Here is a 42,050-nt window from a genome sequence, read left to right on the forward strand (position 1 = left end):
CCGTCGGCGCGCCGCTGCGGGAGTTGAACATCCAGTTGATCAAGTGCGCGGCGAAGTACCCGACGACCATCGCGATGATGATCGCGACACCGCCCATGGTCGGGGTACCGCGCTTGGACTTGTGTCCCTGCGGGCCTTCCTCGCGGATCTCCTGGCCGAAGCCCTGCCGGGAGAACACCCGGATCAGGTAGGGCGTGAGCAGGATGGAGATCAGCAGGCCCGCCGCGGCCGCGATCAGGATGCTGATCACGCGTCACCACCGTTCGAGCGATTCTCGGAGTTGTCGGTTTCCCGGGGTTCCAGGAGTGCCTCGGCGACCCGCCAGAGGCCGGCGGCCTTGGAGGCCTTCACCAGCACCACGTCCCCGGGGCGGAGCTGATCATGCAGCAGGGCGATCGCGGCCTCGACGTCGGGTACCAGTGCCGACTCCTCGCCCCAGGAACCCTCCTGGTGCGCGCCCTGGTGCATGGCCGCCGCCTCGGGGCCGATCACGACGAGCTTGGCGATGTTGAGGCGGACGACCAGGCGGCCGATCTCGTCGTGGGCGGTGACCGCGTCCGCGCCCAGCTCGCCCATCACGCCGAGCACGGCCCAGGACCGGCGGCCGGACTCCCGCGTCATCGCCGCGAGGGCCTTCAGGCCGGCCCGCATCGACTCGGGGTTGGCGTTGAAGGAGTCGTTGAGGATCGTGACGCCGTCCGCGCGGGTGACGACCTCCATGCGCCGCGCCGAGCGCCGCTCGACGGCCGACAGCCGCGCGGCGACCTCGTCCGGGGAGGAGCCCAGCTCCAGGGCGATCGCGGCGGCCGCGAGCGCGTTGCTCACGTGGTGCTCGCCGTGCAGCGGCAGCCGCACGTCCGCCTCGCCGGCCGGGGTGACCAGCCGGAAGGACGCGCGGGCCTGGTCGTCGAGCGTGATGCCGGTCGCCCGTACCTGCGCGGACGCGCTCTCGCCGAAGAACACCACGCGGGCCTTCGTGCGGCTCGCCATGGCCGCGACCAGCGGGTCGTCGAGGTTGAGGACGGCGACGCCGTCCTCGGGCAGGGCCTCGACCAGCTCGCCCTTGGTCTTCGCGATGCCCTCGCGCGAGCCGAACTCGCCGACGTGCGCGCTGCCGACGTTGAGCACCGCGCCGATCCGCGGCGGTGCGATCTCGGCGAGGTGGGCGATGTGTCCGGGCCCGCGCGCGGACAGCTCCAGCACCAGGTGCCGGGTTTCGGCGTCGGCGCGCAGCGCCGTCCACGGGTGGCCCAGCTCGTTGTTGAACGACCCGGGCGGCGCGACCGTCGGGCCCAGCGGCTCCAGCAGCTGCGCGATCAGGTCCTTCGTCGAGGTCTTGCCGGACGAGCCGGTGACGCCCACGACCGTCAGGTTGCCCTCGGCCAGCCGCTGCACGACGAACCGCGCGAGCTTGGCCAGCGCGGCCAGCACGGCGGCGCCGGAACCGTCCTTGTCGCCGGTCAGCGCGACCGACCGCTCGTGGGCCTCGCCCGCGGCGAGCGGCGGCACGACGATCGCGGCGGCGTCGACCTCGCGGGCGGCCAGCACGGCCACCGCACCGGCCTCGACCGCCTGCGCGGCGAAGTCGTGGCCGTCGACCTTCTCCCCCGGCAGGGCGACGAACAGGCCGCCGGGCGTGAGCTTCCGGGTGTCGAACTCCACGGTGCCGGTCACCTGCGCGCCCGGGTCGGCGCGGTGCAGCCGGCCGCCGACGACGTCGGCGATCTCGGCCAGGCTGAGCACGATCACACACTCACCTCGAGTTTGTTGCGGATGGCCGCGGCCAGCTCGTCGCGGTCGGAGAACGGGTGCACGACACCGCCGGCCTCCTGGCCGGACTCGTGCCCCTTGCCGGCGAGGAAGACGATGTCGCCCGGCTCGGCCAGCGCGACGGCGTGCGCGATGGCCTCGCGGCGGTCGCCGATTTCGAGGACCTCGCCGCCCTCGGCGGGCCCGACGGCGCGGGCGCCGGCGAGCATCGCGGCGCGGATCGCCGCGGGGTCTTCGGAGCGCGGGTTGTCGTCGGTGACGATCAGGACGTCGCTGCGCCGGGCCGCCGCCTCGCCCATCATCGGGCGCTTGGCGGTGTCCCGGTCCCCGCCGCAGCCCAGGACGGTGATGATCCGCCCCTCGGCGCGGGCCCGCAGCGCGTCCAGGCCCTGGGCGACCGCGGCCGGCTTGTGGGCATAGTCGACGACGGCGGTGAACTCCTGGCCGACGTGGACCCGCTCCATCCGGCCCGGCACCTGCACCTCGGCGAGCCCGGTGACGATGTGCTCCAGCGAGATGCCCGCGCTGCCGAGGATCGCGGCGGCGAGCACGGCGTTGGCGACGTTGAACTCGCCGGGCAGCGGGATCCGGGCGGGCGCGCTGACGCCGTCCGGGCCGTGCAGCGTGAAGGTCTGCTCGCCGTGCGGGGTGGCGCGCAGGTCGGTGGCCTTCCACGCGGCGTCGGTGCCCGGGTCCGTGGTGACCGTGACCGTCTGCGGCGTGAGCAGGGCCTGGCCCCAGGCGCTGTCGACCACGACGACCTCGGTGGTCGAGCGGCCGTCGAACAGCAGCGACTTCGCGGCGAAGTACTCCTGCATGTCCTTGTGGAAGTCCAGGTGGTCCTGGGAGAGGTTGGTGAACGCGCCGACCGCGAACCGGGTGCCGTTGACCCGGCCGAGCGCGAGCGCGTGGCTGGAGACCTCCATCGGCACGTGCGTGACGCCGCGCTCCAGCATCACCGCGAGCAGCGCCTGCAGGTCCGGCGCCTCCGGGGTGGTGAAGCCGCTGACCAGGCGCTCGCCCGCGATCCGGGTCTCGACCGTGCCGATCAGGCCGGTGGTCAGGCCCGCGGCCTGCAGGCCGGCGTCGACCAGGTAGGACGTCGTGGTCTTGCCGGAGGTGCCGGTGACGCCGAGGACGGCCAGCCGCAGCGAGGGCTCGCCGTAGATCCAGGCGGCGATCTCGCCGAGGGCGGCACGCGGGTCGGCGTGCACCAGGACCGGGACGCCGGCGTCGCGCAGCGCGGGGCGCTCGGCGCCTTCGGCGTCGGTGAGCACCGCGACGGCCCCGGCCGCGACCGCCTGGTCGCTGAAGTCGGCGCCGTGCGCGCGGGCGCCGGGCAGGGCGGCGAAGAGGTCGCCGGGCAGCACGTGCTGGGCCCGCAGGGTGGTGCCGGTGACGCTGAGGTCGGCGGCGTCGGGGCTCTCCGCGATCAGGCGGGCGTCCGCCCTGGCGAGCAGCGTCGCCAGCGGGACCGGGTCGATGCGCGCCGGGCGGGGCGGCGCGGGGACCGCTTTCACCGGGCTTTCCGGCACCTGGGAACTGGACGAGGACACGGACACGGCCAAGAGGCTACCGGCGGCCGTTCCGGGGGCCCGCACGCGGTACGGCGATTGCGCGCGGGTTCGGCACATGTGCTAGGCGGCGACGCGCACGTCCTTGCGGCACAAGGCTTTCGCCGCCGCTTCGGACCGAAGTGGACGCTGGACGTGGAAAAGCCCCCTCAGAATCAGCCAGCGGCGCGCGGCGCCTCCGTTGAGGGTGGCGGCGGGGGCATGGACGGAGTGAGGGGGCCTTCACGCACTGTGCCTACTGGATGATGAGCGGGACTTCCGGCGAAGGGCCGTCCGACAGCGGGATCTGGTACCGCTGCGTCAGGTACGACGCGATCGTGTGGAACAGCGGCGCGGCGGAGTGCCCCACCGGCAGCGTCGTGTCCGGCGCGTCCAGCCGGATCCCGACCACGAACCGCGGGTGGTCGGCGGGCAGGATGCCGGCGAAGGTGATGTTGTAGAGGTGGTCGCTGTAGGCCTTCGTCCGCGGGTCGACCTGCTGGCCGGTGCCGGTCTTGCCGGAGATCTGGTAGCCCTCGACGGCCGCCGTCGGCGCGGTGCCCTTCTGCAGGCCCTTGCCGTTCTGCGCGACCGCGCGCATCATGTCGCGCACCGTCTTCGCCGTCTGCGGGCCGACGACCTGGACCTGCTTCGGCGCGGGCTCCGGCACGGTCGTCCCGTCCGGGTTCACCTTCGCCTTGACGATCCGGGGTTCGACGCGCAGGCCGTCGTTCGCGATCGCCTGGTACATCCCGGCCATCTGCAGCACGGTCATCGACAGGCCCTGCCCGATCGGCAGGTTGCCGAACGTCGTCGCCGACCACTGGCTGCGCGCCGGCACGACCCCCGCGCTCTCGCCGGGCAGGCCGACGCCGGTGCGCTGGCCGAGGCCGAACTTCTTGAGCAGGTCCGAGTAGCGCTCCTCGCCGATCTTCTGCGCCAGCAGCAGCGTCCCGATGTTGGACGACTTGGCGAAGATCCCGGCGGTGGTGAACGTCTGCGTGCCGTGCGTCCAGGCGTCGTGCACGGTCTTGTCGGCCACCTGCAGCGCGCCGGGCACCTGGATCGTCGACTCCGGCGTCGCGATGCCGTAGTCGATCGCCCCGGTGGCGGTGACGACCTTGTTGACCGACCCCGGTTCGAACGGCGTGGTGACCGCCGGGTTGTTGAGGTCGTCGGGGGTCCACGTGCTCTGGTCGTTCGGGTCGAACGTCGTGTCGTTGGCCAGGGCGTAGACCTCGCCGGTCTTGGCGTCGAGGACGACCGCCTGCCCGCCCTTGGCGTGCGACTGCTGGACGTAGTCCGAAAGCTGCCGCTGCACCTCGTACTGCAGGTCGGAGTCGATGGTCAGCTCGAGGTCCGACCCCGGCACGGCGGCCTGCAGGTCGCGCTCGGTGCCCGGGATGACGACGTTGTCGCTGCCGTTCTTCGTGTTGACGAGCATCCGGCCCGGCGTGCCCGCCAGGTCGTTGTCGCGCACGAGTTCCAGCCCGACCAGGCCGTGCAGGTTGTGCTTGGACACGTCCGGGTCGTCGGAGCGCCAGTTCGCGGCGCCGACGATGTTGGAGGCCAGGCTGCCGCCCGGGTATTCGCGCAGCGCCCGCTTTTCCACGCCGATCCACGGGAAGTTCTTGACGATGTCGGCGGCGACCGACGGCTCGACGTTGTGTTCCAGGTAGGTGAACGACGCCTGCTTGTGGAACAGGTCGAGCAGCTGCTGCTCGGTGAGCTGGTTCGGCACCTTGGCCGCGATGTACTTCGCGGCCGCCGCGGTCTCGCTGTCGAACGTCTTCTTCGTGCCGGGGTTCTTCGCGGCGAAGTCGGTCATGCTCTTGTGGAACGCCTTGAGGTTCACCGACAGCGAGCGCACCTCGACGCTGAACGCCAGCTTGGCGCCGTTGCGGTCCACAATGGACCCGCGCTGGGCCGGGATGTCGATGGTCTGGGTGCGCTGCCGCTCGGCCGCGGCCGACAGCGCCGCGGCGTCGAACCACTGCACCTGCACCAGTTTCACGCCCGCGACGAGCAGCACGGCGACCAGGATCAGGCGCACGGCGGAGAACCGGCCGCGGTGGCCGCCGTTGCCCCGCCGCGCGGCGGCGCTGCGCGTCCCGGCCGCGTACGTCCGCCGCGCGCTGCCCCGGCCGCGGGCCTGGCCCCGGCCGGAAGCCATCACTGGCCGGCTCCCGGCTGCGCCGGCGGCTGCTCGTCGGCGGGCACGGCGGGCTGGTCGCCCTCGATCGGCGCGCCCTGCTGCGACTGCGTGCCCGCGGCGGGCGCGGCGGGCGGCGCGACCGGCGCCGCCGGCGTGTCCGCCTTGGCCTTCTTGGGCTCGCCGACGAGCGAGGTCTTCCCGTCCGGGCCGACGACGATGCGCGCCGGGTCGCCGCCCGGCACCATGCCCAGCTGCTGGGCCGCGGGGGCCAGCGACGCGGGCGACTCGGCCTTCGCGACGTCGCGCTGCAGCTGCTCCTTCGTCTCGGCCAGGCTCGCGTTGGTCGTGCGCAGCTGCTCGAGCCGGTAGGAGTCGGCGATCGCCTGCGTGGTCAGCCACAGCGTGGTCGCCACGCCGGCGGCCAGCAGCGCCATCATCATCAGCACGAACGACGCGCGCGACTTCGGCAGGCGCAGCTTGAACTTCGGCTTCGGCGCACCGGGCTCGGCCTTCGGCTGCGGGCGCGGCTCGCGCTCCTTGAGCAGGTCGGCCCGCTGGGCGCGGCGCGCGTAGGCGCGCTCGGCCGCGGAGGTGCGGCCCCGCGACGCGCGGCGCGGCGCGGCCTTGCCCGGCTGGGCGGTCCGCGGGTCCGGCTCGACGGTGGTCGAGGTGCGGGCGGCCTCGCTGCGGCCCCGCGTCGCCGGCGCGGCCGGGCGACGGGACTTCGCGGGAGCGGTCATCGCGGCTCTCCGATCCTCTCTGCGGCCCGCAGCCGCACCGAGGCGGCGCGCGGGTTCCGTTCGATCTCCTCTTCGCCGGCCTTTTCGGCGCCCCGGGTCAGGAGCTTCAGCTCCGGTCCGTGTCCCGGCAGTTCGACCGGGAGCCCCTCCGGGGTGCGGGACTTCGCGAGCTCGCCCAGCGCCTGCTTGACGAGCCGGTCCTCCAGGGACTGGTAGGACTCGACGACGATCCGGCCGCCGACCCGCAGCGCGCCCAGCGCCGCCGGCATGGCCCGGCGCAGCACCTCCAGCTCGCCGTTGACCTCGATCCGCAGTGCCTGGAAGGTGCGCTTGGCCGGGTGCCCGCCGGTGCGGCGGGTGGCGGCCGGGACGGCGTCGTAGAGCAGTTCGACCAGGCGCCCGCTGGTGGTGAACGGCTCCTGTTCGCGGGCTTTCACGACGGCCTTGACGATGCGCTGCGCGAAGCGTTCTTCGCCGTAGTCGCGCAGGATGCGGATCAGCTCGCCGGGCGCGTAGGTGTTGAGCACGTCGGCGGCGGTGAACCCGGTGGTCGGGTCCATCCGCATGTCCAGCGGCGAGTCCTTGGCGTAGGCGAACCCGCGCTCGGCGCGGTCCAGCTGCATCGACGAGACGCCGAGGTCGAACAGGATGCCGTCGGCCTTGTGGATGCCCAGGCCGGCGAGTGCTTCCGGGAGCCCGTCGTAGACGGTGTGCACGAAGTCGACGCGCTCGCCGTGTCGAGCGAGGCGTTCGGCGGACTTCTCGAGGGCGGCGGGGTCGCGGTCCAGGGCGACGAGCCGCAGCCGCGGGAAGGCGTCGAGGAGGGCGTCGGAATGCCCGCCGAGGCCGACGGTCGCGTCCACGAGGACGCCGTCGCGGTCGGCGAACACGGGAGTGAACAGCTCGACGATACGGTCGAGCAGCACCGGGACGTGCTCGGGTGCCGTCATGTTCCCTCCCCCCTTTCTCGCCTGGGCGGCCCGGGGGAAATATGGCGGATGCCGTCAGGTCCCTGTCCGCCCGCTGCCGACCTGGTACCGGGGAAGGTGCACCAGGGCTGTTGAGCGGACAGAGGCCTCACGGCATCCGGGTGGGCTTCCCCCGTGGCGCGGGCGGCGAACCCCTCGTCCCCCGACGACGACGGTGCACCGCGTCCGCGCGCCTAGAAGACGCCCGGCAGTACTTCCTCTCGAGCCTTCGCGTAGCTGTCTTCGTGTTCCTCCAGGTAGCCCTGCCACGCTTGGGCGTCCCAGATCTCCAGCCTGGTGATCGCCCCGATCACCACGCACTCCTTGCTGAGCCCCGCGTAGCGGCGGAGCTCGGGCGCGATGGTGATGCGCCCCTGGCCGTCCGGCCGTTGCTCGTCCGTGCCCGCGAACAGGTAGCGCTGGTAGGCCCGAACCGCCTCGTTGGTGAACGGGGCCTCGGCGACCTTGCGCGCCATCTGCTCGAACTCGGCGCGGGGGAAGACGAAGAGGCAGTGGTCCTGCCCCTTGGTAAGCATCAGCCCACCCGCCAAGGCGTCACGGAACTTCGCGGGCAGCGCGAGCCGCCCCTTGTCGTCCAGCTTCGGGGTGTGGGTGCCGAGGAACACGGCCTCCACCTCCCTACCGACCTGGGTGGCGAACCACCTCGGACGGCCACGGGGCTCCCTTCCGCCCCACTGGCCACCACCGTACCCCACTTTTCACCACAGTCAACGCGGGAAACCGGCGGCTCACTCCGTCGTGTGGTCCGTTTGCGCAGGTCAGCAGGGTGGGGGCCGGTGGGGGGTGGGGTGGGGGACCGTGGCCAAGATCCCCCGTGCCGGGGGCCGGAGCAACCTCAGCTGTTCCCCGTGCGTCCGCATAACGGCCGCGAAAGAACCCAGGGGCCCGGTTGTGGGGGCAAGTGGGGGCCCGGGGTGGGGCCCGGGGTGGGGCCCGGTGGGGACCCCGGGTGGGGCCGGTGGGGCCCGGTGGGAGCCGTGGGGTGATCGAAGCGGTAGCGGACGCGCGGCAGCGGCCGGCGCGAGCCGACCCGCAGCCGCACGCATCACCGATGCAAGCCATCCGCCGCAAGCCCGCGGCGGCCGGCCCGCGTCAATCCTCCGGGGTCACCAAAGCCGCGATGCGCGAAGCCAGCCGGGCGCTGTCGACCGGGCTCACGGTCACCCACTCCTGCCCACCGCGCCCCGGCGTCTTGGTCGCGCAGTACGCGCCCACGTCGGTGTCGAACCACGTCAACCCGCCCACCCGGACGACCCGTCCCGACGCCTCGCGCCGGCTCACGCTGAACTGTCCCGCCGCGTAAACCGGCCGCGCCTGGATCGCCAGCACCTCCTGCATCTGGGCGGACGCCGCCCCCGAAGCGGCCGACGGGTCCGCCAGCGCCGACGCCGACAGGTTGATGCCGTACCCCGGCCCGGCCGTCAGCTCCGGCAGGACGTCCACGATCGCCGTGCACAGCTCGCCCGGACCGATCGAATCCAGCGCGATCGTCTGCTCCGGCTGGGTCGCCAGCACGCCCCGGCGCCCGCGGACCGCCGTCACCGCGCGAAACGGCGAGGACGCCGTCATGTCCGCCAGCGCTTCGCACGCCACATACACGTCGCCGCCCGCGAGGACGTCCAGCCGCGCCGCCAGCGCCGGCTCGAGCCGCGAACCGTCGTACAGGCCGCGGCCGGCGAGGTTCTCGTACACCGCCTTCCGCACCTCGGCGCGCTCCTCGTCCGTCCCGCCGACGCTGCGCACCGTCAGCGGCTCCGGCGGGCGGTCGTGGCCCAGGTCGGTCCAGAGGATGTCGAACGCCGACGCGGAAACGCGGATCAAGCCGGCCCCAGCGTCGGCGGAGCCTCGAAGTCCGCGGCCGGCACGTGGCCGCGCAACGCCGCGTCGCGGGTGCGCATGACGTCGATCGCTTTCTGCCGCGCCGCTTCCGCCTCGGCGCGGCGGGCCGCCATCTCGTCGGCCAGCCCGGCCAGGACGAGCACGTTCCCGGACGACGCCGCGTCCCGGATCATCGACGCCGGGTCGTACACCACCGGCGGCGGCATGTCGGCGCGGGCCCGCGCGGCGGCGTCCGCCTGCGCGCCGACCGCGCTGCCCACCGACGCCGAGACCGCGGCCGAGTGCGAAAGCCACCGCGCGGCGCGGGCCAGCGCCGCCCGTGCCGCGTCTCCCGCCTGGCCGCGCCAATTCTCCTCCGACGACGAGACCAGCGCGGCGAGGTCGGCGGTCGACTCGTGCAGCTTCTTCGCCAGCCCGTCCCAGCGCGCGCCCGCCTCGCCCGCGGCGACCGGGTCGTTGTCCCGCTCGACCTCCGCGGCCATGGCCTCGTGGCTGTAGGACTCGTACCGCGCGGTGGGAACGGGGGGTTCGGGCACGGCGCACCTCTCTCAGGGCAGCTTCGGTTCGACCAGCCCGGCCACCGTGCCCGCGCGCCGGCACGCGAGCGGGGTGTCCGAGAAGCCGGTGTTGCTGACGTCGATCTGGACGCTGGCCGCGTCGCCGACGCCGAGCAGCACCGCGCAGGTGCCGTCGGCGGCCTTCTTGTCCGCCACCTGCAGCGCCGGGTGGGCGCCGACCTTGGTCTTCGTGGCCGTCTTCTTCGCGACTTCGAGATCGGCCAGTCCGTCGGTGTCGCTGAGGGTCACCGTGACGCCGAAGGTGCCCGGCACGCTCCAGTCGCACGCGCGGGCGCCGGCGATGTCCTTGGGCTTGCCGAGGACGCCGATCCCCGCGGCCGACCGGTCCTGCGGGGTGAGCAGCGCGCACGGGTCCATCGCGGCGAGGCCGGTCCAGGCCACGGGCGGGGGCGCGGCCGTCGCGGAGGCCCGCGCCGAGGTGTGCCCGGCGGTGGCGGGCTGGGCGGGGTGCTGCCCGCACGAGGCGAGCAGAAGAGCCAGGGCAGGCACGAGCCACCGGCCGTGCCGCGCCGTCGGCCACCGACCGTGCCGCGCCGTCGGCCACCGACCGTGCCGCGCCGTCGGCCACCGGCCGCGCCGGGCCGCGAGCCGTCCGGCTTTCCGTTCCGCGCGCACCCGGTCAGCCACCCGTGCAGTCCACTCCGTCCGCCGCCTGCTCGTCGGCGTGCTGGTACTTCGCCAGCGCCTGGCCGATCCGGTGCTTCAGCGTCTCGAGCTCCTTGCCGAACGCGGTCAGCTGCTGGACGGCCGAGCCCTTCCCGCCGATGCCGTATTCGGCCATGAACTTGCCGATCTCGCCCGCGTACCCGCCGCCGAGCGGCACCGTCCGGCCGAGGACCTTGGCCTCGCGGACCATCTCGCCGACGAGGTCCTGCAGCGCGCCGAGCTTCGCGTACGCGTCCGTGGCCAGCTCGGGCGCGACCGCGAACCCGCGGACGTCGTACGTCTGCCCCCGCACCTCGCTCATGAGCGGTTACGCCTCTCCGTAGCCGGGCGAACTCGTATCGGAGCATAGAACAGTGCGAGGTGTCAGCGGGAGCGCCCAGAATCGGGTGACAACACACCCGTTCGGGGTATCGTCCGTGCTTGCGCAGTGTCATCGACCGACGTGCCGGGCGTGCTCCCCGGGGCTTCCCGGGGTTCCGGCCCCAGGTTCGCCCGGGTTTGACACACTGGATGGAAGGCTGGTCGCTGCGCGCGGACAGCAGCGATGGGGGCCGTTCGGCCCGGCGGTGCGCACAGTGCGCGCGGCCATGCGCCACCAGGAGGTCGAGTGACGTCGAGAATCCAGTCTGCGGCGCCCGGATCGGGCGAGCAGGCATCCGGGCGGCCGCCTTACCCGGCGGAGTCCACGGGCAACGGCCGGGCGCACGGCCGCCCGGCCAGAGTGTCGCTGGACGAACTGCACGAAACCGCGCGGCGGATCGCCGCCAACGTCGAACGGGTCCTGGTCGGCAAGCCCGACGTCATCCGGATCGCGCTGGTCACCCTGCTCGCGGAAGGCCACCTCCTGGTCGAGGACGTGCCCGGCGTCGGGAAGACGTCGCTGGCCAAGGCCCTCGCCCGGTCGATCGACTGCACGGTCAGCCGCATCCAGTTCACCCCGGACCTGCTGCCCAGCGACGTCACCGGCGTCTCCATCTACAACCGCCAGTCCGGCGAGTTCGACTTCCGCCCCGGCCCGGTGTTCGCGAACATCGTGGTGGGCGACGAGATCAACCGCGCTTCGCCGAAGACGCAGTCGGCGCTGCTGGAGTGCATGGAAGAGCACCAGGTCACCGTCGACACCTCGACGTACCGGCTCGAGCAGCCGTTCATGGTGATCGCCACGCAGAACCCGATCGAGATGGAGGGCACCTACGCCCTCCCGGAGGCCCAGCGCGACCGGTTCACCGCGCGCGTCTCCATCGGCTACCCCGACCAGCAGGCCGAGCTGGCCATGGTCGACGAGCACGCCGGCCACAACCCCCTCGAAGAGCTGCAGCCGGTGTCCGACGGCCAGACCGTGCACCGCCTGATCGAGACCGTCCGCGGCGTGCACATCGCCCCGGAGGTCCGCCGGTACGCCGTCGACCTCGTCGCGGCCACCCGCCAGGTCCCCGAGATCCGGCTCGGCGCGTCCCCGCGCGCGACGCTGCACCTCGTCCGCGCGGCGCGGGCGCAGGCGGCGCTGTCCGGGCGCGACTACGTCGTGCCGGACGACCTGCACACGGTCGCGGTGCCGGTGCTCGCGCACCGCCTGGTGCTGACCACCGAGGCCCACGCGGCGCGCCGGTCGGCGACCGACGTCGTGCGGGCGGTGCTGCACCGGGTGCCGGTGCCGCAGGGCTCCCGGCCCCAGTAAGCACCGGCGAAGGGGAGACAACGACGTGCTGCGTGCCCTGTCCGGCCTGACCACCCGCGGCCGCTGCCTGCTGGCCGCGGGGCTGGCGGCCGCGGTGTGCTCGTTCGTGCTCAACGAACGCGACCTGCTGCGGGTCGCCGTCTTCGTGGTGGCGCTGCCGCTGCTGGTCGCGGTGTTCATCTCGGCGACCCGGCTGCGCATCGGCGCCACCCGCGCGCTGCACCCGCAGCGCGTCGCGGTCGGCGGCGCCGGCGAGGTGCAGCTGGAGCTGTGGCGCAGCGGACGGCTGCCGGCCGGCGAGATCCTCCTGGAGGACGGCGTGCCGTACGCGCTGGGTTCGCGGCCGCGGTTCGTCGTCGAACGGCTCCCCCACGACCGGAAGGTCGCCCTGCGCTACCCGCTGCAGCCGGTGCTGCGCGGGATCCAGCAGGTCGGGCCGCTGCGCGCGACCATCACCGACCCGTTCGGGCTGTGCGAGTTCGAGCGCGAGCTGATCGGGCACTCGCGGCTGGTCGTCGTGCCCCGGGTGGTCCCGCTGTGGGGCCTGCCGAGCGGCGCGGGCATCGGCGTCGGCGACGACGGCACGGTCCGGCTGCACGCCGGCCAGGGCGAGGCCGACGTGATCGTCCGCCAGTACCGCCAGGGCGACGACCTGCGCAAGGTCCACTGGCGCTCGACGGCCCGCCGCGACGAGATCATGGTCCGCGTCGAGGAACGGCCCTGGCGCGGCGGCACGACGGTGCTGCTCGACCACCGCGCGGCCGCCCACCACGGCAGCGGCCCGGCCGCGAGCCTGGAGTGGGCGGTGTCGTTCGCGGCGTCGGCGGCGCTGCACCTGCGCCGGTCCGGGCACCGCGTCCGGCTGGTGAGCGAGCACGGCGCGACGCTCGCGGACACCCCGGGCGAGGGCGGCGACCACTACGACAACGTGGTGCTCGACGCGCTGGCGGCGCTGCAGCCGGCGCACCAGCGGGACATCACGCTGGCCGGCGACCCCGGCGAGGGGCAGGAGCTGATCGCCGTGCTGGGCACGGTGAGCACGGAAGCGGTGCACGAGCTGGCCCAGTACCGCCCGCGCGGGATCCGGAGCCTGGCGGTGCTGCTCGACACGCCGACGTGGTCGGCGGGGGTGAGCGCCCCGGAGCAACGCGCGGCGGCGACGGAGGATTCGGCGGCACTGCTGCGCGCGGCCGGCTGGGGCGTGGTGATCGCGGGACCGGGCTCGCCGATGCCGCAGGTGTGGGCGGAGCTGTGCCGCAGCGGCGCCCGCCGCGGCACGCTGATCGGCGGTCCCCGATGAGCACACCCGTACAGCGGCGCCCGCCTCGCACCCCGCTCACCAAGCCACGGTCCACGATGAGCACAGCCGCACAGCCGCACCCGCGTTGCCACAGCGGCCTGCTCACCAAGCCACGGTCCGCGACGAGCGCCATCGAGCCGGCCGCCCGGCGCGGCCCGGCCAGTCCCTGCTCCCCGATCGGCGGTTCGCGATGAGCACCACCGCCCCGCCTCGGCCGTCCGGTTCCGCCGCGACCCCGTCCCGGCGGCCCGCTTCCCAGCACCCCCTCTCCGCCTGGCGCGGGAGCCTGCTCGCGCCCGCCGCCGCCGGGATCGCCACCCTCTGCGCCGCCACCTCCGTCACCAGCGTCGTCTCGGGCCTCGCCTGGTTCGGCTACCTCTTCGTCGCCGTGCTGCTGATCGCCGCCACCGGGCTCGCGCTGCGCTCGCTGCAGGTCCCCACCGTGCTCGTCGGTCTCGGCCAGCTCGTCGTCCTGCTCTTCCTCATCACCGGCGCCTTCACCACCCACGGGATCCTGCAGGTCATCCCCGGCCCCGAAGCGTTCGGCGAGATCGGCACCACGCTGTCCGCCGCCGCCGAGCAGATCCGCGTCGGCCTGCCACCGGTCGAAGGCAGCCAGCCGATCCTCTGCCTCGTGACGATCCTGATCGGCCTGGTCGCCGTCCTGGTCGACACGCTGACCGTCGCCGCCGCGGCGCCCGCCGCCACCGGGCTCGTCCTGCTCTGCGTCTACGCCGTGCCGGCCGCGCTCTCCGAAGAAATGCTGCCGTGGTGGACGTTCCTGCTCGGCGGGGCCGCGTTCGCCGGCCTGCTCGCGGTCGACGGGAACCACCGCCACCGGCGCTGGCGCACCCGCGAAGCGCCCGGGCGCAGCGGCAAGCCGGGCGTGCTGTCGGCGCCCGTCGCGGTCGTGGCCGCGGCGATCGTGCTCGGCCTGTTCGGCGGCGCGATCACGTGGGTCGGCACGGTCGGGCGGATCCCGTTCGGCAACGGCGGCGACGGCCCCGGCGCCGGCTCCGGTGGCTTCGGCATCCAGCCGTTCACCGAGCTGCGCGGCATGCTCGACCAGGGCACCAACCGCGAGCTGTTCAAGGTCCGCGGCCTCGGCACCGACCGGCGGCTGCTGCGCGCGATGACGCTGGACACCTACTACCCCAACAAGGGCTGGGGCCTGCACGACGAAGGCCGTTCGCAGCAGGGTGTCCCGGTCGGGCCGCAGCTGCCGCCCGCACCGGGCGACGACGGCACCGGCGCCGCGCGCCGCATCGACGTCGAACCGGCGAGCTGGCGCGACAACTGGCTGCCGGTGTACGGCGCGCCGCGGGTGATCGACGGCGCCGCCAACGGCTACCTCTACGACCAGGTCAGCGGCACGGTCTTCACCACGCGCAGCGAAGTTCCGCCCGCCTACACCGAATACGCGTCGCTGAAGGAGCCCACCGCGCAGGAGCTGCGTGCGACACCCCGGGTCGACGACCTGCCGCCGCGCTACACGCAGCTCGACCGCGTCGACGACCGCGTCCGCGCGAAGACCGAGCAGCTCATCACCGGCGCGTCCAACGACTTCGACCGCGCGTCCGCGATCTGGCGGTACTTCACGGCGCAGAACGGGTTCGTCTACGACACGAAGACCGCGCCGGCGAACGACGCCGACGCGCTCGCCGACTTCATCCTCAACGGCAAGCGCGGCTTCTGCGAGCAGTTCGCGTCGGCGATGGCCGTGATGCTGCGGGTGGCGGGCATCCCGTCGCGGGTGGCCATCGGGTTCACGCCGGGCGTGCAGGTCAACGACTACCTGTCGATCACCACGCAGGACGCGCACGCGTGGGTCGAGGCGTACTTCGGCGGCAAGGGCTGGGTGACGTTCGACCCGACGCCGCTGTCCGACGGCCGCGGCATCACCCCGTCGTACCTGCAGGCCGGGACCCAGGACGGCAACCAGCCCGACGACACGCAGGTGGCGCCGAGCACGGTCCAGTCGAGCGCGGCGCCGACCGGCGCGCCCCGCGACACCGAGCAGAACCAGCAGGCGCAGGGCCCGCAGGCCACCGACGAGGGCACGCCGTTCTTCGTGTGGCTGCTGGTCCTGGTGCTGGTGGCGCTCGCTGTGCTGGCGACGGTCCTGGTGGTCGTCGGCGGACGCCGCAGCAGGCCGGACCGCGAAGCCGCGGCGACCGGGCTCGGCGCGGTGCTCAAGAACTGGCTGCCGCTGATCGCGGCGGCGTTGTGGGTGGCCGTGCTGGGCGTGCTGACCTGGCTGGTGGCCTGGTGGTTCAGCTTGATCGTGGTGCTGCTGCTGGCGGGCCTGCTGGGCCCGTCGGCGGCGCGTGACGTCGGACGCCGCCGCCGGCTGCAGGAGATCGTCGCGCAGCGCCCGGGCGCGGCGGACGCGGCGTGGTCGGAGCTGCGGGCGGAGTGCGCCGACCGCGGGCTGCCGATCCCGCCGAGTGACACGGTCCGCGTCGCGGGCCAGAAGCTGGCGGCGAAGCACCACCTAGACGACGAAGGCCGCGACGGTCTCCGCACGGTGATCGGCGTGGTCGAGAAGTCCTGGTACGGCGAGGACGGCGAGCCGGACCCGACGCTGCCCTCGGCGTTCGATCACCTGAGGCGGAGCCTGCACCGGAACGCGCCGCTGTCCTGGAAGGGCCGGCTGTTCCCGAAGTCCCTGTTCCGCGGCCGCGACTGACCCCGGCCGTCACCCGGCCGGGTGTCACCCGCTGTCACGGCGGGCGAGGCTCGGAACTTGAGCACACAAGAAGATCCGCGTCCCACACCGGGACGCGGATCTTGTGGTCTTGCGGCGCTACTGCTCCTCGAAGCGCTGGCGGAAGCGCTCTTCCATCCGCTGGGTGAACGAACTCCGGCGGCCCGATTGCCTGGCTCCGCGAGATCCCGATCCACCGCCCTTGCCATCCCCGTCGGCGCCGTGCCGAATCGATGTGACGGCCATCATGACCCCGAAGAACATCACGAGGAACCCGAGCACGCTGATCAGCGGGATGTCGGCCACCCGGAACTGCGGCACCACCACGCCCAGCACCAGCAGGGCCACGCCCACTACGAACAGGGCGATGCCCTGGATACGCCGTCGGCGAGCGGGGCGACGCAACCGGGTGCCACGCACCGTGGATGCGAACTTGGGGTCCTCGGCATAGAGCTCGCGCTCGATTTGATCGAGCAGCCGCTGCTCATGCTCGGAGAGTGGCATCTTTCCTCCTCCGGCACAGCTGTCGCGGGCGCCGGGCCGCGCAACGTCCTGGACCCAACAGCCAACCCCAGGCGGGGTGGCACTGTCCAGGATACGAGGCCCGCGCCCGGACGACTACCCGATCCCGCATCCAGAAGGGATCGAATTGGGCTAAATCCTTCCGGATCGGGGTTGCGGACGGTCACGGTCGCGGGTTGTTACCGGTTAACGCCTTGGACGGCAATGTGGGGGACGGTCGACGGGGTCGAAGATCACCCACTGTGTGCGGCGCGAGGTGGGATCGGTGTGACGCGAGGGGTGGCGACGCTGGGGATCGAAGTTGCGGGCCGGAGTCGCGGGACGGGCCGAGTCGCGGGCGGGCCGAAGTCGCGGGCCGGAGCCGCGGACGGGCCGAGTCGCGGGGCAGGCCGAAGTCGCGGGCCGGAGCCGCGGACGGGCCGAGTCGCGGGGCAGGCCGAAGTCGCGGGCCGGAGCCGCGGGCGGCGGCCGGAATCGTGGGCGGCGGGTGGATCGGTGCCGGGAAGGGCGCGCGTGGGGCCGGGCCTCGCTTGCCGACCGAGGCGAGCGCGGCAGAGCAGCCGGGCTCGCCGCTCGAGAGCCCGGCCGCAGGGCCGGCCGCTTCCCGGCTTCCGGCCTTCGGCCCCGCCCCCGGGCACCCGGCACCGGGCACCGGGCACTCTCACCCCTACCGTGGCCCAGCGAAGCCGGCCGCACGGCCGACCCCTGCCCGGCTTCCGGCCTTCGGCCGCAGGGCCGGCCCCCAGCCGCGGCTCCTGGCCTTGAACCCCAGCCCCAGCCATGTCCTAGCACTGCCCCCGGCCCCTGCCCCGGCCCCGGCCAATCTCACCCCTCCCGCGGCCCCAGCAGCGAAGCCGGCCGCACCGCTGCCGACCCGAACTTCGACCGTGCCACGTCCGCCGCCACCTCTGCGTCCCGCCAGCGCGGTGCCGGGGACTCGAACACCAGCTGCTCCCCCGCCTCCCCCGTGTCCAGCCCCTCGACCCGCACCCCGATCAACCGGACCGCTCCCGTCGGCGCGTGCTCCGTGAGCAACGACACCGCCACCGCGTGGATCTCGCGGGCCACGTCCGTTGCCGACACCAACGTCCGGGCCCGCGTGATCGTGCGGAAGTCCGCGAACCGCACCTTGATCGAAACCGTCCGGCCGCGGACCCCGCGCGCCCGCAACGTCGCCCCCACCCGCTCGGACAGCCGCAGCAGCTCCAGGCCCAGGGACTTCCGGTCGTGGCGGTCGACGTCGAACGTGTGCTCCGCGCCGATCGACTTCTCCGGGGAATCGACCACCACCGCACGCTCGTCGACGCCGTGCGCGAGCCGGTACAGGTGCTCGCCCACCGCCGCGCCCAGCGACTTCTTCAGCCTCTCCGGCGGGAACGCCGCCACGTCGGCGATCGTGTCCAGCCCCAGCCGGCGCAGGCTTTCCTCCGTTCGCGCGCCGACTCCCCACAGCGCCGACACCGGCAGCGGGTGCAGGAACGCCAGGGTCTCCGCCGCCGGCACCACCACCATGCCGTCCGGCTTCGCCATCCCCGACGCCAGCTTCGCCACGAACTTCACCTTCGCCACCCCGACCGAGCACGTGATCCCGTGCTCCTCGGCCACCCGCGCGCGGATCCACGCGCCGAGCGAAGCCGGCGTCGCGCCCAGGCGCCGCAGCGCTCCGCTGACGTCCAGGAACGCCTCGTCCAGGCTCAACGGCTCGACCAGCGGCGTCAGCTCGCGGAAGATCCCCATCACCCCGCGGGAGACCTCGCTGTAGAGCCCGCCGGTCGGCGGGATGTTGATCAGGTGCGGGCACAGCCGCTTCGCCGTCGAGAACGGCATCGCCGAGCGCACGCCGAACTTCCGCGCCGGGTAGTTGGCCGCCGCGACGACCGCGCGCGGGCCGCCGCCCGACACGACCACCGGCTTGTCCGCCAGCTCGGGCCGGGTGCGCAGCTCGACCGACACGAAGAACGCGTCCATGTCGACGTGCAGCATCCCGCAGCCGGTGTCGTCCGGCAGCGGCTCTCCGGGCCGGACCCGGAACCGGGCCATCCCACCCGGCAGTTCAGCGTTTCGCCCCACCCCGAGGACGCTACCCGGCACCACCGACAGTTTCGGATCAAGCGCCGGAAGGGGTCAGGCGAGCCGGGCCACCGCGTGCAGCCGGCCCGCGATGTCGCGCAGCGCCGATCCCGCCGCCGCGCGCTCGAACTCCGCCAGCTCGTCCTCGCGGACGTCGCCCGCCACCAGGTCGGAGATCACCCGGTCGCCCTGCAGCAGCGTGACCTCCAGGCCCGCGGCCTCGAGGTCGGCGTGCAGGCCGACCGCGGAATACCGGCGCAGGACCGTGTCGCCCGGGACGACGCCGTCGACGCTCTCGAGCAGCCGCCGCGCCTCATCCACCCGGCCCGCCAGCGCGCGGTTCAGCACCGCCGCGTGCCGGTTCGCGACCAGCACCGAGACCGCGCCGCCCGGGGCGACCGCCGTGGCCAGCGCCGTGAGCACCGCGGCCGGGTCGTCGACGATCTCCAGCAGCCCGTGCGCCAGCACCAGGTCGGCCGAGCCCGCCTCGACGTGGCGGCCCAGCGCGTCGGAGTCGTCCGCGACGACCGTGATCAGCTCGGAGACGCCCTCCTCCTCGGCGCGCCGCTGCAGCGTCGCGAGGGCGTTCGGGCTCGGCTCGACGACGGTCACCCGGCAGCCCGCCGCCGCGAACGGCACCGCCCAGCCGCCGCTGCCGCCGCCCACGTCGACGACGCGGGGCTGCTCGGCGCCCCGGGCGCGGGCCGCCTGGATCTCGGCCTCGAGCACCCGGCGGACGGCGCCCGAACCCCGGGCCGCCACGGTCTCCGTCTTCATGCCGCACAGGGTAGTGCCCGCCCCCGCCCGCCTCCCGGGCTCCTCCCTTCGAGTGAACGCCCCTTGCCCGGCGGCGCCCCTCGCGCACACCCGTAGGCTGGTGAACGTGCACACGGTCGCCGTACTCAGCCTCAAGGGAGGCGTCGGCAAGACGACGGTCGCTCTCGGTATCGCGTCCGCCGCCCTGCGTAGGGGCACCCGGACGCTGGTCGTGGACCTCGACCCGCAGGGCAACGCCACGACCTCGCTCGACCCGCCGTACACCGACGCGACCCTCGCCGACGTGCTGGAAACCCCCACCCGGGCGATGCTCGAACGCGCGATCGCGCCGAGCGTCTGGAGCGAGGACGTCGACGTCCTCGTCGGCGCCGAAGAGCTGGAGCTGCTCAACGACCCCGACGCCGACCCCGAGCGCCTGGCGAACTTCTCCCGCGCGCTCGACGAGCTGCACCGCGAACCGCTGCGCGAAACGCCGTACGAGCTGGTGATCCTGGACTGCCCGCCGTCGCTGGGCCGGCTCACGAAGTCCGCGCTGGTCGGCGCGGACAGCGCGCTGATCGTCACCGAGCCGACGATGTACGCCGTGGCCGGCGCGCACCGGGCCCTCGAAGCGATCGAGAAGATCCGCAAGGAGCTCAACCCGGACCTGCGCCCGATCGGCGTCCTGGTCAACAAGCTGCGCGTGCGGTCCTACGAGCACCAGTTCCGGATCGCCGAGCTGCGCGAGAACTTCGGCTCCCTGGTGATGCCGACGGCGATCACCGACCGGCTGGCCGTGCAGCAGGCCCAGGGCGCGTGCAGCCCGATCCACGAGTGGCACTCGCCCGGTGCGCAGGAGATCGCGCTGACGTTCAACATGGTGCTGGCGAAGATCCTGCGGTCCAACCGCGCGGGGCGCCACCGCATCGCCGGCGAGGAGCCCGAAGGCCCGGACTGGCCCGAAGGACCGGCGCCGGAGACCCCGGAGGCGCCCGCCGAGGTGTCCGAATCCGCGGGGTGAGCCGTGCCCGAGGGTGACACCGTCTACCTCGTCGGAAAGCGCTTCGACAAGGCGCTGGCGGGCAAGACGTTGCTGCGCGGGGAGTTCCGCGTGCCGCAACTGGCCACAGTGGACCTCGCCGGGCGCGAGGTGCTCGGCGTCGGGACGGTCGGCAAGCACCTGTTCACGCGCTTCTCCGGCGACCTGACGCTGCACTCGCACCTGATGATGGACGGCATGTGGGACGTCTACCCGGCCGGCGCGAAGTGGCGGCGGCCCGGGCACCACGCCCGCGTGGTCTTCACCGCGGCGGACACCCAGGTGATCGGCTTCCGCGTGCACGACCTCAAACTCGTGGCCACCGCGAAGGAAACCGACCTCGTCGCCCACCTCGGCCCGGACCTGCTCGATCCACAGTGGACCGAAGCGCACGCGGACCGCGCGATCGCGAACCTGAGCGCCGAGCCCGGGCGCGAACTCGGGCTCGCGCTGCTCGACCAGCGCGTCATGGCCGGGGTCGGGAACCTCTACAAGTGCGAGATAGCCTTCCTGCTCGGCGTCACGCCGTGGACGGCGGTGTCCGAAGTGGACGCCGGCCGCACGGTCGCGCTGGCCCGGAAGCTGCTGCTGGCCAACGCGCTCGCCGGGCGCTTCGAGCAGAGCACCACCGGGCACCTCGACCGCAACCGCAAGAACTGGGTCTACGAGCGCACCCGCCAGGGCTGCTTCCGCTGCGGCGGCAAGCTCCTGGTGCGCACGCAGGGCCACGACGTCCAGCGGCGGCCGACGTGGTTCTGCCCGATGGACCAGCACGGCCCCTACCCGCCGCAGTAGGCTGAACTCCGTGACGACGTTCAAGCTCCCGCTCTACGGGGCCGACACCGAACGCGGCGACCTCGCTCCCTGAGCCCCGCGCGGTTCCCGTCACCCGTTCCGAGATCCCAGGGAGCTCAGTCATGCCCGGAAAATCCGCCGGGCAGGCCTTGCGCGCCTTCGCGCGGGCCTTGCCCAAGGTCGAACTGCACGTCCACCTCGTCGGCTCGGCGAGCCTGCCGACCGTGCTGGAATTGGCCCGACGGCGCCCCGCCGCCGGCGTCCCCACCGACGAGCGCGAGCTCGCGGAGTTCTTCACCTTCCGCGACTTCGCCCACTTCCTCACCGTGTACCTCGCGGTCACGTCGCTCGTGCGCGACCGCAACGACGTCCACACGCTGGTGACCGGTCTGGCCGCGGACCTCGCGGCGCAGAACTGCCGCTACGCCGAAGTCACCGTGACGCCGTACAACCACCTGCTCGACGGCGTCCCCGGCGACGACCTCCTGGCCGGCCTCGAATCCGGCCGCGCCCGCGCCGCCGAACTCGGCGTGGAACTGGCCTGGTGCTTCGACATCCCCGGCGAGAAGGGCGTCAAGGCCGGGCGCGAGACGCTCGTGTTCGCGCTGCGCGAACGCCCCGAAGGGCTGGTGTCCTTCGGCTTGGGCGGTCCGGAACTCGGCGTCGGGCGCGCGCGGTTCGAGCCGTTCTTCACCCGCGCCAGGGAAGCCGGGTTGCACAGCGTCCCGCACGCCGGCGAGACCACCGGCCCGGCCACGATCTGGTCCGCGCTGCACGACCTCGGCGCCGAGCGGATCGGCCACGGCACCAGCTGCGCCGCCGACCCGGCACTGCTGGAACACCTTGCGGCACACCGGATCCCGCTCGAGGTGTGCCCGACGTCGAACGTGCGCACCGGCCAGGTGCCCAGCGTCGCCGCGCACCCCGTGCGGCGGATGCTCGACCACGGCCTCGTCGTCACGCTCAACACCGACGACCCGCCGATGTTCGGCGCCACGCTCACCGGCGAGTACGTCGCCGTCGCCGAGACGCTGGGGCTGACCGCGGCCGAACTGGCGCGGCTGGCGGAGAACGCCGTCGACGCGTCCTTCCTCGACGACCGGCGGAAAGCCCTCCTGCGGACCGAGATCACACAAATGACGTTGCCGGACCCCGGGATCTTCGCCTAGCGTGGCAGTACACGAGAAAGGAGGTGGTCCTAAGTTGTATTCCAACAGGACTCGTGAGGTGGCTGTCCGCTAGCGGATGGCACGTGGAGGACTTTGAGCAGCGCTACAACTGAGCCACCTTCTGGCTCATCGCCTGCTTCACGTGATGCCTGATAGCGAATACCAGGCAGTCACCGTGCCCCCGGGGTTCCCGAGCACCAGTCCGGCTCGGGCTCGGACGTTTGACGGCGTTCGAGAGGCACCCCGGGGGTTCCTTCATGCGCTCATTTGTGCAGGTCAGGCCGCCGATCGCCGCCGAACGACCGTCCGGCGATCCGACCGCGGGGTTTGCCGATCGCGGTGCACTGTTCGGTCCCCCGGACGGCTGAAGGTCGCTAGCCTGGGAGCATGCTCAGGCCCGACTACCCGATCACCACGGATCGGCTGCTCCTGCGCCCGTTCACGCCCGACGACCTCGACGCGCTGAACTCCTTCCAGTCCCGCGCCGACGTCGCCCGCTACCTGTACTGGGGCCCGCGCAGCCGCGCCGAATCGGCCGCCGCGCTCGCGAAACGGGTGCACAGCTCGACGTTGACGAAAGAAGGGCAGTTCCTGGCCGTCGCGGTCGAGCTGGCTTCGACCGGGCAGCTGATCGGCGACCTGAACCTGGAGTGGCTCAGCAGCGAGCACCGGCAGGGCGAGATCGGGTTCGTCTTCCACCCGGACCACCACGGCAAGGGCCTGGCCGCCGAGGCGACGACCGAGCTGCTGCGGCTCGGCTTCGAAGACCTGGGGCTGCACCGCATCATCGGCCGGTGCGACGGCCGCAACGAAGCCTCCGCCGCGCTGATGGAACGCCTCGGGATGCGCCGGGAAGCGCACCTGCGGGAGAACGAGATCGTCAAGGGCGAGTGGACCGACGAGCTCGTCTACGCGATGCTCGAGGACGAGTGGAAGGACCGCGACTAGTGGTCGCTTTCACGCCGAGGTGACGCTCGGGTAGCGGTCCGCGGGCGGTTTGGCAGCATGGGGGCGTGTTCTTCGACAAGATCGTCCGCCCGGCGCTGTACCGGCTGTCCTACCACGATCCCGAGCTGGTGCACGAGCGCACGGTCCGCGTCCTGGCCTCGCTCGGGAAGGCCGCGCCCGCGCTCGGGGGCGCCCTCCGCGTCGACGATCCGGTCACCGTGCTGGGCCTGCGCTTCCCCAATCGCGTCGGCCTGGCCGCCGGCATGGACAAGAACGGGCGCGCGCTGCCCGCGTGGGCCGCGCTCGGCTTCGGGTTCGTCGAAGTCGGCACCGTGACGCGGCTGGCGCAGCCGGGCAACCCGAAGCCGCGGCTGTTCAGCCTCCCGGCCAGCGACGCGGTCATCAACCGCATGGGCTTCAACAACGACGGCGCCGAGGCGCTCGCCGCCAAGCTCGCGCGCGACGGGAAACCCGGCGTGCCGCTCGGGATCAGCATCGGCAAGTCGAAGGTGACGCCGCTCGACGAGGCCGTCGAGGACTACCGCTTCTCGCTGCGTGCGCTGTACCCGTACGCGGACTACTTCGCGATCAACGTCAGTTCGCCGAACACGCCGGGGCTGCGGCAGCTGCAGGACCGCGCCGCGCTGGCCGAGCTGCTCGGCGAGCTGCGCACGACGGCCGCGGAGCTCGCCGGCGGCGGCACCCCCACGCCGGTGCTGGTGAAGGTCGCGCCGGACCTGACCGACGACGCCCTCGCCGAACTCCTGGAGGTCGCGCTCGAGCACGGCGTCGCCGGGATCATCGCCACCAACACCACGCTGTCGCGCGACGGCATCGCGCCGTCGGAGAGCAGCCTGGCCGGACAGGCGGGAGGACTGTCCGGCCGGCCGCTGACCGCCCGCGCGGCGGAGGTCGTGCGGTTCGTGCACGACCACACCGGCGGGAGCCTGCCGATCATCGGCGTCGGCGGGATCATGGGACCGGACGACGCCGTCCGGCTGGTGGACGCCGGGGCGTCACTCGTGCAGCTCTACACCGGTTTCGCGCTGCACGGCCCGGGCCTGGTGCGCCGGGTCAGCCGGGGCCTCGCAGCCCGGCCGTCGAGGTGAACCGGACGTACCCGCGCCAGGACTCGTAGCGGTCCAGACCGGGTCCCTCGGCGGTCAGGCACCGGACGGCCAGTGGTGCGGTGCCGTCGTCCAGCACGACGCGGTCGAGCACGAACGGCTCCTTCAGCGTGGCGGCGAACCGCTCGAACGCGGCCGGGGACAGGCGCCAGCGTTCGCCGTCGAGGGTGGTGCCGCCTTCGAGGACGCCCGGCTGCGGTGGTTCGGTGTCCAGCAGCACCATCCGGTAGCCCTCGGTGGTCCGGACCGGTCCGGTGAACCGGGCGCCGAGCGCGGTGAGGTCGGCGTTGAGGGGCTGGCCGCGCAGGTGCGCGCCGAACACGACGACGTCCTCGCCCGGTTCGGGGTAGGGCGTCATGGGCTCGTCGGTGCAGACGGTCGCGAGGTCCAGACCGATCTGGTCCTCGAACGCCCGAACCAGGAACGTGACCCCGAAGGGGCGCTTGTCCCCGGGCAGCACCGGAACGGTGACCGCGGCCAGGTCGAGGAGGTTCGCGAACGCCGTGCAGGAGGCCAGGCGGTGCTGCACCCCGGCCGGGTCGGCCAGGGCTTCGACCAGGTCCGGGTGGTCCGGCACGGTGGGCAGCAGGAGCGCGTCCTCGAAGGCCTGCTCACCGAGGACGACCGGCTCCAGCACGGCACCGGCCGCCGTCAGCCGCTTCACGACGCCGTCGAACGCCATCGCCGCGGCGGCGCTCAGGGGCAGGTTCTTCGGGTACGCGATGCGCGGGTGCTCGCCGGCGCCGAGGCGGACGTCGGCGGGCCAGGCGCGGGTCGGGGAGACGCCGTCCGGGCCCGTCATCAGGGCGAGCGCGCGGCGGGCGGCGACCAGGCCGGTCGCGTAAACCGAGACGGCTTCGGAAGAGCGGACGCCGGTCATCGGCAGCAGGCCACGGGTCGGTTTCACCGCGACGACGGCGTTCAGCGCGGCCGGGACCGCGCCCGCCGTGCTCAGGGCCAGGTCGACGATCCCGAGCGCGACGGCGACCGCCGCGCCGCGGCCGCCGGCCTTGGTGCGGTCCCAGGCCGAGGCCACGGTGCCCGCGCCGGTCTTGCCGAGCACGACGGCACCGGCCGCGGTGAGCCGGGAAACAATCGTCGCACTGGTTTCCGGGACCGAGCGGCCGGACGGCTGCCCGGCGACGTCGATCAGCTCCGGCACGGCGAAGACGGTGCCCGCGAGCGGCAGGTCCTCCCCCGCCTTGACGCGCTCGTCGACGGCCTTCGCGTCGACGAGGACGTCTTCGACGGCGCGCAGGGTGGACCAGAGCTCGGGGCGGTCGGCCTCGGTGAGGCGCTCGAAGGCCGCGATGACGCGGTGGGAGGCGGTGGGCGGGGTGGTGGGGACGGGGTCCGGATCCGGCGGGAGCGTGTTCACGGGGCGTCCTTTCCTCGGCGGTCGAGAAAGTCCACTGTGTACGGTCGGCGCCGCCGAACTTCAGCCCACGGCGGTCCTTCCGGCTAGTGACACCTCTACCTGCATAGCGGAAACGTTAGCTGGCTTACGTTTCCGTCGCGATCAGTTTCCGATTACGCGAGTGTTTCGGAGCCGGGAGGTGAACAGGGCGCGACGCCCGCGTGAAACGCACGATCACGCACGCCGGGTGACGAAGATCCGGTTCGCCCGGTCGGCGGCACCCGAACGGCCGAGTTTGAAACCCAAGCGGCGCAGGCGGCGGCCCGCTTCGCGTGATCGAGCCGCGTTTCGGCTCAGGAAAGCTCGCGCAACGCCATCGCGAGGCCGGCCAAGCGGTCGGTGGCGTCGGTGAGGGCCTGTTTGGACGTGACGAGGCCGTCGCTCGAGGCGGCGACCGTGTGGCCGGCCGCGGCGACCAGTCCGCGGTAGCCCTCGAGGCCGTCGTCGAGCTGTTCGCGGAGCTTGCCGACCGCCGCGTCCAGGGCCGCCTGCTCACGGGCCGGCGCGGAGTTGCGGCCGCGTTCGATCGCCTGGATGCGACCGGCGAGGCCACGCAGGGCGGCCGCGGCTTCGGTCGCGGTCTGCCGGGCATCCGCGACGGACACTTCGGACACCGGCGTCGTGCCCACCGAGGACGGTACGGAGAGCTGGCGCAGCAGTTCGGCCAGCGACGCTTCGCATTCCGCCAGCCGTTCCATCGGCTCGCGGGCGGCGGACCCGGCGGGCGGCAGCGGCGGCGGTCCCGCCGGCGCGGACGGGAGCGGGGTGTTCTTGAGTTCGCGGAGCTTGAGTCCGCTTCGGACGCCGAACGTGCCGAAGACGACCGCGCCGGCGAACGCCATGATCGCCTGCGGCATCATCGGGGCGCCGGTGGCGCTCATCCAGCCCATCCCGGCGGCGAGGGTGAGGACACCGCACAGGATCGTCAGCATGATCCACAGCGTCATCGCCCGCGACGTCCGGCGCTTGCGGCGTTCCAGCTTCGCGGCCGGGTGGTTCCAGCGGTCCCACTTGGCGCGGGCTTCGGCGAAGACCGGCACCTGGTTCGCCATCGACGAGAACGTCGCCGTCATGTCCGGGCGGCGGACCGGCGGCCGCTGCAGCGGGTTCGGCCGCTGGGGTGCGGGCCTCCCGCCGGCCTGGTCGGCCGGCGGGAAGTACCGCTGCACCTTCTGGAGCTTCTCCTGGGCGCGCACGGCGTAGTCGGGCAGCTTCTCGATGTGCTTCTCCAGCTTCGCGCCGAACTCGCTGAAGTCGTGTCGTCTGCCCTGCTGCCCCATGCTCGCCCCCTTCGGACTGCCGGCCCGGTGTGTCAGGCCGGGTTCTTGCCCTGCTCGGCCTGCACGCGCGCCTGGATCTCGCGCTGGATGTCGGCCGAGCTGCTGGCCGGCTTCTGGGCCGCCGTCTTGCCGCCGTCGGTCACCTGGGCGACCGACTCGCCGCGCATCGACGAGCGGATCTGCTCGAGCCGCGAGTGGCCGGCCAGCTGCGTGGTGGAGGCCTGGACCTCCATCATCCGCCCTTGGACGGAGTTCTGGGCGAGCTCCGCCTGGCCGAGAGCCGTGGTGTAGCGCTTCTCGATCTTGTCGCGGACCTCTTCCAGCGACGGCGTGTTGCCCGGCGCGGCCAGCTGGCTCATCTGGTTCAGCGAGGCGGAGACCTGCTCCTGCATCTTCGCCTGCTCCAGCTGCGAGAGCAGCTTGGTGCGCTCGGCCAGCTTCTGCTGCAGCATCTGCGAGTTGCGCTCGACGGCCTGCTTCGCCTGCGCCGCGGCCTGCAGCGACTGGTCGTGCAGCGTCTTCAGGTCCTCGATGTTCTGCTCGGCCGTGACGAGCTGCGTGGCGAAGCTCTCCGCGGCGTTCTCGAACTCGACGGCCTTCTGCTCGTCACCCTTGGCGCGGGCCTCGTCCGCGAGGACGAGCGCCTGCCGGGTCGAGGCCTGCAGCTTCTCGACGTCGCCGAGCTGCCGGTTGAGCTTCATCTCCAGCTGCCGCTGGTTGCCGATCACGGAGGCGGCCTGCTGCGTCAGCGCCTGGTGGTTGCGCTGCGCCTCCTCGATGGCCTGCTGGATCTGTACCTTCGGGTCGGCGTGCTCGTCGATCTTCGACGAGAACGCCGCCATCATGTACTTCCAGAACTTCACGAACGGGTTGGCCATCTCCTCCGCCTGCCTTCTTGCGTCCCACGGGCCTAGGTACTCGGGGTGTGGGGCGTCGCTCCCCTGCATGTGCAACGCACCGACCCCGGCGTTGGGTTCCATCGTGTCAGGTCGGCCACGTCCGTTCCAGGCGACCCGGCCGAATTCAGGGATGCCCCCGATCACCACCCGTAGACAACGCCGACGGCCCCGGGCGGGTTGCCCGGGGCCGTGCGGTCGTGTGCGGCTGGATCTACGCAGCTATCGTCGAGGCCAGCTTGGGCTGGCCGATCGTCGTCCGCAATGTCGTGTTCATCCGCGGCGCCGGGGAAACCCGCAGGTCGGCGAGGTCGTTGCCGATCAGCTCGGACATCAGGCGACCGCCTTCGATGCCGGCCGCCGAGGCCTCGGCGCCCCTCTTCTCCCGGGGCGCGCCTTCCGCGATCCGCTCGTCGACCGGTGCGACCTCGACGTTGTCGAGGGCCGAAACGTCCGCCGCCACGTTGTGCAGCAGCTCGCCGAGCGGAAGGTCCAGGGCCTGGCAGATGGACGCGAGCAGCTCGCTCGACGCCTCCTTCTGGCCCCGCTCCACCTCCGAGAGGTAGCCGAGGCTGACCCTGGCGGCGCGGGAGATGTCGCGCAGCGTACGACGCTGGTTGGTGCGGGCATGACGGAGCCGATCACCGATCGCCTCACGCAACAGCACGGTCATCACGCGCCTCCCTTCCGAACAAGTACCCCCTACGTTACCCAGAGCGGCGCCCTGGGCGCAGGAGTTGGTGTGTCCGTACGCCAAGGGCGAACGCGTGTTTCACGCCAGATGTTCCCCGAGCAGGGCAAACGCCGCCGAGACCGACTCGGTCCTGATCATGTCGCGATCTCCGCTCAAGGCCAGGGTACGGACTGTGCGTGTTCCCAGCCGGGCGAGCCCGACGTGCACGGTGCCCGGCGCCACGCCGTCCTGGGGTGACGGCCCGGCCACGCCGGTGAGCCCGAGGCCCCACGTCGCCCCGCACCGGTCGCGCGCGCCCTCGGCCAGCTGGGCGGCGACCTCGGCGTGGACGGCGCCGTGTTCGGCCAGCAGGTCCGCGTCGACCCCGGCCAGCGCGGTCTTCAGCTCCGTGGCGTACACCACCAGTCCCCCGCGCAGGACCGCGCTCGCTCCCGGCACCGTCGCGAGGGTCGCGCAGACGAGCCCGGCGGTCAGCGATTCGGCGGCGGCCACGGTCTCGCCGCGCGCGGTCAGGGTCGCGACCAGCTCGCGCGCGTCCACCCTCAGCTCCCGGTGACCCGGCGCCCGGCCGCGCGCAGCCGCACGGCCCGGACCAGGTAGTCGACGCCGGTCACGACGGTCAGCACCAGGGCCAGGCCCATCAGCGCCCAGCGGACCGGGTCCGCGCCCGCGGGCAGCGGCAGCAGGTACGCCACGATCGCGGCGATCTGGGCCATCGTCTTGGCCTTGCCGCCGCGGCTGGCCGGGATCACGCCGTGCCGGATCACCCAGAACCGCAGCAGCGTGACGCCGATCTCGCGGACGGCGATGACGATCGTGACCCACCAGCCCAGCTCGCCGAGGACGCTCAAGCCCACCAGCGCGGCACCGGTCAGCGCCTTGTCCGCGATCGGGTCGGCGATCTTGCCGAAGTCGGTGATCAGGCCGTACTTGCGGGCCACCCAGCCGTCGAGCTGGTCGGTGAAGGAGGCGACGGCGAACAGGCCGGTGGCGATCGCCCGCCAGGTGGTGTCGTGGCCGTCGCCGGTGAACAGCGCGACGACGAACAGCGGGACCAGGACCAGCCGGGACAGGGTCAGCAGGTTGGCGACGTTGAGCGTCGGGACCGGGGTCGCCACCGGGACCTGGGCGGGCCCGTCGTGGGCCGTGCCCTCGTCGGCGGCGTCGCTGGGGAGCGCACTCACCGGTCGGCGTCCGGTACCGCGCGGACGATCAGGTCCACGCCCGCCGAGTCGACGACCTCGCAGCGCAGGAAGTCGCCGACCTGCACCTTTTCCGGCGCGTCGAGGATGACGCACTCGCCGTCGACCTCCGGGGCCTGGTGCGCGGCGCGGCCGGTGAGCTCGCCGTCGTCGTCCAGCTCGACCAGGACGTCGACGAACGTGCCGATCCGGTCCTCGGCGCGCTGCGCGGTCAGCTCCTCGACCAGCGCCGAGATCCGCGTGACGCGCTTGGCGACCTCTTCGGCGTCCAGCTTGCCGTCGAAGGTCTCGGCCTCGGTGCCGTCCTCGTCGGAGTAGCCGAAGACGCCGACGGCGTCGAGGCGCGCGCCGGTCAGGAAGCGTTCCAGCTCGCTCAGGTCGTGCTCGGTCTCGCCGGGGAAGCCGACGATGACGTTGGTGCGGATGCCCGCCTCGGGCGCGTACTCGCGGATCTGCTCGCACAGCGCCAGGAACGAGTCGGTGGAGCCGAACCGGCGCATCCGGCGCAGCACCTGCTCGCTGGAGTGCTGGAAGGACAGGTCGAAGTACTCGGCGACCCCCGGCGTGGTCGCGATCGCCTTGACCAGCTGCGGGCGCGTCTCGGCCGGCTGCAGGTAGGAGACGCGGACGCGCTCGATGCCGTCGATCTCCGCCAGCCTCGGCAGGAGCCGCTCCAGCGCGGTGGCGCCGTCGCGGCCGAAGTCCTTGCCGTAGGACGTCGAGTTCTCGCTGACGAGGAACAGCTCCTTGACGCCGTGCTCGGCCAGCCACATGGCCTCGGCCACGATCTCGTCCGGCTGCCGTGAGACGAACGAGCCGCGGAACGACGGGATCGCGCAGAACGAGCAACGCCGGTCGCACCCGGAGGCGATCTTCAGCGCGGCCACCGGCGAGTCGTCGAGACGCGTGCGCAACACCCGCGGGCCCCAGCCGTGCTGCGCGTGCCCCGGGACCTCGACGGTCTCGGCCGCGGCGGGCCGCTGGACCGGGCTGATCGGCAGCAGCTTGCGCCGGTCGCCGGGGGTGTGCGAGGCGACCTTGCGGCCCGCGACGACGTCGTCGAGCCGGTCGGAGAGGTCGGCGTAGTGGTCGAAGCCCAGGACGGCGTCGGCTTCGGGCAGGCTGTCGGCCAGCTCGTGGCCGTAACGCTCGGCCATGCAGCCGACCGCGACGACCTTCTTGCCGGTGTCCGAGGCCGCCAGCAGCGTGTCGACGGAGTCCTTCTTGGCCGACTCGACGAAGCCGCAGGTGTTGACCACCACGACGTCGGAGTCCTCGGGATCGGCCGCCAGCTCCCAGCCGCCGGCCGCCAGCCGGCCCGCCAGCTCCTCCGAGTCGACCTCGTTGCGGGCGCAGCCCAGGGTCAGCAGGGAGACGCGTCGGGTGGCGGCAGGGTCAACGGCAGGAGAAGGCACGACGTTCAGGGTAGCCGCCGGTCCCGGGCAGGTTGACGACGGCGTAGCCCGGTTGTGTCGGCGGCCGCCCGCGGCGATGTGGCAGTGTTGACACTCGTGCCGTCCGCCTCCCCCGCCGTCCGCCGCGCGCGGATCGCCGACGTCCGCAAGATCAAGGCCCTCGTCGACTCCGACGCCGGCCGCGTCCTCCTGGAGAAGGAGCTGGTCACGCTCTACGAAGCGGTCCAGGAGTTCTGGGTCGCCGAGGTGGACGGCGAGGTCGTCGGCGCGGCCGCGCTGCACGTGCTGTGGGAGGACATCGCCGAGCTGCGGACCGTCGTGGTCGACAAGGCCGTCCGCGGCCAGGGCGTCGGGCGGGTGCTCGTCGCCCGGCTGATCGACGAGGCCCGTGAGCTGGGTCTCAAGCGGCTGTTCGTGCTGACCTTCGAGACGAGCTTCTTCCAGGGCCACGGCTTCGTGGAGATCCAGGGCACCCCGGTGTCGCACGAGGTGTACGAGGAGATGCGGCGCTCGCACGACACGGGTGTCGCCGAGTTCCTCGACCTGCCCTACGTCAAGCCGAACACGCTGGGCAACTCGCGAATGCTGCTGGAACTCCCGGACCCCTAAGTCTGAAGGTTTCCCCTTAACCTCCGTCCGGGCGGTGACGCGCGCCACCCCGGTGTCCCAGGATGATCAGGTCAATTCCTCACCTGATCAGCAAGGAACGCACAAGATGCGCACGACTCTGCGGAACCTGGGGGCCACCGTCGCGGTGGCCGCGACTGTCGGCGGGGGTGCCCTGCTGGGCGCCGGCACGGCGGCGGCGGTCGACATCCCGACCGTGACCGACCAGTACCTGTTCCACACCTCGCTCTCGAACTTCGAGACGATCCGGGGCCAGGCGCCCTACAACGGCCAGCTCGACTGGTCGTCCGACGGCTGTTCCTGGGCCCCGGACAACCCGTTCGGCTGGAAGTTCCTCCCCGGCTGCCACCGGCACGACTTCGGGTACCGCAACTACAAGAAGCAGGGGCGGTTCACCGAGGCGAACCGGCTGAAGATCGACGACAACCTGTACTCGGACCTGAAGAGCGTCTGCGGGTCCAACATCGCCTGCAAGGGCGCGGCCTGGACGTACTACGAGGCGGTCCGCAAGTTCGGCGGCTGAGCCCGCTCCCCCTGGCCCGGGTCGTACCCGGCCCGGGCCAGGATGGGGTCATGGAGATCGATCACCTGCTGTCCACGACCCGCGCCGTCCGGCGCAAGCTCGACCTCGACCGGCCGGTGGAGCCCAAGGTCCTCGAGGAGTGCCTGACCCTCGCGCTGCAGGCCCCGACCCCGGGCAACGCCCAGGCGTGGCGCTGGCTGGTGGTGCGCGACCAGGGCGTCAAGGAGCGGCTCGGCGCGCTCTTCCGCGAGGTCGGCGAGGCCTACCTGGCCGAGCGGGCGAAGGAAGGCCCGTCGCGCGCGCTGGCGTCGGGCCGGCACCTGATCGACGTGATCGAGCGGGTGCCCGTGTTCGTGATCCCCTGCCTGCGCGGCCGTCCCACCGGCGACAACGCGACCGACGCGGCCTTCTACGGCGGCATCTTCCCGGCGGTCTGGAACTTCCAGCTGGCGCTGCGTTCCCGCGGGCTGGGTTCGACGCTCACGACGTACCACCTCTCGCGCGAGGCCGAGGCCGCCGAGATCCTCGGCGTGCCCGACGGCCACACCCAGGCCGGGCTGCTCCCGGTCGCCTACACGACGACCCCCGACTTCAAGCCGGCCGAGCGGGTCCCGCTGTCCGAGGTGGCCTACCTCGACCACTGGGGCACGCCCCTCAGCTGACCCGGATCGTGGCCTCCCGGCCGTCCTCGCTCACCGACACCAGCTCGACGCGGCCGGCGGCGAACGAGGTCGCCTGGGGGCCCGTCCGGGGACCGCTGTGCAGCTCGGCCGTCGTGCTCTCGCCGCGGCCCGGTTCGCTCAGCAGGAACGCCAGCGTCGCCTCGCCCTGCCAAACACACGTCATGGCCGGGCGGCACCGCGAGTCGGAAACGACGCGCAGGTAGCGGACCGCCAGGTCCTTCCCCTGGATCGCGGCTTCCTCCCCGACGCGCAGGGTGACGTCGCCCCGCGGGGCGGCGCTGACGGTTGAGGGCGCCGCCGGCCGGGCAGGCACCGGCTGCCCGGCCGCGACCGAGCTCCCGGCGCCCACCGCGACGACGGCGAGGGCGAACAATCCGGCTGCGATGCGCTGCGGGTCCATGCGCTCAGGACGGAACGGACCCGGCGGCGGGTTGCACTACTCCTCGTCGGAGTCCGACGGCGACGGGTCGCCGCCGCGGATCAGGTACAGGACCGAGTCCAGCTCCTCCGGCTTGATCAGCACGTCACGGGCCTTCGAGCCCTCCGACGGGCCGACGATCCCGCGGCTCTCCAGCAGGTCCATCAGCCGGCCCGCCTTGGCGAACCCGACCCGCAGCTTGCGCTGCAGCATCGACGTCGAGCCGAACTGGGACGTCACGATCAGCTCCGCCGCCTGCAGCAGGACGTCGAGGTCGTCGCCGATGTCCGGGTCGATCTCCTTCTTCTCGCCCGCCTTGGCCGCGGTGACGCCGTCCTGGTAGTCCGGCTGCGCCTGCTCCTTGGCGTAGTTGACGACCGCGGCGATCTCCTCGTCGCCGACGAACGCGCCCTGGATGCGGACCGGCTTGCCGGCGCCCATGGGCAGGTACAGGGCGTCGCCCATGCCGATGAGCTTCTCCGCGCCCGGCTGGTCGAGGATGACCCGCGAGTCGGTCAGCGACGACGTCGCGAACGCCAGCCGCGAGGGCACGTTCGTCTTGATCAGGCCGGTCACGACGTCGACCGACGGCCGCTGCGTCGCCAGCACCAGGTGGATACCCGCGGCACGCGCCTTCTGGGTGATCCGGACGATCGCGTCCTCGACGTCGCGCGGGGCGGTCATCATCAGGTCGGCGAGCTCGTCGACGATCGCCATGATGTACGGGTACGGCCGGTACTCGCGCTCGGACCCCGGCGGCGCGGTGATCTCGCCGGAGCGGACCTTCTTGTTGTAGTCGTCGATGTGCCGGACCTTGTTGACCTGCATGTCCTGGTAGCGCTGCTCCATCTCCTCCACCAGCCAGGCCAGCGCGGCGGCGGCCTTCTTCGGCTGGGTGATGATGGGCGTGATCAGGTGCGGGATGCCCTCGTACGGCGTCAGCTCGACCATCTTCGGGTCGATCAGGATCATCCGGCACTCGTCCGGCGTCGAGCGCGCGAGCAGCGACACCAGCATCGAGTTGACGAAGCTCGACTTACCGGAACCGGTGGAGCCGGCGACCAGCAGGTGCGGCATCTTCGTCAGGTTCGCGGTGACGAAGTGGCCCTCGATGTCCTTGCCGAGGCCGATCACCATCGGGTGGTTGTCCTTGACCGTGGACGGCGCGCGCAGGACGTCACCCAGGCGGACCATCTCGCGGTCGGAGTTCGGCACCTCGATGCCGACCGCGGACTTGCCGGGGATCGGCGCCAGCAGCCGGACGTTGTCGGTCGCGACGGCGTAGGCGATGTTCTTGGTCAGCGCGGTGATCTTCTCGACCTTCACGCCCGGGCCGAGCTCGACCTCGTAGCGCGTCACCGTCGGGCCGCGGGTGAAGCCGGTGACCTGCGCGTCGACGTTGAACTGCTCCAGCACGCCGGTGATCGCCTCGATCATGGCGTCGTTGGCCTTGCTGCGGGACTTCGGCGCGTCGCCGAGCTTCAGCAGGTCCGGCGGCGGGAGCTGGTAGTCGCCCTCGACGGTCCGCGTGACGGCCAGCGGCGGTTCCGGCGCCTTCTTCGGCTTCTTCTCGGGGACCTCCGCCGGCTTGGGCACGGCCCTGGGCGGCTTGATCGGCGTCGGCACCTCGGCCAAGGCGGCGTCGATGTCGAGCTGCTCGGGGTTCGCGTCGGCGGCTTGGCGGCGGCGCGACGGCTTGCGCAGGCGCGCGGCCTTCGGGTCGGCCTCGGTGACGGTGTCCTCGTCGGTGGCGAAGCCGGACTTCTGCTGCTCGGCCTCGGCGAGCTCCTCTTCGTCGAGGCCCCAGTTGCGCAGCCGGTGCGGGATCTCGCGGACGGGCGTGCCGGTGAAGACGAGCACGCCGAAGACGAGCGCGAGGATCAGCAGCGGGACGGCGACCCAGGTCGTGACGCCCATGGTGAGCAGGCCGCCGGAGAAGGCGCCGATGATGCCGCCGGCGTACATGCGGCCGTCGTTGGTGTCCGGGAGCGCGGTGAAGATGTGCAGCATCCCGAGCACGGACAGGACGACCATGATCGTCCCGATGACCATCCGCGGCCGGGTCTCCGGGTGCGGCTCGGACCGCATGAGCGCGACGGCGACGACCACGAGGACCAGGGGCAGCGTCACGGCCCCGGCGCCGAGGACGGTCCGGGTGGCGATCTCGACCCCGGCCCCGATCGGCCCGGCGGCCCGCCACCAGACCCCGACGGCCGCGACGATGGCCAGGGCGATCAGGCCCAGCGCGACGCCGTCGCGGCGGTGTTCGGGCTCCAGCTCGCGGGTGCGGCCGACGGTGCGGGCCAGGGTGCCGATGCCCTTGGCCAGGAGGTTCCAGGTGCCGCGGACGCCCTTGCCGAAGATCCCGGGGGTCTTGCGGCGGGCTCGGGGGGCCGGCTTGCGGGCCGCGGGACGGGACTTCGCGGGTGTACGCGGCTTACGCGCCGCTGCCCCCTTCGCGCCGCTACTCGTGCTTCGCTTCCTCGTCGCCGACCCAGCCATGCCTTTTACGGTAACCGGCCGTCGGCGTTCGTCCCACGCGCCACTCTCGGCCCAGGGTGAACTTCTGCCTCACACGGTGCTTGAGCGGCCATCCGGGTGAACCGATCCACCGGTGCGCATTCGGGTGAAATCGGCGTCTGCCATGCTCTGCCCCATGGTCGCGCTGAACTCCGACAACACCTCCCGTCGGGCCCCCGCCATCTGGCGGACCATGCTGAACATCGACCGCGGGCTGGTGAACCTGGTCGGCAAGCTGACCGTCACCGGGCGGATCCCCGCCCGGCTGCGCGGCAAGCCGCTGCTGATGGCCGCGAACCACATCGGCGTGTTCGACGCGTTCGTGCTGATGGCGGCGTGCAAGCGGATCGGCATCAACCCGCGGTTCATGCTGGCGGGCGGCATCCTGGACGCCCCGGTCATCGGCCCGGCGCTGCGGGTCAGCGGCCACCTGCGCGTCGACCGCAAGCACGCCGGCACGGCCGTCGGGCAGTTCGCCGAAGCCGTCGAGGCGCTGAAGACCACCCGCGAGCCGATCATCGTCTACCCCGAGGGCCGGATCAGCCACGACCCCGGCCTGTGGCCGGAGCGCGGCAAGACCGGCGCGGCCCGGCTGGCGCTGGCCTCGGGCGTGCCGGTGATCCCGATCAGCCAGTGGGGCGCGCACGAGGCCGTCTACTGGGGCACCGAGACCGTCAACGGCCCGGCCGACCTCGTCCCCCTCGCCCGCTCCGGGCTCAGCGCTCCCCTGCGCCGGCCGAGGTTCCGGGTGCACTTCGGCGACCCGGTCGACCTGTCGGACGTCGAACCCGAGCGGCCCGGCGCCGGCGTGCGCGCGCACGCGAAGATCATGCAGGCGATCACCGACGGCCTCGTCCCGCTGCGCGCGGCGGAGCCGGACCGCCCGCGCTTCCACGACCCGACGCGGCCGACCGACACGGTCAGCCCGTGGAAGCCGAAGTCCGGATCCTGAGACGCGGGCGCCGGCTCGCCTAGAGTCGGCGGGTGTGAGCACACGGATACTCGTCGTCTACTACAGCTCGACCGGGAACACCGCCGCCCTCGCCGAATCGCTCGCCGCCGGGGCCCGCGAAACCGGGGCCGAGGTGCGCGTGCGGACCGTGCCGGAAACCGTGCCCGCCGAGGCGATCGCGAAGAACCCGCGCTGGCAGGCGTGGGTCGACGCCGGGCCGCACCACGAGCTCGCCACCCTCGACGACCTCGAGTGGGCCGACGGGCTCGCCGTCGGCAGCCCGACCCGCTTCGGTGGCCCCGCGGCCCAGCTCAAGTCCTATCTGGACAGCACGGGTGGCCTGTGGGCGCAGGGAAAGCTCGCCGACAAGGTCGCGACGTCGTTCACGACGGCGTCCACCCGGCACGGCGGCCTGGAGTCGACGCTGCTGGCGATCAACAACGTCTTCTACCACTGGGGCGCGATCGTCGTCCCGCTCGGCTACACCGACCCGCACCTGATGGAGTCCGGCAACCCGTACGGCGGCTCGTTCGTCTCCCGCAGGTCGGCGGCGCCGGACGACCTCGCGCTCGGCGCGCTGCGCGTCCAGGGGCGCCGGCTCGCGACGATCACGACGCACGTCGCGACCGGGCTGAAGCAGGCCGAGTAACCGGAAAAAGCGCTTTGGCAGTGACGCGGCGGGGCCCTACAGTCGCGGTGGTGACCACCGAGCTGCCCGTCCTCGCCCCGCCCCGGGTGGCCCACCGCGGCCGCGGGACCACCCTCGTCCTGCTGGCCGCGCTGTTCTTCAGCACATCGGGCACGCTGGGCAAGTCCGCGATGTCCGCCGGGTTCAGCCCGGAGCAGGTGGCCGCGATGCGGATCGGCGTCGCCGGGCTGGTGCTGCTCGCCGGGGTGGCGCTGGTCGCGCCGCGGAAGCTGCGGGTGCGCCGGGCCGAGCTGCCGGTGCTGGCCGGCTACGGCCTGCTCGGGGTGGCCGGGGTGCAGCTGCTGTACTTCGTCGCGGCGGGCCGGATCCCGGTCGGCATCGCGATCCTGCTGGAGTTCGTCTCGCCGGTGCTCATCGCGCTGTGGGTGCGGTTCGTGCGGCGCCACCGGCTGCCGCGGTCGGTGTGGGGCGGCATCGCGCTGGCCATGCTCGGGCTGGCGCTGGTCGCGCAGGTCTGGCAGGGCGTCACGCTGAACGGCCTCGGGCTGCTCGCCGGCTTCGGCGCGGCGCTGTGTTCGGCCGGGTACTTCCTGCTCGGCGAGCGCGCGGTGGCCGACATCGACCCGCTGGGCCTGGTCACCTGGGGCATGGTGATCGGCGCGGTGCTGGTCGGCCTCGTCGCGCCGCCGTGGACGTGGCCGGCCGGGCTGCTCGGCACCGACGTCGCGTTCGGCCCGTGGCGCCCGCCGGTGTGGCTGCTGCTGGTCCTGCTGGTGCTGGTGGCGACCGTGTTCGCCTACGTCTTCGGGATCTCGTCGCTGCGGCACCTGCCGGCGTCGGTCGCGAGCGTGCTGGGTCTGGTCGAGCCGGTGATCGTCACGATCACGGCGTGGGCGCTGCTCGGCGAGGAGCTGACGTGGCCGCAGCTGCTCGGCTCGGCGATCCTGCTGGCCGGCGCGTACCTGGTGCAGCGGAAGTCCGAGATCCTGACGAGCTGAGTTCTTCACGGGGTGTCGCCGAAGTGCGAGAATCCCCCACCATGACGACGACGGGGCTGCGGCCCGAACTGCGGCAGCGGCACGTCCGGATGATCGCCCTCGGCGGCATCATCGGCGCGAGCCTGTTCATCGGCAGCGGCGCGGTGATCCACACGGTGGGCCCGGCGGCCGTGCTGTCCTACGCGCTGGGCGGACTGCTCGTCGTGCTCGTCATGCGGATGCTCGGCGAGATGGCGACGGCCGCGCCGGCGCTCGGCTCGTTCATGGAGTACGCACGGGACTCCCTCGGCGGCTGGGCGGGCTTCACGATCGGCTGGCTGTACTGGTACTTCTGGGTCGGCGTGGTCGCGTTCGAGGCGGTCGCCGGCGCGAAGATCCTGCAGGGCTGGATCCCCGGCGTGCCGCAGTGGGTGTTTTCGCTGGCGCTGATGCTGCTGCTGACGGCGACGAACCTGGCGTCGGCGCGGTCGTTCGGCGAGACGGAGTTCTGGCTGGCGTCGATCAAGGTCGCGACGATCGTGGTGTTCCTGGTGCTGGGCTTGCTGTTCGTGCTGGGGCTCTGGCCGGGCGCGCACCTTTCGGTGGGCAACATCGGCCTCGACGGCTTCGTGCCGAACGGCGGGTTTTCGGTCGTCCACGGCGTGGTGATCGTGATCTTCTCCTATTTCGGCGCGGAAATCGTGACGATCGCGGCGGCGGAGTCGGACCAGCCGGAGACGGCGGTCCGCAAGGCCACGTCGACGATCGTGTGGCGCGTGATCGTGTTCTACGTGGGATCGGTGGCCCTGCTGGTGATGATCACGCCGTGGCGCGAGATCCCGAGCGAGACGAGCCCGTTCGCGGCGGCGTTCGGCCGCTTCGGCGTCCCGGCGGCGTCCACAGTGGTCAGTGCGGTCGTGTTGACGGCGGCGCTGTCGGTGCTGAATTCGGGACTGTACACGGCATCCCGCATGTTGTTCGCCCTGCGCCGCCACGGGTGGGCGCCGTCGTGGATCGCGGACACGAACGCGCGCGGGGTGCCGTGGAAGGCGATCCTGGTGTCCACTTCGGTCGGTTACGTGGCGGTGGTGATGAGCTACGTGTCCCCGGACAAGATCTTCTACTTCATCATCAATTCGGCGGGCGCGGTTGCCTTGTTCGTGTACGCGATCATCTGCGGCTCCCAGCTGCGGATGCGCCGGCGGCTGGAGTCGGAAGCACCGGAGACCTTGCAGCTGCGGATGTGGGGGTATCCGTGGCTGAGCTGGTTGACGCTGGTTTTGACGTTGGTCGTGGTGGCGTCGATGCTGTTCGTGGACGAGGACGCGCGGTCGCAGCTGTTCTTGAGCCTGATCAGCTTGGCGGTGATCCTGGGCGTGTACGCCCTCATCCGCCGGCGATCCGGCTCAGCGCCCCGAAGAACACGTCCGTGATCTTCGCCGGGTCCGGGGCCACGAACGCCTGCCCGCCCGTTACCGCCGTCAGCTGGTCCAGCTCGGCCTTGTCCGCGTCCGGGCCGATGCCCACCCCGATCAGGGGGATCGGGCGGTGCGGGTCCTGCAGGTTCGTCAGCTCGGCCAGCGCGTCCGCGCGGGAGATGCTGTGCGCGTCCTCGTTGCGGCCGTCCGTCAGGACGATCACCAGGTTCAGCCGGCCCGGCTCCCACTCGCGGCGGGCCGTCCGGTACGTGTCCACCACGCTGTCGTACAGGCCCGTTCCGCCGTCCGGGGTCGCCTTCAGCTGGGCCAGCCGGTCCAACGCGCCGCTCGAGAGGTGCTGGGCCACCGATGCCATCGGCAGCAGCTCGCGGTAGTCCTTGTCGCCGTCCAGGCGCGTCGAAAACGCCAGCATGCGCAGCTGGGTCGTCGGCTTGAACAGGTGCAGTGCCTTCTCCGTCGCCTGCACCGTCACCTGCATGCGGTTCAGCCCCGTCCCCGGCACCTGGGCGTTCATCGACCCCGACACGTCGATGAGCACCTGCACCCGCGCGCTCAGGTTGACCCCGGCCCACTGGTTGAGCAGCTCGTCGACCGCCCCCGCGGCGGGGAGGTTCGCCGTCCGGATGCCGGGTGACGACACGCGCGGGTCGTCGGTGCGGTCGCGCAGCGCCTGGCCGCCCGCCGCGCGCAGGCCCGTCTTCGCGATCGCGTCCGCGCCCGCGTCGCCGAGGACTGCGTCGCGCAGCGCGTCGACGATCGGGCGCTGCTGTGGCGTGATCCCGCCCAGCTCCGCGAACGGGTAGTCCAAAGTGGGCACTGCCGTCGTGTAGACGGCGACCAGCGGGGACGTCTGGTCCTCGATGTTGTGGCGCAGCACCGAGTTCTCCGACGCGGGGAACGCCGTCACCGAAGCCGTGCCGCCGCTGCCGCTCGAGCCGGGCAGCCGTGCGATCAGGTCCGTCTCCGCGCCGAGCGTGTTGGCCGAGACCCGCCGCAGCAACGCCACATACGCGCCCGCCGGCTCGGGGGCCGACCGGACGCTCTCCTTCAGCCCGAGCAGCGCGAGCGCGCCGACCGCGTCGCGGGCCGGGTCGGGCATCCCCGGGACCGCGCCCGGCGCGCCCAGCACGTCGGCCCACGTGGGGCTGCGCTCGGGCCAGCCGATGCCCTTGACGACGTCCTGCGCGGTGGCCAGCACGATCGGCGAGCTGGCCACCGACGCCCCGGACTCGGGGACGTCGCCGGCGCCGAGCCGGCGGGCGCGCCGCAGCGCCAGGGTCGAGTCCGGCACCCACACCTGCGGACGCGGGCTGCCGTCGGAGATCGCGAGCCGCTCGGCGGCCGACGCCGCCTCCCTGGTCTGGACCTCGACCGAGCCGCACTGGAGGTCCAGACCGCGCGCGACGAGCGAAAGCGCCGGTGCGACGTCGGCGGACGCGGTGACCAGGACCTTCGCCGGCTGCACGCAGGTGGGCCGGGATCGCACCGCCGAAACGGTCACCCAGGCGGCGGCCCCGAGGACGACCACGAGACCGGTCGCGACGACGGGCACCAGCAACCGGCGTCTTCCGTCGGAGTGTCGTCCCATCGGCGGCCTCTCTTCGGCGAGGCGGGGTGGGACTCAGGTTAGCGCCGGGCAAAGCGCCGGTTCGTGGTCCGGACGGCCTAACAACGCCTCACCCCGGGGAGGGAGGCGGCTGTCGTCCCGGAGCGGGATGTCCGGAAGGCGGACAAGCGGAACACTGGACGTCTACCGCTTGGGGGTACGCATGAAACCGACACGAGCCGAACAACGGCAGGCGAGGAGGGCGCTGCTGCGCCAGATCGCCACGGTGGCCTTCGCCCTGGGCCTGGCCACGGTGACGCGCTAGACAAGCGCCCCAATGTGGCCTTCGGTGCGTCTGACGCACCGAAGGCCACATTGGGTGCGTCAGACGCAACCAAGGCCACATTGGGG

At 72.6% G+C, this 42,050-nt stretch carries 39 protein-coding genes (1 of these 39 running past the window's edge); 15 read left to right on the forward strand and 24 right to left on the reverse strand.

What is annotated here, in order from left to right; genetic code table 11:
• From mraY to AB0J40_RS29805, 11 genes are all read right to left on the reverse strand, one after another.
• Positions 1 to 250 carry the 5' end (the start) of a phospho-N-acetylmuramoyl-pentapeptide-transferase gene (gene mraY, locus AB0J40_RS29755; RefSeq protein WP_072477827.1) on the reverse strand. The gene continues 833 nt to the left of window position 1, outside the view, so 250 of the gene's 1,083 nt are visible here — the first part of the coding sequence; its start codon is at positions 248 to 250; its stop codon lies off the left edge, out of view.
• Positions 247 to 1,749, reverse strand: a complete 1,503-nt coding sequence (murF, locus tag AB0J40_RS29760) for a UDP-N-acetylmuramoyl-tripeptide--D-alanyl-D-alanine ligase (protein WP_364459125.1) — start codon at positions 1,747 to 1,749, stop codon at positions 247 to 249. Before murF ends, mraY begins: the two co-directional genes overlap by 4 nt.
• Positions 1,746 to 3,290 (reverse strand): UDP-N-acetylmuramoyl-L-alanyl-D-glutamate--2,6-diaminopimelate ligase, encoded by a 1,545-nt coding sequence (locus tag AB0J40_RS29765; protein ID WP_364459237.1) that lies wholly within the window; start codon positions 3,288 to 3,290, stop codon positions 1,746 to 1,748. Before AB0J40_RS29765 ends, murF begins: the two co-directional genes overlap by 4 nt.
• 289 nt (positions 3,291 to 3,579) lie before the next feature.
• On the reverse strand, positions 3,580 to 5,496 hold the full coding sequence (locus AB0J40_RS29770; RefSeq protein WP_364459128.1) for a penicillin-binding protein 2: 1,917 nt from the start codon (positions 5,494 to 5,496) through the stop codon (positions 3,580 to 3,582).
• Positions 5,496 to 6,218: a hypothetical protein gene (locus AB0J40_RS29775; protein ID WP_364459131.1), complete on the reverse strand. Its 723-nt coding sequence runs from the start codon at positions 6,216 to 6,218 to the stop codon at positions 5,496 to 5,498. The genes AB0J40_RS29770 and AB0J40_RS29775 overlap by 1 nt, the downstream gene beginning before the upstream one ends.
• Complete coding sequence (gene rsmH / locus AB0J40_RS29780) at positions 6,215 to 7,168, reverse strand: 16S rRNA (cytosine(1402)-N(4))-methyltransferase RsmH (protein WP_364459134.1); 954 nt, start codon at positions 7,166 to 7,168, stop codon at positions 6,215 to 6,217. The genes AB0J40_RS29775 and rsmH overlap by 4 nt, the downstream gene beginning before the upstream one ends.
• Before the next feature lie 212 nt (positions 7,169 to 7,380).
• Complete coding sequence (gene mraZ / locus AB0J40_RS29785; RefSeq protein ID WP_014467434.1) at positions 7,381 to 7,812, reverse strand: division/cell wall cluster transcriptional repressor MraZ; 432 nt, start codon at positions 7,810 to 7,812, stop codon at positions 7,381 to 7,383.
• A 487-nt stretch (positions 7,813 to 8,299) separates the two neighbouring features.
• Entirely contained in the window at positions 8,300 to 9,028 is a 729-nt protein-coding gene (locus AB0J40_RS29790) for an ESX secretion-associated protein EspG (RefSeq protein WP_364459137.1), read from the reverse strand.
• A complete protein-coding gene (locus AB0J40_RS29795) occupies positions 9,025 to 9,582 on the reverse strand; it encodes a PPE domain-containing protein (protein ID WP_364459140.1) in 558 nt (185 codons plus the stop codon). The genes AB0J40_RS29790 and AB0J40_RS29795 overlap by 4 nt, the downstream gene beginning before the upstream one ends.
• Positions 9,583 to 9,594: 12 nt before the next feature.
• Complete coding sequence (locus AB0J40_RS29800) at positions 9,595 to 10,113, reverse strand: DUF3558 domain-containing protein (RefSeq protein WP_364459240.1); 519 nt, start codon at positions 10,111 to 10,113, stop codon at positions 9,595 to 9,597.
• 130 nt (positions 10,114 to 10,243) lie between these two features.
• Complete coding sequence (locus AB0J40_RS29805) at positions 10,244 to 10,591, reverse strand: hypothetical protein (RefSeq protein ID WP_364459143.1); 348 nt, start codon at positions 10,589 to 10,591, stop codon at positions 10,244 to 10,246.
• Between the two features lie 306 nt (positions 10,592 to 10,897).
• Between AB0J40_RS29805 and AB0J40_RS29810 the strand changes: the two genes are divergently transcribed.
• From AB0J40_RS29810 to AB0J40_RS29820, 3 genes are all read left to right on the forward strand, one after another.
• Positions 10,898 to 11,968 carry a MoxR family ATPase gene (locus tag AB0J40_RS29810; RefSeq protein ID WP_364459146.1) on the forward strand — a complete coding sequence of 357 codons (1,071 nt, stop codon included), beginning with the start codon at positions 10,898 to 10,900 and terminating at the stop codon, positions 11,966 to 11,968.
• 25 nt (positions 11,969 to 11,993) lie between these two features.
• Positions 11,994 to 13,268: a DUF58 domain-containing protein gene (locus AB0J40_RS29815; protein ID WP_364459149.1), complete on the forward strand. Its 1,275-nt coding sequence runs from the start codon at positions 11,994 to 11,996 to the stop codon at positions 13,266 to 13,268.
• A 190-nt stretch (positions 13,269 to 13,458) separates the two neighbouring features.
• On the forward strand, positions 13,459 to 15,957 hold the full coding sequence (locus tag AB0J40_RS29820) for a DUF3488 and transglutaminase-like domain-containing protein (RefSeq protein ID WP_364459152.1): 2,499 nt from the start codon (positions 13,459 to 13,461) through the stop codon (positions 15,955 to 15,957).
• Between the two features lie 117 nt (positions 15,958 to 16,074).
• Here the strand turns inward: AB0J40_RS29820 and AB0J40_RS29825 are convergent, their stop codons facing one another.
• From AB0J40_RS29825 to AB0J40_RS29835, 3 genes are all read right to left on the reverse strand, one after another.
• Complete coding sequence (locus AB0J40_RS29825) at positions 16,075 to 16,479, reverse strand: DUF3040 domain-containing protein (RefSeq protein ID WP_364459155.1); 405 nt, start codon at positions 16,477 to 16,479, stop codon at positions 16,075 to 16,077.
• Positions 16,480 to 17,322: 843 nt separating this feature from the next.
• The gene (dinB, locus tag AB0J40_RS29830; RefSeq protein WP_364459243.1) at positions 17,323 to 18,537 is read right to left on the reverse strand and encodes a DNA polymerase IV; all 1,215 of its coding nucleotides are present in this window, start codon (positions 18,535 to 18,537) and stop codon (positions 17,323 to 17,325) included.
• An 84-nt stretch (positions 18,538 to 18,621) separates the two neighbouring features.
• On the reverse strand, positions 18,622 to 19,344 hold the full coding sequence (locus tag AB0J40_RS29835; RefSeq protein WP_364459158.1) for a methyltransferase domain-containing protein: 723 nt from the start codon (positions 19,342 to 19,344) through the stop codon (positions 18,622 to 18,624).
• 106 nt (positions 19,345 to 19,450) lie between these two features.
• Here AB0J40_RS29835 and AB0J40_RS29840 point away from each other — a divergent pair, with 106 nt between their 5' ends.
• The 5 genes from AB0J40_RS29840 (at position 19,451) to AB0J40_RS29860 (ending at position 24,383) form a co-directional block, all read left to right on the forward strand.
• Positions 19,451 to 20,344: a ParA family protein gene (locus tag AB0J40_RS29840; RefSeq protein WP_364459161.1), complete on the forward strand. Its 894-nt coding sequence runs from the start codon at positions 19,451 to 19,453 to the stop codon at positions 20,342 to 20,344.
• A gap of 3 nt (positions 20,345 to 20,347) precedes the next feature.
• Positions 20,348 to 21,157 (forward strand): DNA-formamidopyrimidine glycosylase family protein, encoded by an 810-nt coding sequence (locus AB0J40_RS29845; RefSeq protein WP_364459164.1) that lies wholly within the window; start codon positions 20,348 to 20,350, stop codon positions 21,155 to 21,157.
• Positions 21,158 to 21,279: 122 nt separating this feature from the next.
• Entirely contained in the window at positions 21,280 to 22,326 is a 1,047-nt protein-coding gene (add, locus tag AB0J40_RS29850; protein WP_364459167.1) for an adenosine deaminase, read from the forward strand.
• A 387-nt stretch (positions 22,327 to 22,713) separates the two neighbouring features.
• Positions 22,714 to 23,274, forward strand: coding sequence for a GNAT family protein (locus AB0J40_RS29855; protein WP_364459170.1), 561 nt, complete (start codon positions 22,714 to 22,716; stop codon positions 23,272 to 23,274).
• Between the two features lie 65 nt (positions 23,275 to 23,339).
• The gene (locus AB0J40_RS29860; protein ID WP_364459173.1) at positions 23,340 to 24,383 is read left to right on the forward strand and encodes a quinone-dependent dihydroorotate dehydrogenase; all 1,044 of its coding nucleotides are present in this window, start codon (positions 23,340 to 23,342) and stop codon (positions 24,381 to 24,383) included.
• On the opposite strand, the gene AB0J40_RS29865 is transcribed toward AB0J40_RS29860, so the two are convergent.
• The 7 genes from AB0J40_RS29865 to rimO form a co-directional block, all read right to left on the reverse strand.
• Positions 24,349 to 25,779, reverse strand: a complete 1,431-nt coding sequence (locus tag AB0J40_RS29865; RefSeq protein ID WP_364459175.1) for an amidase family protein — start codon at positions 25,777 to 25,779, stop codon at positions 24,349 to 24,351. The genes AB0J40_RS29860 and AB0J40_RS29865 overlap by 35 nt on opposite strands.
• Before the next feature lie 332 nt (positions 25,780 to 26,111).
• Positions 26,112 to 27,098, reverse strand: coding sequence for a hypothetical protein (locus tag AB0J40_RS29870; RefSeq protein ID WP_364459178.1), 987 nt, complete (start codon positions 27,096 to 27,098; stop codon positions 26,112 to 26,114).
• A gap of 32 nt (positions 27,099 to 27,130) precedes the next feature.
• Positions 27,131 to 27,976, reverse strand: coding sequence for a PspA/IM30 family protein (locus AB0J40_RS29875; RefSeq protein WP_191314316.1), 846 nt, complete (start codon positions 27,974 to 27,976; stop codon positions 27,131 to 27,133).
• A 232-nt stretch (positions 27,977 to 28,208) separates the two neighbouring features.
• A complete protein-coding gene (locus AB0J40_RS29880) occupies positions 28,209 to 28,667 on the reverse strand; it encodes a helix-turn-helix transcriptional regulator (RefSeq protein WP_364459181.1) in 459 nt (152 codons plus the stop codon).
• A gap of 99 nt (positions 28,668 to 28,766) precedes the next feature.
• Entirely contained in the window at positions 28,767 to 29,228 is a 462-nt protein-coding gene (locus AB0J40_RS29885; RefSeq protein WP_364459184.1) for a nicotinamide-nucleotide amidohydrolase family protein, read from the reverse strand.
• Between the two features lie 2 nt (positions 29,229 to 29,230).
• A complete protein-coding gene (gene pgsA / locus AB0J40_RS29890) occupies positions 29,231 to 29,872 on the reverse strand; it encodes a CDP-diacylglycerol--glycerol-3-phosphate 3-phosphatidyltransferase (protein WP_364459187.1) in 642 nt (213 codons plus the stop codon).
• The gene (rimO, locus tag AB0J40_RS29895) at positions 29,869 to 31,305 is read right to left on the reverse strand and encodes a 30S ribosomal protein S12 methylthiotransferase RimO (protein ID WP_364459190.1); all 1,437 of its coding nucleotides are present in this window, start codon (positions 31,303 to 31,305) and stop codon (positions 29,869 to 29,871) included. The genes pgsA and rimO overlap by 4 nt, the downstream gene beginning before the upstream one ends.
• A gap of 96 nt (positions 31,306 to 31,401) precedes the next feature.
• Between rimO and AB0J40_RS29900 the strand changes: the two genes are divergently transcribed.
• The 3 genes from AB0J40_RS29900 (at position 31,402) to AB0J40_RS29910 (ending at position 33,117) form a co-directional block, all read left to right on the forward strand.
• Entirely contained in the window at positions 31,402 to 31,914 is a 513-nt protein-coding gene (locus tag AB0J40_RS29900; RefSeq protein WP_364459193.1) for an amino-acid N-acetyltransferase, read from the forward strand.
• 106 nt (positions 31,915 to 32,020) lie between these two features.
• On the forward strand, positions 32,021 to 32,455 hold the full coding sequence (locus AB0J40_RS29905) for a phospholipase (RefSeq protein ID WP_364459196.1): 435 nt from the start codon (positions 32,021 to 32,023) through the stop codon (positions 32,453 to 32,455).
• Between the two features lie 50 nt (positions 32,456 to 32,505).
• A complete protein-coding gene (locus AB0J40_RS29910) occupies positions 32,506 to 33,117 on the forward strand; it encodes a nitroreductase family protein (RefSeq protein ID WP_364459199.1) in 612 nt (203 codons plus the stop codon).
• On the opposite strand, the gene AB0J40_RS29915 is transcribed toward AB0J40_RS29910, so the two are convergent.
• Together AB0J40_RS29915 and AB0J40_RS29920 are read right to left on the reverse strand one after the other, a co-directional pair.
• Positions 33,110 to 33,538 (reverse strand): hypothetical protein, encoded by a 429-nt coding sequence (locus tag AB0J40_RS29915; RefSeq protein ID WP_364459202.1) that lies wholly within the window; start codon positions 33,536 to 33,538, stop codon positions 33,110 to 33,112. The genes AB0J40_RS29910 and AB0J40_RS29915 overlap by 8 nt on opposite strands.
• Positions 33,539 to 33,574: 36 nt before the next feature.
• Complete coding sequence (locus AB0J40_RS29920) at positions 33,575 to 36,058, reverse strand: DNA translocase FtsK (protein ID WP_364459205.1); 2,484 nt, start codon at positions 36,056 to 36,058, stop codon at positions 33,575 to 33,577.
• Between the two features lie 154 nt (positions 36,059 to 36,212).
• Here AB0J40_RS29920 and AB0J40_RS29925 point away from each other — a divergent pair, with 154 nt between their 5' ends.
• From AB0J40_RS29925 to AB0J40_RS29940, 4 genes are read left to right on the forward strand one after another with little or no spacing between them, the layout of a single operon-like run.
• A complete protein-coding gene (locus tag AB0J40_RS29925) occupies positions 36,213 to 37,028 on the forward strand; it encodes a lysophospholipid acyltransferase family protein (RefSeq protein ID WP_364459208.1) in 816 nt (271 codons plus the stop codon).
• Positions 37,029 to 37,062: 34 nt separating this feature from the next.
• Positions 37,063 to 37,677: an NAD(P)H:quinone oxidoreductase gene (gene wrbA / locus AB0J40_RS29930; protein WP_364459211.1), complete on the forward strand. Its 615-nt coding sequence runs from the start codon at positions 37,063 to 37,065 to the stop codon at positions 37,675 to 37,677.
• A gap of 50 nt (positions 37,678 to 37,727) precedes the next feature.
• A complete protein-coding gene (locus AB0J40_RS29935) occupies positions 37,728 to 38,675 on the forward strand; it encodes an EamA family transporter (RefSeq protein ID WP_364459214.1) in 948 nt (315 codons plus the stop codon).
• A gap of 41 nt (positions 38,676 to 38,716) precedes the next feature.
• A complete protein-coding gene (locus AB0J40_RS29940; RefSeq protein ID WP_364459217.1) occupies positions 38,717 to 40,087 on the forward strand; it encodes an amino acid permease in 1,371 nt (456 codons plus the stop codon).
• Here AB0J40_RS29940 and AB0J40_RS29945 read toward each other — a convergent pair.
• Complete coding sequence (locus tag AB0J40_RS29945; protein ID WP_364459220.1) at positions 40,041 to 41,681, reverse strand: VWA domain-containing protein; 1,641 nt, start codon at positions 41,679 to 41,681, stop codon at positions 40,041 to 40,043. The two genes, AB0J40_RS29940 and AB0J40_RS29945, sit on opposite strands and share 47 nt — an antisense overlap.
• Positions 41,682 to 42,050 lie beyond the last annotated feature (369 nt).

Source organism: Amycolatopsis sp. NPDC049691 (assembly GCF_040675005.1).
Taxonomy (GTDB): Bacteria; Actinomycetota; Actinomycetes; order Mycobacteriales; family Pseudonocardiaceae; genus Amycolatopsis.

Coding starts and splice junctions, on each gene's coding strand:
- AB0J40_RS29770 (WP_364459128.1), bottom strand. CDS start 5,496: ATGGCTTCCGGCCGGGGCCAGGCCCGCGGCCGGGGCAGCGCGCGGCGG.
- AB0J40_RS29775 (WP_364459131.1), bottom strand. CDS start 6,218: ATGACCGCTCCCGCGAAGTCCCGTCGCCCGGCCGCGCCGGCGACGCGG.
- rsmH (WP_364459134.1), bottom strand. CDS start 7,168: ATGACGGCACCCGAGCACGTCCCGGTGCTGCTCGACCGTATCGTCGAG.
- AB0J40_RS29805 (WP_364459143.1), bottom strand. CDS start 10,591: ATGAGCGAGGTGCGGGGGCAGACGTACGACGTCCGCGGGTTCGCGGTC.
- AB0J40_RS29820 (WP_364459152.1), top strand. CDS start 13,459: ATGAGCACCACCGCCCCGCCTCGGCCGTCCGGTTCCGCCGCGACCCCG.
- AB0J40_RS29825 (WP_364459155.1), bottom strand. CDS start 16,479: ATGCCACTCTCCGAGCATGAGCAGCGGCTGCTCGATCAAATCGAGCGC.
- dinB (WP_364459243.1), bottom strand. CDS start 18,537: ATGGCCCGGTTCCGGGTCCGGCCCGGAGAGCCGCTGCCGGACGACACC.
- AB0J40_RS29835 (WP_364459158.1), bottom strand. CDS start 19,344: ATGAAGACGGAGACCGTGGCGGCCCGGGGTTCGGGCGCCGTCCGCCGG.
- add (WP_364459167.1), top strand. CDS start 21,280: ATGCCCGGAAAATCCGCCGGGCAGGCCTTGCGCGCCTTCGCGCGGGCC.
- AB0J40_RS29855 (WP_364459170.1), top strand. CDS start 22,714: ATGCTCAGGCCCGACTACCCGATCACCACGGATCGGCTGCTCCTGCGC.
- AB0J40_RS29870 (WP_364459178.1), bottom strand. CDS start 27,098: ATGGGGCAGCAGGGCAGACGACACGACTTCAGCGAGTTCGGCGCGAAG.
- AB0J40_RS29875 (WP_191314316.1), bottom strand. CDS start 27,976: ATGGCCAACCCGTTCGTGAAGTTCTGGAAGTACATGATGGCGGCGTTC.
- AB0J40_RS29880 (WP_364459181.1), bottom strand. CDS start 28,667: ATGACCGTGCTGTTGCGTGAGGCGATCGGTGATCGGCTCCGTCATGCC.
- AB0J40_RS29905 (WP_364459196.1), top strand. CDS start 32,021: ATGCGCACGACTCTGCGGAACCTGGGGGCCACCGTCGCGGTGGCCGCG.
- AB0J40_RS29910 (WP_364459199.1), top strand. CDS start 32,506: ATGGAGATCGATCACCTGCTGTCCACGACCCGCGCCGTCCGGCGCAAG.
- AB0J40_RS29915 (WP_364459202.1), bottom strand. CDS start 33,538: ATGGACCCGCAGCGCATCGCAGCCGGATTGTTCGCCCTCGCCGTCGTC.
- AB0J40_RS29920 (WP_364459205.1), bottom strand. CDS start 36,058: ATGGCTGGGTCGGCGACGAGGAAGCGAAGCACGAGTAGCGGCGCGAAG.
- AB0J40_RS29925 (WP_364459208.1), top strand. CDS start 36,213: ATGGTCGCGCTGAACTCCGACAACACCTCCCGTCGGGCCCCCGCCATC.
- AB0J40_RS29940 (WP_364459217.1), top strand. CDS start 38,717: ATGACGACGACGGGGCTGCGGCCCGAACTGCGGCAGCGGCACGTCCGG.
- AB0J40_RS29945 (WP_364459220.1), bottom strand. CDS start 41,681: ATGGGACGACACTCCGACGGAAGACGCCGGTTGCTGGTGCCCGTCGTC.